The following is a 42246-nucleotide window of genomic DNA, read 5'->3' as shown; positions in this document are numbered from 1 at the left end:
CCGCCGGAACCCCGGCGATCACCACGCTGAGCACCTCGCCCGCCGCCGGGGACACCAGCGCACTGCTGATCGTCAACACGATGGCCTGGTCCTCGCTGCCCGAGGCAGCCGCCACAGTCAGGCTCGGCGCATCCGGAGTGGAGGCGGGGGCGGCCGACACGGTCACGGGCATGTCGAGCGAACGGGTCGACTCGGTGCCGTTGAGGGCGGCCGTCGCGGTCACGGTCAGATTGAAGTCGCCTTGGAAGCCCGTTGCGGGGGTCAGCGTCAGGCCGGCCAGCTGGTCGGTACTCAGAGTCCAGACGCCGTTGCCGTGATCGGTGCCGGCGGACAGGCTGGCGCCCGCCGGAACGCCCGAGATCGTCACGCTCAGCGTCTCCCCGTCGGCGGGGGTGACCAGGGCGGCGCCGACGGTCAGGGGGACTGCTTGGCCTTTGGGCGCGTTGGCGGCGCCGACGGTCAGGGTCGGGGCGTCGGCCACCGGATCGACCGTCAGGCCGAGCGTTCCGGTGGCGGTCGACTGGGCGCCCCCCGAAGCGGTGGTGACCGCCGTGACGCCCAGCGTGATGGTCCCGTGGAAATCGGCGGGCGGAGACAGGGTCAACCCGCTCAATTGACCGGGAGACAGCGTCCAACTGCCGTTGCCGTTGTTCGTGCCGGCCGAGAGTGAAGCCCCCACCGGAACCCCGGTCACGGTCACCGTCGTGGTGTTGCCCGCGCTGTCCGCGGGAACCTGGATCGCGACGGACAGCGGCGCGTCCTCGTCCCCCTGGCCGGGGAGGAGGGTCAGCGTCGGCGTCGGCGGCGCGGTGCCCCCGCCCGAGCTTCCCGTTTCCCCGGAGCCGCCGCTTGAGGAACCGCCATTCGAGGAACCGCCGCCCGTGCCGGGCTGGGTGTCCGTTCCGGTGCCCGGAGTTCCCGTTCCGCTTCCGCCACCGGCGGCGGCCCCCTCGCCCCCACCCTCACCGCCATTGGAGACCGTGCCGTCCGTGACGGTGCCCGCCGAACCGGAAGCGGCGCCCGCGCCACTCCCGCCGGCCGATGCGCCGTCCGTGGTGGCGGTGCCGCCGGTGCTTGGAGACGGGGTGGCCGACGTGCCAGCCGTGTCGGTGGTGGTGGCGTTGGTCGTGGAGGATGGTGACGAAACACCGGTGCCGGTGTCGGTGGTGCCGGAGCCACCGCCAGAACCAGAGCCGCTGCCGGTAGCGGTCGCGGTTCCCGCACCGCTGCCGGACGCCCCCGCCTCCGTGGAGGCCGTATCGATGGTACCGGGTTGCGTCGCCGTCGCGCCTCCGGTCGTCTGCGTTGAGGTGCCCGCGTCATCCGGCGTGGCGGTGGACAGAGTCCTCGCATCGACGGCCGCGCCATCGCTGCTTCCGCCGGTGCCGGACACGGTCATGCCGCCGTCGCCCGACGCGGCGCGGCTGGCGCGCATCAGCTCCGTGGCAACCGCGCTGGTGTCGCTCGACGCGGCCGTGAACGCGGTTTCCTCGGCGGAGCTGGCGCTGGCGCCGTTGCCGTTGCCGCTGCCGCCGCCGGACGAGACCGCAACCAACTCCTCCGACACGCCCGATGGCGGGATGACGGCCGGGGGTGGCGCGAAATCCGCTCCCCCCGCCCCGCCGGCGAAGCCCTGGATGCCGCCCTCCTCGCCCGTCACCAAACCGGTCAGCGGGGCGGAGCCCGACGCCACCTCGGCATCCCCGCCATCCCCGCTCACCGCCATCGTCAGCGAACCGACCGGCAGGTAGGGCAGATCGCCGCCGCCGAAATCCGGGGTGGCGGCGACCGCCCCCTGCGTCGGCGTCTGAGACGCGGTCGGCGCCCCCGTGGCCAGGCTTCCCTGTACGGCGGCGGCCGGGTCGATGCGGCTGCCGCTGTGCAGGTTGGTCAGGGAATCCGGCATCTCGCGGCGCGGTTCGGCCGGAGCCGTGTTGGGCCGCTCCAGCGCGCCGAGCCGTTGCGTCGCCAGCGAATCGGCCGCGGCGCTTTCGCGCGCGGCGGCGGCGGCAGGATCGCGGGCCGGGGCGGCGGAGCTCTGGGTGGTCGAGCCCTGGGCGGCCTTGTCGTTGGTGGTGTCAGCCATGGCGGAGATCCTGTGCGGCGAAGGCGGAATGGGGGGAAGGAGGTGTGCCGTGTCTCGGCATCGATCCGAGTGGGAGCCTCAAACGGGGGATCCCGGGCGGATCAGCGCTCGCGCAGGGCGCCGTCCAGGGTGGTGTAGATGGGCTTGAGCAGGTATTGCAGGACGGTCTTCTCGCCGGTGGCGATGTTGGCCTCGACCGTCATGCCGGGCAGGATCAGGTGCTGGCGGTGGGCGTCGCCCACATGGTTGGCGGCCAGGGTGACGCGGCCCTGGTAGTAGGGGGACTTGTCCTGGTCGAAGAAGGTCGTCGGCGACACCGATTTCAGGATGCCCTCGATCCGGCCGTAGCGGGCGTAGTCGAAGGCCGCGACCTTGACCTGCACCGGCTGCCCCAGCGTGACGAAGCCGATGTCGCGGGTGGAGATGCGGATGTCCGCGACCAGCTCCTCGTCGAGCGGCACGACCTTGGCGACCAGGCCGCCGGGAACGATGACGCCGCCCGCGGTCTTCACCGGCAGCTCCTGAACGATGCCGCGCACCGGCGCGCTGGTGACCAGCCGGTCCACCCGGTCGCCCTGGGCGGCGATCTGCTTGTCCAGCTCGGCCAGCTCGGCGGTGACCGTGCCCATCTTGTCGAGCGCTTCCTGGCGCAGGCGGCCGTCCAGCTCGCGGACCCGCGATTCGGTCTCGGTGATGGTGTCGGTGGTTGTGGCGATGACGCCGTCCAGCCGGTGCAGCTCGCCCTGCGCCGCCGCCAGCTCGCGCTGGGCCTCGATCACCATCAGCTTCGAGTTGTAGCCCTTGCTGGTCAGGTCGTTGCGCATGTTGACCTTCCACTCCAGCAGCGGAAGGCTGCCGGCCATCTGCCCGCGCTGCCGCTTGACCGAGGCCAGCTGCGAGCGCTGCTCGGCGATCTGGTTGCCCAGCACCCGGCGCTGGTTCTCGCGCGCGTCGATCTGCGAGGCCAGCACCCGGCTCTGGTCCTCGACCAGCGAGGCGAAGCCGGCGAACTCGCTGAAATCGGCGATGCGCTCCCCGGCGAAGGCGGACAGCCGCTCGGCCTGGATCGACAGGGCGGCGCGGCGGGCCAGAAGCTGGTCGTGGCCGGACTGGGTCGTCACGCTGTTGAAGCGGACCATGGGCTGACCGGCCTCGACCATCTGGCCCTCGCGGACCAGCAGCTCCTTGACGATGCCGCCCTCCAGATGCTGGATCGCCTGCACCGCGCCGGCCGGCACGATCTCGCCGAAGGCGACGGCGACCTCCTGGACCGGGGTGACCGCCGTCCAGGTGACCGCGCCGACGACGAGCGCGCCGATGATCAGCGCGGTGATCTGGACGAGCGGGCGGACGCCCGGATCCTCGGCCAGCTCCTCGGTGGCGAAATCGGCGGTGGCGAAGCCGAAGCCGGGGATGCTGGCGAGGCGGCGGCGGGTCGGTGCTGCGATGTGGGCCATCAGATCATCCCCTTCGGAATCCGGTCGCGGACCTTGTCGGCGGTGCCGAAATAGCGGGTGGTGCCGTTCTCGATGATCAGCACCTTGTCGGCCATGGCCAGATGGCCCCGGCGGTGGGTGACGAAGAAAACCGTGGAGCGGCCGCGGAACGCCTCGACCGCCGAGGTGAAGGCGAACTCGCCCTCGAAGTCGACGCTCGCCGCCGGCTCGTCGAGCAGCACGATGGGCGCGTCGCGCAGGTAGGTGCGGGCCAGCGACAGCCGGGCCAGCAGACCGGCCGGCAGCGGCACGTTGCGCGAGTCGAAGCGGGTCTCCAGCCCGTTCGGCAGCGCGTCCACCGCCTCCAGCGCCCCGGCGTGGTCGAGCGCGGCGCGCAGGGCCTCGTCGCCGACGCCGGGCGCCACCAGCCGCAGGTTCTCGGCGAGCGTGCCGTCGAAGAACTGCGGCATCTGCGGCACGAAGGCGATGGAGCGGCGCAGCGTCATCGGATCGAACTGGCGGATGTCGCGCCCATCGATGCGGACCGAGCCGCCCTGGGGGGCGTAGAGCCCGGCGACCAGCTTCAGCAGGGTGGACTTGCCGCCGCCGTTGCGGCCGACGATGGCGACCACCTCGCCCGGCTCCACGTCGAAGCCGATGTTGGCGAGGATCGGCTCGGCCTCGCGGCCGTAGCGGAAGGTGACGTGGCTGAAGGTGACCTGCCCGTGGATGTCGAGGCCACGGTCGGTCCGCACCGCCTCGCTGCGCTCGGGCGCCGTCGCCATCAGGGTCTCGACCTGCCGCAGCGAGGCGCGGAGCTGGCCGAAGCGGGTGCTGGCGAGGAAGGCGTTCTGCATCGGCCCCAGCGTCCGCCACACCAGCATCATGGTGCCGATCAGCCCGCCCGTGGTCAGCGTGCCGACCAGCACCAGCTCGATGCCGAAGCCCAGCGTCGCCAGACCGGCGAGCGTCGCCAGCGACTGGCTGAAGGTGGAGACCGTGTTGCTGGACTGGGCGTTGCGGAAGTTGGCCTCGGCCATGCGCCCGGCCAGCGCCTCGTAGCGGGCGCGCCAGACGGGGGCGCCGCCGATGGCGCGGATCGCCGCCATCCGCTCGACGATCTCCAGCAGAAGCTCCTGCCGGCGCGCCCCGGCGGTGGCGGCCGAGGTCACGCGCGACCGCGTCAGGGCGTTGCCGATCAGCGCGGCGACGAAATAGATCAGGCCGGCGGTCAGCGGCACCAGCACCAGCCAACCGGCCAAAACGGCGATGGCGCCCAGGAAGATGACGGCGAAGGGCAGATCCAGGCAGGCCTGGGCCAGCGGGCCGGTCAGCAGGTCGCGCACCCGGTCCAGATCCTTGACGCGCGACACCTGGGCGGCGACGGCGACGCGCTCGGTCATCTGGCTCGGCAGGTGCAGCAGGCGGGCCAGCACCGCGTTGCCGACGATGTAGCCGAGCCGCGCCCCGGCGTGCGCCATGATGCGGCTGCGCAGCCGGCGCATCACCATCTCCAGCGCCAGCGCGCCGACCGCGCCGACGCTGAGCATGATCAGCAGCGTGATCGAGCCGACGGCGACGACCTTGTCGTAGATGGTCATCACGAAGAGCGGGCTGCTGAGCGCCAGCAGATTGGCGAACAGCGTCAGCCCCAGCGCCGCGCCGATCAGCGGCAAAGCCGAGCCGAGCCGGTCGCGCATCCAGGTCTTGCGCTCGCCCACCGGGGCCTGCGGCTCGCTCTCCACCGGCACGACCGTGACCAGGGTGCCGCCGCCCAGCGCCGTCTCCACCGCCGAGAGCGGCGCGTCGGGGCGCAGCAGCACCAGCGTGCCGTTGACGATCTCCAGCACGCCCGGCAGGCCGCTGTCGGGCAGGTAGAGCACCGCGCCGTCGCAGCCCTCCGCGTCCATCACCGAGCGGCGCAGGTCGGCGCCGGAGAAACGGCGGCGGCTCCGCCGGGCGCTGCTGGCGAAGCCGAGGCGGGCGGCGATGTCGCGCAGCTCCGTCACCGGGGGACGGTCCGACGACCAGGGCAGCGCCTCGCCGATCTCGCGGCTGCCGCCGGTCCAGCCCATCCGCTGGAGCAGCAGGATCAGCGTGGCGGTCAGGTCGTGGGCCGCCGTGCCGGTGGGGGCGGAGGCGGCGAGGAAGGCCAGGTCCGGGCTGCTGGCGGGGTCGAGAACGTGGGTCATGCGACGAGCTCCGGCGTGCGGTCGAGGCGCCCTTCCGACAGGCGGTAGATGCGGGTCGCCCGCTTCAGCATCGCCGGGCGGTGCGTGACGAAGATCACCGCGCTGTCCAGCCGCATGCTGTCGAGCAGGGAGACCAGGATGCGGTCGCCCTGGTCGTCGGCGGACGCGTTGGCGTCGTCGAACAGGATCACCTTGGGCTTCTGCACCAGGGCGCGGGCGATGGCGATGCGCTGGGCGAGGCCGCGCGGCAGCGGGTCGGTGGCGCCGTCGCCGATGATGGTGGCGAAGCCCTGCGGCATGGCGTTGATGACCTCGACGATCCCGGCGCGCTCGGCGGCGGCCATCGCGTCCTTCAGCTTCTCGGGCTGGAACAGGGTGAGGTTGTCCATCACCGTGCCGCGGAACAGGGTCTCGCGGTGCGACAGCAGGGCGATGAAGCCGCGCAGCGTCACCGGGTCGTAGACGTCGAGCGGCAGCCCGTCGAGCAGCACGCGCCCGCCGGTCGGGCGGTACAGCCCGGCGACCAGCGACAGCAGGGTGGACTTGCCGCCGCCGGTGGGGCCGACCAGCGCGACGATCTCGCCCTGCTTCACCTCGAGGTCGACGTTGCGCAGCACGGCGCGCTCGCCCCCGAAGCCGAAGCTGAGATCGGTGAGCGACAGGCGGGGCGAGGCGGTGGCGGCGTCGAGGATGCCGGCGGACGGGGCTTCGGTCGGCAGCGCGAAGAGGTCGTTCAGCTTGGCGATGGCCACCTGCGTGGACTGGCGGCGCAGCCACAGGGCCATCAACCCCTGCGCCGGGGCCAGCGAGCGGCCGACCAGCAGCGTGCAGGCCGACAGCCCGCCGATGCTCAAGCCCCCGCCCACCACCAGCAGGCTGCCGAAGGCGACGGTGCCGAGGCTGCTGAGCTGCGCGACGAACTGGCCGGTCTCGGTCAGGTGCTGGGCGCCCAGCTCGGCGGTGCCGTTGACGGCGAGGCGGCGGCCCTGGAGCGCCTCGTAGCGGCGCAGCAGCGGCAGCTCCAGCGCCATCGCCTTGACCGACTGGATGCCCGAGAAGAGACCGATGATGAAGCTCGACCGCTCGTCCTCGGCCTTGGCGACGGCGGTCTGGACGGCCTGCGCCTCGCGCCCGGCCCACACCGTGACCACCGCCATCGCCGCCAGCCCGACCAGCGGAACCGCGACCAGCCAGCCGGCGAAATAGGCGATCAGCGCCAGCGAGACCGCCGCGAAGGGGATGTCGTAGAGCGCCAGCAGCGACTGCCCCGAGGCGTGGTCGCGCAGGGTGGCGATGGCGCCGATCCGCTCCAGATGGGTGCCGGCCGGCTGCGCCTCGAAGGCGCTGAGGTCGCTGGCGAACAAGTGGGCCACCGCCCGTCGGTTCATCGTCCGCTCGAAGCGCGTGGCCAGCCGGCCCAGGATGTGGGCGCGAGCGACGCGCAGGATGGCTTCGGCCAGCAGGGCCAGCGTCACCCCGACCACCATGATGACAGCGGTGTGCTGCGAATGGTTGGGGATGATGCGGTCGTACACCTGCAGCACCGCCACCGGCATCGCCAGGGCGGCGACGCTGATGACGGCGGACATGGCGATCACCTGCGCGTGGAGCGCGACGGTGTGCCCGCGATAGCCTGGAACGGGGTGCTGTCCGGTCTTCGGCATGGCTGTCCTGCTTCGAGCGGCGGTGGGCCTGCGCGAGGCAAGCCGGTGGTGTCGACGCCCGGCAGTGGCCGGGCGCGGCAAGGGGACGCGCGGTTTTGTGGAAGGCGGCGCCCGATCCGCCACGATCGTTTCGGCGGGACGGGCTTTCGTTGGCGGACGCGGACGACGTGTTTCGTTTCGTCCCTCATGAATAACTCTTTCAACCCTCGGCCGTCCTGCCGGCCAGCGGATAGTGGTGCTGGGAAAATGGATAGGTTAGGGAGGGGGCCACCCCTTCCGGTTAGCCCGGACGCGCGGGAAAAAGGACTTCAAACCCTTTTTCCCTTTGTGGACAAAGGCGTAGACTTGACCGCCCGGCCGGTCGCCGTGGCCGCTCAAAGCCGCTGCAATTCCTTGCGGATCACCTTGCGAAGCTCGTGGAGCGACACGGGCTTGCTCAACAACGAGGTACCCGCTTCCCGCGCCATCGCCACCTTGGAGGGCGAGGTGTCCGCGCTGACGATGATGGCGGGAACGTTGACGCCGCACAGCGTGCGGACGACGCCGACGGCCGAATAGCCAGTCTCGTTGTCGCGCAGGCGGTAATCGGCCACGATCAGGTCGGGGCAACGCCCGGCCAGCGTCGTCAGCGCCTCGCGGGCCGACGCAGCCTCGACGACGTCGAAGCCCCATTCCGACAGCACCGTGGTCATCGCGGCGCGGACATACACCTCGTCCTCGATCACCAGCAGAAGGCCGTTGCGCGCCGAGGTCGAAAAGCCGTCGGGCTCGGCGCCGCGCTCGTTCGCGCGCTGGCCGGTGACCAGCAGGTTGATCGAAAAGCGGCTTCCCCGCCCCACCCGCGACGCGACCTCCATCTTGTGCCCCAGCGCCGTCAGCAGCCGGCGCACGATGGCGAGTCCCAGACCGACGCCGCGCTTGCGGTCGCGCCCGGGGTTGTCGACCTGGAAGAACTCCTCGAAGATCGCCTCGGTGTGCTCCTCCGGGATGCCCCGCCCGGTGTCGATCACGTCGAGCCGGACCATGGAGCCGCGCTTGCGGCAGCCGATCAGCACGCCGCCGTTGGTGGTGAATTTCAGGGCGTTCTCGACCAGATGGCGCAGCACCCGCCCCAGCAGGACCGGGTCGGTGCGCACCATGACGCCGCAATCGATGACGCGCAGCTCCAACCCCTGCGCCGCCGCCTGCTCGGCGAACTCCCGCTGGATCTCCTCGACGATGGGGGCCAGGGGAACGTCGGCCAGCTCGGTCCGGACGAATCCGGCGTCGATCTTCGAAATGTCCAGGATCCCGTTCAGGATGCCGTTCAGCGCGTTGGCCGATTGCTGCAGGGCGTCGACGATGTGGGCTGAGGCGTGGCCCTTCATCTTGCGCTTCAACAGGTCGGCGAACAGCAGCAGCGACTGCGCCGGCTGGCGCAGGTCGTGGCTGGCGGCGGCGAGGAAGGCGGTCTTGGCGCGGTTCGCCCGGTCGGCCTCGCGGTGCGCGGCCTCCGCCTCGTTCCACGCTTGGCGCAGCTGTTGTTCGGCGCCCCGTTGCCAGTCCTCGCGCTGCCGCACCGCCTGGGCGGTGCGGTGCAGGGCGTCCCGCACCCCGGCGACCTCGTCGATGGTGAAGCGGTGGCTGGTGTTGAGCGGCTGCCCGACCCCGAGCGCGGTGGCGTCCTCCGCCAGCATGCGGACCTCGCGGACGAAGCGGCGCCCGAACAGGGCGGCCCAGCCCAGCGCCAGCGCCAGCGTGGCGGTGCCGCCCGCCAGCATGACCAGGATGGTGAGGCGCGACGGCCCTTCGACGATTCCGACGGGCACCAGGCAGTAGACCGTCCAATCCGCCCGCTTCAAACGGCGGGAGGAGACGTAGACCGGCACGCCCTCGACCGATTTGGAGAGGTACATGTTGATGCCCTCCGGCCGGCTGCCGACGGGAACCTTCCGGCCCACCATGGTGTCGGCGTCGCGCGAGCGCGCCACGATGGTTCCGGTGCTGTCGATGATCGTCGCGGTCCAGCCCGGCGGCATGGCCTGGACCCGCAGCAGCTCCGACAGGTTTTCCGTCGGAATGGTCATCAGCAGCGACCCGGACAGAACTCCTCTCGAATGCAGCGGGAACGCCGCGGCCAGCAACGGCCGGCGCTGGACCAGACCGGTGAAGAGGTCGGAGACTGCGGGCTCCGGCTTCTTCCGGATCGTCTCGAACAAGGGAAGATCGCGGTGGGTGGGCAGCGGCGCTCCCGGCGGCAGCGCGGTGTTCATCAGGAATTTCCCGAAGGGGTCCGCCACCACCACGGCCGACCACAGCGGCCGGCCCTGCAGCGCGGCCAGCGCCTCGGTGCGGAGATCCGGATAGCGCTCTTCCGCCAGGGCGTGGGATTTGGAGAGAAGTTCGAGGAGGGCGATGGCGTTTTCCAGCTCATGGTCGAGGCTGAGCGAGAGCGCGGTCACCACCCCTTCCATCCGCACCGTGGCGGCGTCCCGCTGTTCTTCCGCCAACCACAGGGTCGCGCCGCCGGCAAAGGCAACCAGCGGCACCACCACCCCCATGATGAGCAGCACAAGCCTGGACCTCATCCGCATGCCGGCTCACCTCGTTTCCCAAACCATCCGTTGCGACGGAACATTCTTGCTGTTGGCCGTCTCGCACCAGGAAATGCATCGCGTTGTGTGCATTCCCTGCGGGACGCCTCCCTTTCTGAAATATATTCTTGGAATCCCCTCATTTGTCCATGGGTCATGTCGCATCAGGGAACTAAAATCCATGTCGACTAGTATCCGACTGCGAATAAATGCATTTTCGATTGCTCCGCGTTCTGCTTTTTTGTGCCGGACGAGCACGAAATGTCAAACTCCACCCACAGCCCAAGGAACTGTATTTCACGCGTGTAACACTTCCGTTGCAATCGGACGCTTGACGCAAACGTCAAAGAATGGAGCACCCGAAGCCGGCGGCCGATCCCGTGGGGTCGTGCGAGGGAACCGGTTTGAAACGTGACCGTGCAGGGACGGATCCGGCGAGTCGCCGACCGGCGCTCCCAGGGCGGTGGCGACGTGGTTTCAACGGACGGGGGCGGCGAAAATCCCGCCGCGACGGGTATTTTTCCCGAAAGCCGTTGCGCCGCTTGATGCGGGCACCGTCGGGGGACCATACAGGGGCGCTCTTTACCCCATCCTCAGCGCCGGCCGATGCACGACACCATCCTTCGCGACGTCCTCTTCCTGTTGCTGTCCGCGATCGTCGTGGTCCCCCTGTTCCAGGCGCTGCGCATCCCGGCGGTGCTGGGCTACCTGGTCGCCGGCATGATGCTGGGGCCGCACATGCCCGGCCCCATGGTCGACCTGGAGTTGCCGCAGGTCCTGTCGGAATTCGGCGTCGTCTTCCTGCTCTTCGCCATCGGGCTGGAACTGCCGCTGTCGCGCCTCCAGGCGATGCGGCGCTACATCTTCGGGCTGGGGCTGATGCAGGTGGTGCTGACCAGCGCCATGCTCGGGCTGGGGGCCTACGCGCTGGGACTTCCGCCGGAGGCCTCGCTGGTGGTCGGCGGCATGCTGGCCTTCTCCTCCACCGCGACGGTCCTGAAACTTCTGGTGGAGCGGGGGGAGACGGTGGCCCGATTCGGGCGCATCTCCGTCGCCGTGCTGATCTTCCAGGATCTGGCGGTGGTGCCGCTGCTGACGCTGCTGCCGCTGCTGGCCGACCCGAACTCCAGCATTCCGCTCGCCCTGGGGCTGGCCGGGCTGAAGGCGGCGGCGGCGATCCTGCTGATCATGCTGCTGGGCCGCTTCGTGGTGCGGCCGGTCTACCGCTTCATCGCGTCGGCCGGCAACCCGGAGCTGTTCACCGCCACCAACCTGTTCGTCGTGCTGTCGGTCGGCTGGCTGACCGCCGAGGCCGGGATGTCGATGGCGCTCGGCGCCTTCCTGGCCGGCATGCTGCTGGCCGACACCGCCTACCGCCATCAGGTGGAGGCGGACATCGAGCCGTTCCGGGGCCTGCTGCTCGGCCTGTTCTTCATGACGGTCGGCATGTCGCTCGACCTGCCGGCGATGGGGCGCGAGGCCGGGACCATCGCCGCCCTGACCGCCGCCCTGCTGGTCGGCAAGAGCGCGATGCTGTTCCTGCTCTGCCGCCTGTCGGGGCTGGGGGTGGCGACCTCGCTGCGCATCGGCCTGCTGCTGTCCCAGGGCGGCGAGTTCGCCTTCGTGCTGATCGGCAAGGCGACCGCGCTGTCGGTGCTCGACGCGCGGACCGGGCTGCTGGTCTCCTCCTCGGTCGCGCTCAGCATGGCGGTCACCCCGGCGATCGGCGCGCTGGCCCAGCGGCTGGCCCAGCGGATCGAGGCGCGGCGCGGCGCCGAGGCCTTCGGGATCGAGACCAGCGACCTGAAGAGCCATGTGCTGATCGCCGGCTACGGCCGGGTTGGCAAGGCCGTCGCCCGCCTGCTGACCGCGCACGGCATCCCCTACGTCGCGCTGGATCTGGAGCCGCAACGCATCGCGGCGGCGCGCGTCGAGGGGCTGCCGATCTATTACGGCGACGCCAGCCAGGGCAGCGTGCTGCGCGCCGCCGGGATCGAGCGGGCGCGCGCCGCCGTCATCACGCTGAACCGGCCGGAGCAGGCCCAGCGCGCCGTCGAGGCGATCCACGCCGCCACCCCCGACCTGCCGATCATCGCCCGCGCCCACGATCTGGGCCAGACCGCCCCGCTGACCGAGGCCGGCGCTAGCGCCGTGGTGCCGGAGACCATGGAGGCCAGCCTGCAACTGGCCGGTCTGGTGCTGCGCAGCGCCGGCATCGAGGCCGGCGCCGTGGACAGCAGCCTGAAGGCGTTCCGCGACGGGAATTACGGCGCGCTGGACGATCCCGCCGCCGCCAAGGCCGACTGAACGGCCGGGCGGAGGGAGGTCCCGCTCCGCGTGCCCCCTCCCCATCCCTCCCCCGCTTCGCGGGAGAGGGGGCGGGATGCTTGTCGGCGTTCGGCGGCAGTCCCCTCTCCCGCCAGAGGCGGGGGAGGGTTAGGGAGGGGGCCGCAGCCCCCGCAACTCCGCCTAACGCGCGAAGACCCGCGCGCGGTCGATGTGGACGGCGCAGCGGTCGCCCGTGGCGATCCCCAGCGCGGTCAGGCGCTCGCGGTCCATCTCGGCCTCCAGCGACAGGCCGGCCAGCTCGATCTCGACCCGCGCGTCGGGTCCGACCACATGGATTCCCGAGACCCGCCCCGGACCGCCGACCGCCGGGCTGACGCCGAGGTCGTGCGGACGGACGTAGGCGATGGCGGCGCCGCGCACGGCGTGGTCGGTCGCGATCGACAGGGCGCCGTTGCCGATCTGCGCCACGCCGTTCTCCACCGTGCAGTCGAAACGGTTCACCTGCCCCAGGAACTCGTAGACGAAGGCCGAGGACGGGTGGTCGTAGACGTCGGCCGGGGAGCCGATCTGCTCGATCCGGCCCTGGCTCATCACCACGACGCGGTCGGCCAGTTCCAGCGCCTCCTCCTGGTCGTGGGTGACGAAGACCGAGGTGATGTGGATGTCGTCGTGCAGCTTGCGCAGCCAGCGCCGCAGTTCCTTGCGGACCTTGGCGTCGAGCGCGCCGAACGGCTCGTCGAGCAGCAGCACCTTCGGCTCGATCGCCAGCGCGCGGGCCAGCGCCACGCGCTGCCGCTGGCCGCCCGACAACTGCGCCGGGTAGCGGTCGGCGAAGTGGCCGAGCTGCACCAGTTCCAGCAGCTCGGTGACCCGGCGCTTGATCTCGGCGCTGCCGAAGCGCTGCCCGCGCGGGCGGACGTTCAGCCCGAAGGCGACGTTGTCGAACACCGTCATGTGCCGGAACAGGGCGTAGTGCTGGAACACGAAGCCGACCTGCCGGTCGCGCGGCTTCAGCCCCAGCGCCTCCTCCCCGTTCAGTTGCAGGCTGCCGGAATCCGGGCTTTCCAGCCCGGCCATGATGCGCAGCAGCGTCGTCTTGCCCGACCCGGAGGGACCCAGCAGAGCCAGCAGCTCGCCCGACCGCACCTCCAGATCGACCGCGTCGAGCGCCTTGTAGGCGCCGAACCGCTTGGTGATCCCCGAAACCTGGATGGCCATCGCCGCCGAACCCCTATTTGTGCCGTGTGGCCGCCAGCTCGGCCCCGAAGCGCCATTCCAGAACCGTCTTCGCCACCAGCGTGACGAGGGCGAGCATGGCGAGCACCGAGGCCACCGCGAAGGCGGCGACGAAGTTGTATTCGTTGTACAGAATTTCGACGTGAAGCGGCATGGTGTTGGTGTAGCCCCGGATGTGGCCGGAGACCACCGAGACGGCGCCGAACTCGCCCATCGCCCGCGCGTTGCACAGCAGCACGCCGTAGAGCAGGCCCCATTTGATGTTGGGCAGCGTCACCCGCCAGAAGGTCTGCCAGCCGCTCGCCCCCAGCACCAGCGCCGCCTCCTCCTCCTCCGAGCCCTGCTCCTGCATCAGCGGGATCAGTTCGCGGGCGACGAAGGGGAAGGTGACGAAGATGGTGGCGAGCACCAGCCCCGGCACCGCGAAGATGATCTGGATGCCCTGCGCCTTCAGGAACGGCCCCATCAGCCCGTTCAGGCCGAACAGCAGCACGTAGATCAGGCCGGAGATCACCGGCGAGACCGAAAACGGCAGGTCGATCAGCGTGATCAGCAGGTTCTTGCCGCGAAAGTCGAATTTGGCGACGCACCAGGAGGCGGCGACGCCAAAGACCAAATTGGCCGGCACCGAGAAGACGGCGACGATCAGCGTCAGCTTGATCGCGGCGACCGCGTCCTCCTCGACCAGCGCCGCCCAATAGGCGGCGACGCCGCGCCGCAGCGCCTCGGCGAACACCGCGACCAGCGGCAGCAGCAGGAACAGCGCCAGGAAGGCCAGCGCGGTGGCGATCAGCAGCCCGCGCATCCACGCCGGGTCGCGCAGGGCGGCGGCGGAACGGTCAGCGGGCATGGCGCGACCTCATCCAGTGTTGCAGAATGTTGAGGATCAGCAGCATGACGAAGGACACCAGCAGCATCGCGGTGCCCACCGCCGCCGCCCCGGCGTAGTCGTACTGCTCCAGCTTGATAACGATCAGCAGCGGCAGGATCTCGGTCAGGCCGGGCATGTTGCCGGCGATGAAGATGACCGAGCCGTATTCGCCGACTCCGCGCGCGAAGGACAGGGCGAAGCCGGTCACCAGCGCCGGCAGCACCGCCGGGAACACCACCCGCCAGAAGGTCTGGCCGCGCGTGGCGCCCAGCGAAACGGCGGCCTCCTCCTCCTCCGGCGGCAGATCCTGCAGGATCGGCTGCACCGTGCGGACGACGAAGGGCAGGCCGACGAAGGTCAGCGCGATGGCGATGCCGATCGGGGTGAAGGCGACCTTAAACCCGAACAGCTCGTTCAGCGGCTTCCCCACCCAGCCGTTGGGCGCGTAGAGCGCGCTGAGCGCGATGCCCGCCACCGCCGTCGGCAGGGCGAAGGGCAGATCGACCAGCGCGTCGACCAGCCGCTTGCCGGGAAAGCTGTAGCGCACCAGAACCCAGGCGACGACGAATCCGAACACCGCGTTGATGGCGGCGCCGACCAGCGACAGCCCGAAGCTGACCTGGAAGGCCGCCCACACCCGCGGCGTGAACACCGCGTTCCAGAATCCGAACCAGCCGAGCCCCCCCGCCTTGACGACCAGCGCCGCCAGCGGCAGCAGCACGATGAGGCCGAGATAGGTCAGCGTGAAGCCCAGCGTCAGGCCGAATCCGGGGATCACGCTGGGCTTTTTCAGGATGGACGTCACCGCGCCCCCCGCTCTGGGGAACGCGGTGTCGCTGGAAGAGGCTGCGACCACGGATCAGCGGCCCTTCTGGTAGATCTGGTCGAAGACGCCGCCATCCGCGAAATGCTTCTCCTGCGTCGGACGCCAGCCGCCGAAGGTCTGGTCGATGGTGACCAGCTTAACATTCGCGAAGCGGTCCGCATACTGGGTTGCCAGTTCGGGCAGGCGCGGGCGGTAGTAGTTCTTCGCGGCGATCTCCTGCCCTTCCCGCGTGTAGAGGAATTGCAGGTAGGCCTCGGCGACCTTGCGGGTGCCCTTGCGGTCCACCACCGAATCGACCACCGCGACGGACGGCTCCGCCAGGATCGACAGGCTGGGGACGACGATCTCGAACTTGTCGGCGCCGAACTCCTGGAGCGACAGGAAGGCCTCGTTCTCCCAGGCCAGCAGCACGTCGCCCAGTTCGCGCTGGGTGAAGGTCACGGTGGAGCCGCGCGCGCCGCTGTCCAGAACCGGGACGTTCTTGAAGAGCTGGCCGACGAACTCCTTGGCCTTGGCCTCGTCGTTGCCGTTCTTCTCCAGGGCGTAGGCCCAGGCCGCCAGATAGTTCCAGCGGGCGCCGCCCGAGGTCTTCGGGTTCGGCGTGATGACCGAGACGCCCGGCTTCACCAGATCGTTCCAGTCCTTGATCGCCTTGGGGTTGCCCTTGCGGACCAGGAAGACGATGGTGGAGGTGTAGGGCGCGCTGTTGTTGGGCAGGCGGCTCTGCCAGTTCTTCGCCAGCAATCCCGCGTCGGCGATGGCGTCGACGTCGTAACCGAGCGCCAGCGTCACCACATCGGCGTCCAGCCCGTCGATCACCGAGCGGGCCTGCTTGCCGGAGCCGCCGTGCGATTGCTTGACCGTCAGGGTGTGGCCGGTCTCGGCCTGCCACTTCTTCGCGAAGGATTTGTTGAAATCGACGTACAGCTCCCGCGTGGGGTCGTACGACACGTTCAGGAGGTTATCCTGGGCGTCGGCGGCGGCAACGCCCAGCCAAGCCAGCGTCAGCCCGGCGGCGAGGAGGGACAGGCGGCGACGGAACGACATCGGAGTCTCCTTCGGTTGATCCCGCATGCCGGGGTATTCACACAAAAACCCGCGGCTTCATTTCTATTTTCTGTCTAGAGATTGCCAAACCATTCCTGCGCTGGAAAGCGCTTTTTTGTCCCAAGTTCCCGCAGGCTTATGGATTTTTCGAGAAATCGTTGAAATTGAAAGGAAAATTTTTCCTCCTCCGCGTGACGCCACCCACCATCGGTTCGTTTTTATTTTACACTGAAAGCGACAAGAGAGTTCGGTATCATCGGGCTCCCCGCTCCCGCATGAGACCGGCCGCCGATGACCGCCCTGTCCCCCACCCTTCTGACCGCCCTGCTGGAAGCGGAACGGGCGCTGGGACGGCTGGCCGAAGCCTGCCAGCCCGCCGACCGCCGGCGGCGCCTGTGGGCCGACGCGGCGCGGCGGGAGGCCTGCGCGGCGGCGCGTCTGGACGGGATCGCCGTCGACACGACGGATTTCCTGATCGCCACCGTCAACCCCGACCTCGTGCCCACCGCCGGCCGGCCGAACGCGCAGTCGGTCCACGCCCTGTGGCAAGGCGCCCTGTTCGCGCAAGGCGTCGTGACCGCGCCGGAGCGGCGGATCGACCCCGCGCGCAAGGCGGCCGGCGGCGCGGCGGCCGAGGCGTGGCGGGCGGTCGCCGCGCTGGAACGCGGGCTGGACGGCGGGAACGATCCGGAGCTTCCGGACATGGACCGCGACGCGCCGGCGCCTGAGCCGTCGGAGCCCTGGACGCTCGGCTGGATCGAGGCGTGCTGGCGGGTCCTGCAAACCGGTGTGTCCGGCCGCGACCCCGCCCGGCTGGCGCTGTCCCTGCAGCGCGAGGGCGAGGCCACCGCCCTGCTCGCCCGGCTCGACGGCGCGGCTCAGGCCCCGGCCCTGCTGGGCGGAGTCGGGCTGCTGGCCGAACTGCTCCGCCCGCAGCCCGACCTGCGGACGCCCGCCTGGCTGGTGCCGCCGGCCCGCCTGCTCGGCGCGCTGGCCGTGGCGCGGAGCTGCCGGCTGCCCGGCCTGTGGCTGCCGCTGTCCACGGCGCTGTGGACCGACCGTTCGACGGCGGCCATCGCCGCGCGCGGCGACGCGGAGGAGTGGGCCGTCTGGCTGGCCGACGCGGTGGCGGAAACGGCGCGGCGCGAACGCCAGCGACTCGCCGCGCTGGAGCAGGCCGCGCAATCCTGGCGGCGCCGCATCGGCAGCCGCCGCAGCAATTCACGATTGCCCGAGGTGATGGATGGCCTGTTCGACCAGCCCGCCTTCACCGTCCGCCGCATCCAGAAGCGCCTTGGCACCACCTTCCGTGGCGCCCAGCTGCTGGTGGACGAGCTGATCGAGGCCGGGATCCTGCGCGAGGTCACCAACCGGGCGCTCGACCGCGTGTTCGTCGCGGTCGACCTGATGCCGTGAGTCGCTCGACGACGGGAAACGGTCAGATGTCGAAGTTCGCGGCGAGGCTGCCGGTGGATTGGCGGTGGCGCAGGGCATCGGCCAGCGTGTGGTTGTCGAGCACCCCGGCGGTCGCGTCGCGCACCTGCACCATCAGCCAGCGGACCGAGCAGGTGCCGGGATCGATGCAGTCGTCGCAGGGCTTGAAGGAGAATTTGCTGGCGCAGGGGATCGGCGCCAGATGCCCGTCGATCAGCCGGATCACCTCGCCGAAGGAGATGTCCGCCGCCGGGCGGGCCAGCCGGTAGCCGCCGCTCTTGCCGCGCTTGGCGAACAGCAGCCCGTGCTTGCGCAGTTCCACCAGGATGGCTTCCAGGAACTTGCGGGGAATGTTCTCCCGCTCCGCGATGTCGGCGATCAGGATCAGCTCCTCGTCGTCGGTCTGCTCAGCCAGCATGATCAAGGCACGAAGCGCGTATTTGGCTTTCTGCGACAGCATTCCGACGAAATCCGATCCTCTGCGGCGGCGTGAGGGGAAACCCTGCACCCTGATGGCGGCGCGATGGTTGGTGTGTGGGGTGAAAACGGCGACGTCCAGAACCGGGCGCCCCCTGATTCGGCCCCCTGTTCCCGACGGCTGGACCCTAGCGGTTTTCCACCCCCGATGCGAGCATGAACGCCGGCTTGCCCCGGCTTCCGCCGCCGCGTTAAGGTCCGCTCCAGCCAAGCGCCGCTTTTTTTTGATGAAGGACAGGGCATGCAGTACGTCATCGTTCCGGTCACGCCGTTCCAGCAGAACTGCACGGTCTTCTGGTGCCCCGAGACGATGAAGGGGGCGGCGGTCGATCCCGGCGGCGATCTCGACCGGGTGCTGCGCGCGGTCGAGGCCAAGGGCGTGACGCTGGAGAAGGTGCTGGTCACCCACGGCCACATCGACCACGCCGGCGCCGTCGCCGATCTGGCCGAACAGTTCTCGCTGCCCATCGAGGGTCCGCACATCGAGGACCAGTTCTGGATCGACGGCATGCCGATGCAGAGCCAGATGTTCGGCTTCCCGCCGGTGCGCTCCTTCACGCCCGACCGCTGGCTGGACGAGGGGGACACGGTGACGGTCGGCAACCTGACGCTGGAGGTCCGCCACTGCCCCGGCCACACGCCGGGCCACGTCGTGTTCGTCCACCGCCCGAGCAAGCTCGCCATCGTCGGCGACGTGCTGTTCCAGGGCTCCGTCGGCCGCACCGACTTCCCCAAGGGCAACCACGGCGACCTGATCGCCTCGATCAAGGACAAGCTGCTGCCCTACGGCGACGACATCGCCTTCATCCCCGGCCACGGGCCGATGTCCACCTTCGGGAAGGAGCGCCTCTACAACCCCTTCCTGAACGACTGACGCGAAAACCCGCCATCCCGAACGAGGTGGCGGGCAGCCTTCCGTTCCGGACGCTCCCGGCCCGGCCTCAGGCTTTCAGATCGATGGGCTTGTAAGGAGCTGGGGCCGGCTTTTCCGTGGCGGACTGGGCGATCCAGGTCGCGGCGTCGTCGGAACGGGACGAATGGCCCGATGCAACCTGCTTCAACAGCCGCTCCGCGAGCCGCGCGCCTTCCTCGCTTTGCGCTTTCATGCGGTCAAGGCGCGAGGTGGCCGTCGAGGCCGGGGATGAAGTCTTGCCACTCAATTCCTTCTGCTGCGCCTCGTCAGCCGCCTTTGACTCCTTCATACGCTGACGCGCTTTCTCATACTGGTCGGGCGGCATACTGTCCTTCATGGACTCGAGAATTTCTTCATCGGTCGCCGTGCCGGATTTTGTGCCGATGGCGTCATTCATTGTCGTCATGCTTGAGAGAAAATTATCGACCTCTTCACCGCTGGCAGTGACGCCCTCAACTCCCCCACCGCCACCAACGCCGACGCCCTGATCGGTCGTCTGCAATTCATAGAAAAGACCATAACCGGAACGGCCGCTTTCCTCGACCATCGCCTTGGACGTGATCTTTACGGAGATCTCGCCATCGGCGGACACGAACCCCGCCTTGAACCCCTCGACGCTTCCCGTCTCCTCGATCTTCTTCTTGGCGGCAACGGCGGTGTTCTCCATGAACTTCTTCAAGGCGCTCCCACCCGCAAGCGTGACGTTGGGTCCATTGAATTGCGTTATGGCTCCGGTCATTCGCGATCCTCCATCAGATTGGCGACGGGGTCTTGCACTTCGAGCGTCGAACACCGAGGTCCACGTCTGCCCTGCACAACAGGCTGCCCCAACGCAACCGGCCGCCGCGAACGAGGCCGCGGGCAATATTTTGTTGCGGACGTTTCCGTTTCAGCATCAAGCTTTCAGATCGATGGGCTTGTAAGGGGCTTGGTCCGGCTTTTCCGTGGCGGACTGGGCGATCCAGGTCGCGGCGTCGTCGGAACGGGACGAATGGCCCGATGCGGCCTGCTTCAACAGCCGCTCCGCAAGCCGCGCGCCTTCCTCGCTTTGCGCTTTCATGCGGTCAAGGCGCGAGGTGGCAGTTGAGGCCGGGGATGAGGCCTTATCACTGTCGCCGCTCAATTCTCTCTGCTGCGCCTCGTAAGCCCTCTTCGACTCCTCCATGCCCTTGACCGTTTTTTCATATTGGTCCGGCGGAAAATTTTCCTTCACATAATTGAGATACTCTTCATCGGTCATGTTGCCAGATTTAGTACCCAAATCATCATTCATTTTTCCCATACTTGAAATGAAATCATCAACATCTTTGGCTTCTGCCATAATTCCAGTACCGCCGACGCCATGAGCGACCTGAGCGCCTTTATCTGACGTATCGACTGTATAAACAAGGGCGTAACCGGAGCGCCCCTTCTCATCAACTCCGGACTCGGAAGTGATCTTTACGGATATCTCACCATCGGCAGAAACGAACCCCGCCTTAAACCCCTCGACATTTCCTGTTTCTTCGATTTTCTTCTTAGCCGCAGCGGCGGTATTTTCCATGAATTTTTTTAAGGCGCTCCCGCCCGCAAGCGTGACGCCAGGACCATTGTATTGGGTTATACCTCCGGTCATTCTCGCCCCTCCATCAGAAACGATTAGGCGGGTGCCATGGCTAGCACCCGCCACCGCCGTATTACTGAATAGTAAACTGAACTCCCCCCGTGCACGTGGGGGATGCCTGTTGGGATACGACAACGGACGGGCATTGCCAATTCCCACTACCAAGCTTCGTCGAGAACGAAGTCAAGGTTCCGCAGAGGGGGCCATTCTTCACCTGCTGACCGGGCCGCGACCAAGAGAAGCTGCACATCTTGGACCCAGACGACACAGTCAGAACGCCGCTGTCCGGCTGGCCAGAACTGAAATTCGACGTGCCGTAGCCCGAGTTACCATTGTTGATGGACGTCGGAAGACCGATGCCGGCACCGCCGGACACGGTGGCGATCGAACCGGACAGATTCGTCACGGTCACATTGGTCGAACCGGCCAGGGCGGGCGCGGCGAACAGCAGGGAAGCGGCGACAGCCAGCGAGCCAGCAAGCTTGAAAGACATGGTCGTTCTCCGGAGTTTCTGATTGATCCGCGCCATTCTCTGTGACGCGACGCGCCTCTCTCGCCGAGAGACAATCCCTTATAACGCGCCTATCGGAAGTTTCATAGACCTATGAGGGAAAAACTTTGTGATCAGTAATCCCTTAGGATGTGAATTGTTGATCGTCTCGTCCTGCTTCATCCCACCCCGTGGACTCGCGCCCTTGGGAACAGCCTCTCCGCCCCGGCGGAAAGGGGGAACGGATGCGGTTCGTCTTGGCAGGAAAGCTTCAGCGCCGGGCTTTGCCTTCGGCGTCGTCACGCATGACGCGGTCGCGCCACGTCTGCCGGACCATGCCGGCTTGCCGGGCCGTTTTCTCCCCCGGCCGACACCGGCCCCCCCCATGGCGACCGCCGGAAGGCGCCGGAAAATCCAGTCATCGAACACGCCGTCCCCCGGCGCCACGGGCCTCCGCCGGGGCGGCGGGGCGCGACTCAGCCGGCCGCGCGCCGGGCAGCGCCCAACAAGGCCCGCTCGCCGGCGGGCGACCGGCGCCCCCCGAACCAAAAGCCACACCCCATGCCTGTCAGGGACGGCCGGCTCCGCCGTGTCCGGCCCGAACGACCGCTCCGGAGTCAGTCCAGCTCCGTCTCCTCGCCCAGCAGCAGGTCGATCCGGCGACGCAGGATGAGGAGTTCGCGGCGCTGGGAATCGTCCAGATAGGCGCGGTGCTCGCGCGGGTCGCCCAGCCGCCGCGTCGCCCGCCGCAGCGCGTCGAGGAAGCGCGACACCGCCGACATGGTGCGCAGGCTGGGTTCCTTGGCGTGGTCCTTGCGGGTGCGGGCGGCCTGCACGGTGCCGTCGCCGCTCTTCACCTGCTCCCAGAGCGCCATCTGCTCGGCCAGATCCTTGATCCAGGCGATCTCGATCAGGGTGGAGCGCGACACGTCGCGGTGGGCCGCCACGTATTCGCTCTTGATCTCCGGCGGCAGGGTGTTGAGGCGCAGGGTGTGGCTGACGTTGCTCTGGCTCTTGCCGATGATGCGGCCGAGCTGCTCCTGGGTGTAGCTGTAGCGCTCGATCAGCCGTTCCAGCGCCTCGGCCAGTTCCAGCGCGTCGAGGTCGACCCGCTGGACGTTCTCGACCAGCGCCAGCTCGTCCGGGTTGCCGGAGGTCGCCAGCGCGTGGATGGTCGCCAGCCCCAGCATGCGGTGCGCCCGCAGCCGGCGCTCCCCGGCGACCAGCCGGTAGCCGCCGACGATCTCCTGCACCAGGATCGGCTGCTTCATGCCGTAATCGGCGATGGAGTCGGCGAGGCTTTGCATCTCGTCCGGGTCGAAATGGCGGCGCGGCTGGTGCGGGTTCTCCAGAACCAGCGCGACGTCCAGCTCAAGAAGCCGGGGCGGCTTGCCCCGGTCGTCGAACAGGTCCGATCCGTCTTTGTCCGAATTCACAGGCCCGCGCGTCGGCATGATGCTGTGTGCCCTTCCCCGTCATCGTCCTTTGGGGGCCGCGTCCTGATGGCGCGGCCCCCTTAGACAATAATGCGGAAGTACAGAACAGAAAAGGATTATGGTCTCACGCCGCCTTGATATCGGCCAGGAACTGTTCGATTTCCGTTCGCAGATGCCCGGCTTGGCGGGTCAGCCCCTGCGAGGAGGCCAACACCTCGTTCGCCGTGGTCTTGGTGGTGTCGGCCGCGCGCGCGACGCCGTCGATGATCGAGGTCACCGACTGGGTGGCCTTGGCCGCCTGCTGGGCGTTGGTGGCGATCTCCATCGTCGCCGTCCCCTGCTCGTCGATGGCGCTGGCGACGACGCCGGAAATCCGGCCCATGTCCTCGATCACCGTGACGATCTGGCCGATGGCCGTCGCCGCCCCGTCGGTCACCGACTGCATGGTGGCGATCTGCCCGGAGATCTCCTCGGTCGCCTTGGCGGTCTGGTTGGCGAGGCTCTTGACCTCGCTGGCGACGACGGCGAAGCCCTTGCCGGCTTCCCCGGCGCGGGCGGCCTCGATGGTGGCGTTCAGCGCCAGCAGGTTGGTCTGCGACGCGATGTCGTGGATGAGTTGGACCACCGCGCCGATGCGGTTGGCGGTCTCCACCACCACCTGCATGGTCTGGCCGGCCTGGGCGGCGGCGCCCACGGCGGCCTGGGTGATGCGGCCCGATTCCTCGATGTGGCGGCCGATGTCGCCGATGGAGGCGCGCAGCTGGTTGGCCGCCGTCGCCACCGTGCCGACGTTCGACGCGGTCTGCTCGGCCGCCGCCGCGACGCTGGTCGCCTCGTGCAGGGTGTTGTCGGCGCCGTCGCTCATCGACTTGGCGGTCGTCTCCAGCCCGCCGGCCGCCGCGCTCACCGCGCGCACGATGCCGCCGACCCGCGCGTCGAAGCTCTGGGTCACCCGTTCGAGCTGCTTGGTGCGCTCCTCGCGCAGGGCGCGGACACGCTCCTGCTCGGCGTGCAGGGCGTCGGCGCGGATCAGCGCCTCCTTGAACACCTGCATGGCGCCGGCCATCCGGCCGACCTCGTCGGTGCGCTCGCGGGCGGGAACCTCCAGCGCGCGCTCGCCGTCGGCCAGACGCTGCATGGCGTCGCTCATCGCCGACAACGGGCGGGTGATGCCGCGGGCGAAGGACACCCCGATCAGGCAGACGACCAGCAGCAACCCGGCACCCGCCGCGACCATCTGGTTGCGCATGGAATGCACCGGCGCCAGGATCTCGTCGACCGCCGCCTCGGCCAGCACCATCCAGCGCAGCGTGGGATGGTTCAGCGGCCGGTAGGCGATCACCGCCGGGCCGCTGCCGCGCACGTTGCCCGATTCCACCACGCCCATGCGGTCGCCGTCGGTCTCGATCGCCGTGCGGGCGCCGCCCTCGTAGGGCTTCAGCACGGCCTGGCCGGTCGCGAAACGCGGCGTGCTGCGCAGCGTGCCGTCGCCGCCCATCAGGAAGGTGTCGCCGGTGTCGCCCATGCCGTCGGTGGTGCGCATGATGCGGTCCAGCCCCTCGGGCTGGAGGCGGAAGGCCAGGACCGCCAGGGTCTGCGTCCCGCCGTCGGGCTGCTGCAGCACCACCGGGCTGGCGAGGAAGGCGGAGGGCGCGCCGCCCGCCGGCGCGTAGGCGGTGAAATCGACCACGCGGGCGGTGCCCGGCTTGGGGTCGCGCTTGATCTCCTCCAGCATCCCGGCCAGCGGCCCCGGCCCGACGGAAACGCCGAAATCCTTGCCCTTGGCGGTGCTGTAGAGGACCGTCCCGTCCGGCGTCAGCACCAGCACGTCGGCGAGGCCCCGCCGCAGCATCAGGTCCATCATCCAGGAATGCAGGCGCAGATGCGCCATGTCGTACATGCTGCTGCCTTCGGGCTTCTCCAGCTTGTAGCGCTCGGCGGCCGGGTGCGGGTTGTCGTCGACGTAGCGCTTGCGCAGCAGGGTGGCGGGCTCGCCACGGTCGGCCTCGATCCGCCAGCCGTTGTTCAGCGCCACCACGGCGTCGCGCATGGACCGCGTCCCGGCGGTCAGCACCACGTCGCCCTCCAGCCCCTCGATGTAGGACTGGACGCTGGCGCCGCGCGCGTTGGCCAGCGCGACCAGCTTGTCCTGCGCGGCGTCGCGCAGGCGGTCGGTCGCCGCCGAATAGGCGAAGGTCCCGAGCAGGACCGCCGACAGCACCGCCGAGGCGACCAGCGCGCCCGGAATCTTATGCCGCAGAAGCAGGCTATTCAAGGTTGCACCCTCCCGGAGAGACCAAGCAGCCGGTTTGCCCGGCCGTGTAATTGCGTTTCGTTCGATGGCCAAATTGGCAATAATTCAAATCATCCTATGTCAAAACCATTAACGAAAAATTTCATCGCGATGCTGTCGCGGGTTGTTAAACGATCGTTCAAAATCCATTGCGCTGGCGCAATGAAACGCATGCCAGTAGAAAGGGGTTATACAGGCCGGTGGCCCTGGTCGGAGGTGGGTTGATGTCGCTCGCGGAACGCAAGCTCTTCGTGGAACGTTGGATTCGTTCACCCTTGAAGGTTGCCTCGGTGACCCCGAGCGGGCCGGAGCTGTGCCGGGCGATGGCGCGGGCCGCCGGCTGCGGTCCCGGCCGGCGGGTGGTGGAGCTTGGCCCCGGCACCGGCCCGGTGACGGCGGCGCTGCGCGCCCAGGGCACCTCCCCTGAGGATCTGCTGATGATCGAGCTGGACCCGGCCTTCGCCGATCATCTCCGCCTGCTGCATCCGGGCGCCACCCTGGTGCGGGGCGACGCGACGCGCATCCAGCGCATCGTCCACGATCACGGTTGGGACGGCTGCGAGGCGGTGGTGTCGGGCCTGCCGCTGATCACCATGCCGCTGTCGGTCCAGGCGCGGGTCGTGCGCGGCGCCTTTTCCGTGCTGGCGCCGGACGGGGTTTTCGTGCAATTCACCTACGGCCCCTTCGCCCCGGTCAATCCGGAACTGATCCGCCGGCTGCGCCTGAAACCGCGCCGCCACAGCTGGATCGCCCGGAACCTGCCCCCGGCCTCCGTCTGGACGTTCCACCGCCTGCCGTGATCCCTTGACACTGACCGACTCCGTTTCCGCCGCCGCCATTTTCAACGAAGCCCGCGCCCTGATCGACGCGCGCCGCTACCGGATCGCCCTGCGCCGCCTGAAGGCCGAGGCGCCCCCCGGGCCGGAGCGCGACCGGCTGCTCGGCCTCGCCCATCTCGGCCACCGCGACCCGGCCACGGCGCTGGAACACTTCCGCCGGGTCCTGGCCGACCGGCCGGGCGACGCGGACTCGCTGATCCATCTGGGGCAGGCCCATCAGGCGGCCAACGCCCCCTTCCCCGCCGTGGAATGGTTCGAGCGGGCCGCCCGGCTCGCCCCCGGCCATCCCGGCATCCGCGCCACGCTGGCCGGGGCCTACCGGCGCGACGCCCGCTACCACGACGCGCTGGCCGTGACCGGCGCGGCGCTGGCCGCGGGCGAGACCGGCATCGACCTGCTGTTCGAGGCGGCGACGAGCGAGGCCTGCCTGGGGCGGGACGCCGAGGCCCTGGCGCGCTTCAAGGCGCTGCTGGCCGACGATCCGGAGCACGCCGCCGGCTGGTTCGGCAGCCACGCCCAGGCGATGCACGGCCACGGCCCCGACGAGGCGATCCGCCGGCTGCGCCGCGCCACCCGCTGCGGCGGGGCGAACGGCAAATACTGGGCCTATCTCTGCGCCACCCTGCTGCTGCTCGGCCGCCATGAGGAGGCGCGCGCCGTCGAGCGCGCCCACATCGACCCCGCCCCCAAGCACCGCCCGCTGGTGGACGGGGCGACCGCTCTGCTGCCGCACCTCGCCCCGGACCTGCGCCTGTTCGGCAGCAGCGGCCGGCTGCTGCGCCACGCGCTGGCGGCGGCCACCGTTCCAGGTCTCGTGCTGGAGTTCGGGGTCCGGCGCGGCACCTCGCTCGACCATCTGGCCGAGGCCGCCGGGCAGGAGGTTCACGGCTTCGATTCGTTCGAGGGGTTGCCGGAAGGCTGGGTGAACGCCCCGCGCGGGGTGCTGACCACCGGGCGCGCGCTGCCGCCGGTCCGCGCCAACGCCCGCCTGCACGTCGGCTGGTTCGAGGACAGCCTGCCCCCCTTCCTCGCCGCGCATGGCGGGCCGCTGCGCTTCGTCAACGTCGACAGCGACATCTACGCCTCGGCCCGCACGGTGCTGACCGCGCTGGCGGACCGGATCGTACCGGGCAGCGTGCTGGTCTTCGACGAGTACATCGGCAACCGCAGCTGGCGCGAGGACGAGTACCGCGCCTTCCAGGAATTTGCGGCCGAGCACGGCGTGGCCTACGAGTATTTCGCCGCCAGCCCCTACACCAAGCAGGTGGCTGTCCGCATCCTGTCGGTCGGCGACGGCCGGCCCTCCGACGCGCCGGCCCCGCGATAGCGGTCCGTCGCCGTCCGGCCGCGAGGCCCGGAAGCGGCTCTGCGACATTTTCGCCGTAGGCTTACCTTCTGGAGCTTCGAGCTTGTTGCCTCTTCTTATATACTAGTATAATTACGGAACCAACCACCCGCCGCCGGATCGGTTTGTGACTGGCGTTCCGTCAACTCACAGACCCGGCACGGCGATCGGGTGCACCTTCGTCCGAAGACGTGGCACCGCTTCACCATGTGGCGTGTCGGCTGAGAAGAGCCGCCCGTGGCCTAGGGTCGTCCGTGTGAAGAAGAAAGCCGAACGGCAATAATAGCGCTGCGAAAGAGCGGTGAGCGTCCAAGTCTTCCTGGCACAAGCCTTCCTGCAACCGTCCGTTCCCCACACCGCGACGCCACCCCGGCGCCGCGTCGGCGATCCGGAACGGGAGCCACCACGCAAAATGCAAAACGGGAGTGAATTCTCATGAGTTTCATGAAGAAGCTGATGCTGGCCGGCGTTGCTAGCGCTCTGGCGCTCGGCGCCGCGCAGGCGCAGGCCAAGCAGTTCCGCTCGGCCGACGTGCAGCCCGGCGACTACCCGACCGTCAAGGCCGTGCAGTACATGAGCGAGCAGCTGTCGAAGGACACCAACGGCAAGTACACGATCCGCGTGTTCCCCAGCTCGCAGCTCGGTTCCGAGAAGGACACCATCGAGCAGGTCAAGCTCGGCGCGCTTGAGTTCCTGCGCGTCAACGCCGGCACGCTCAACACGATCTGCCCGGCGATGATGGTGCCCATCATGCCCTTCATCTTCCGCGACACGGCGCACATGCGCTCGACTCTCGACGGCCCGCTCGGCGACGAGATTCTGGCCGACTGCGAATCGCACGGCATGGTCGGCCTCGCCTTCTACGATTCGGGCTCGCGCTCCTTCTACACGAAGGTTCCGATCCGCAGCATGGCCGACCTCAAGGGCCTGAAGATCCGGGTCCAGCAGTCGGACGTGTGGGTCGCGATGATGAAGCTGCTCGGCGCCAACCCGACGCCGATGCCGACCGGCGAGGTCTTCACCGGCCTGAAGACCGGCCTGATCGACGGCGCCGAGAACAACTGGCCGACCTACCAGTCCTCGCACGTCTACGAAGTCGCCAAGTACTTCACCCTGTCGGAGCATTCCATGGCTCCCGACGTGCTGCTGATGTCCAAGCGCGCCTACGACGCCCTGACCCCGGAAGAGAAGACGCTGGTCCGCAAGGCGGCGAAGGACTCGGTCCCCTACATGCGCAAGCTGTGGGAAGAGATGGAAGTGTCGTCGCGCGCCATCGTCGAGAAGGCGGGCGCCGAGGTCATCACCATCGACAAGGCCCCGTTCCAGGCGGCGATGAAGCCGATCTACGACCAGTTCGTGACCGACCCGAAGCTGAAGGACCTCCTCGTCCGGATCCAGCAGGCGAAGTGACGCCGCCGGCCGGGCCGGCATCGGTCTCCTGACGGTCCGCGGAACCGGCCGGCCCTTGACGGGGTCGGCCGGTTCCACGGACAGGACGCACCGGGCAACCGGGACCGTCCCGGTTGCCGCCTTCACCCGCAACAGACGCCGACGCCCTCCAATCCAACTCACCCTCAAGCTTGGAATGTCGCTTGTCGACGTGGGAAACCCGACGCCGGGGAACGCAACTTTAGGTTAAATTTCCGTAACCGCTTAACGCCTCGAGGCGTCGAACGTCTTACGTGTGAGGATACGAAGGAGATACTTGGATGGATGTGCACCCCTTCACCGCCCCTCCTGTGCCCCGAATAAAGACTTCTGAAGTCACGGGTCCGCTGGGTGCCTATTTCCGCTTCAACGCCAAGCTGTCCAAGCTCTGTCTGCAATTGGCGGTGGCGGGGCTGATGGTCATCCTGGTCGCGGTGCTGATCCAGATCTACGGCCGCTACGTCCTCAACGACTCGCCGACCTGGACCGAAATCCTGGCGCTGGTGCTGGTCCTCTACGTGACCTGCCTCGCGGCGGCGGTCGGTGTCCGCGACGGCCGCCACATCGGCATGGAATCGCTCCTGACCTTCGCGCCCGAACGGGTCCGCCACGCGGCGGAGATCGTCGTCTATGTCGGGATGATCGTCTTCGCCCTGTTCATGACCTGGGGCGGCGGAATCCTGAGCTGGGAAATGATCGAATACGTCAACCCGGGCCTGCCGATCTCGCAGGGCTGGACCTATCTGCCCCTGGCGCTCGGCGGCATCCTCATCGTGCTCTTCGCGATCGAGCGCATCGTCGCCCGCGTCCTGAATCTGGAGGTCGTTCCGTCATGGCACTGACCATTCTTTGCGTGACCTTCGTCCTCGGGCTGATCGTCGGAATGCCGGTGGTGTTCGCCATCGGGCTGTCGTCGCTGGCCACCGTGCTCTATGAAGGCCTGCCGGTCGCGGTGGTGTTCCAGCGCATGGCCGCCGGCATGAACGTCTTCGCCTTCCTGACCATCCCGTTCTTCATCTTCACGGGCGAACTGATGATGTACGGCGGCATCGCCGACCGCATCATCCGCTGCTCCAAGGCGATGGTCGGGCATGTGCGCGGCGGCCTCGGCATGACCAACGTGGTGGCCTGCACCATGTTCGGCGGCGTGTCCGGCTCGCCGGTGGCCGACGTCTCGGCCATGGGTTCGGCGCTGATCCCGCTGATGAAGAAGGAAAACATCGACGCCGACTACGCCGTCAACGTCACCACCTATTCCTCGCTGGTCGGCGCGGTGATGCCCACCAGCCACAACATGATCATCTACTCGCTGGCGGCCGGCGGCATCGTCTCGATGAACTCGCTGATCATGGCCGGCGCGGTTCCGGCGGTCATGCTCTCGATCGCCAACCTGCTGACCGCCTATTTCGTGGCCCGCGCCCGCAACTACCCGGCGGGCCGGTTCCCCGGCTGGCACGAGGTCGCCCGCAGCCTGGCGGTCGCGCTGCCCGGCCTGTTCATCATGGTCATCATCGTCGGCGGCATCCTGTCCGGCGTGTTCACCGCGGCGGAAGCCGGCGCCGTGGCCGTGCTCTACGCGCTGCTGCTGACGGTCTTCGTCTACCGCAGCCTGACCTGGGTGGACTTCCTGAAGGCGGCCGCCAAGGCGACCAAGACCACCGGCATCGTGCTGCTGCTCATCGGCATCTCGACGATGTTCGGCTACCTGATGAGCATCTACGGCGTCGCCGAGCTGGCCGGCGAGATGCTGAGCAGCATCAGCACGACGCCCTGGGTCGTCTTCATCCTGGTCGACATCGCGCTGTTCCTGTTCGGCATCTTCCTCGACATGGCCGCCCACATCCTGGTCTGCACGCCGATCTTCCTGCCGATCGTCATGCATTACGGCATGGACCCGGTCCAGTTCGGCATCATCGTCCTGCTGAACTGCACCATCGGCCTGAACACCCCGCCGGTCGGCGCGGCGTTCTACCTGGGCTGCGCCATCGGCGAGGTGCCGGTCATCAAGGTCGTCCGCTCGATGTGGCCGTTCATGGCCGCGCTGTGGATCACGCTGCTGATCGTGACGCTGGTTCCGGAAGTCTCGATGTTCGTCCACGACCTGCTGAAATAAGCGCTGCGGGTTCGGGTACAGGGTTCGAAGGGCGGGCTGCGACATCTTGTCTGGCCCGCCCTTTCCTTTTGGAATTGGGCTTGCCCGTTTAATTGATATATTAGTATATATATTCCTGAGGGCGCCTTCCGGACGCCATCGCGTCCGGTGCGGGGCACGGGATCGCGACAGAGCCCGACCCGCCTCCCCCCTCAGCGCTCGAATCAAGGACATTTCCGATGACCGAAGCCGCGTTCAACACCCTCGATGACCTCAACGTGGCCGGCAAGACGGTGCTGGTGCGGGCCGACCTGAACGTTCCCATGCAGGACGGCGCCGTCAGCGACACCACGCGCATCGACCGTCTGGCGCCGACCCTGACGGAGCTGGCCCGCAAGGGTGCCAAGGTCGTCGTCCTGTCGCATTTCGGCCGCCCCAAGGCCGGCCCGGACGCCGCGAACTCGCTGCGCCACGTGCTGCCCGCCCTGTCCAAGGCCGTGGGCCAGGACGTCGCCTTCGCCGGGACCTGCGTCGGCGAGGCCGCGAAGGCCGTCATCGCCGGGGTGTCGCCGGGCGACGTGGTGCTGCTGGAAAACACCCGCTTCCATGCCGGGGAAGAGAAGAACGACCCGGCTTTCGCCAGCCAATTGGCCGAACTGGGCGACCTCTACGTCAACGACGCCTTTTCCGCCGCGCACCGCGCCCACGCCTCGACCGAGGGCGTCGCCCGGCGGCTGCCCAGCGCCGCCGGCCGCCTGATGCAGCAGGAGCTGGAGGCGCTGGCCAAGGCGCTGGAAACGCCGGAGCGTCCGGTCTGCGCCGTGGTCGGCGGCGCCAAGATCTCCACCAAGCTCGACCTTCTCGGCAATCTGGTGGCGCGGGTGGACATGCTGGCGCTGGGCGGCGGCATGGCCAACACCTTCCTGTTCGCCCAGGGCGCCGAGCTGGGGGCCAGCTTGTGCGAACGCGACATGGCCGACCAGGCCCGCGCCATCATGGACAAGGCGAAGGCCTGCGGCTGCGAAATCCTGCTGCCGGTGGACTTCGTCGTCGCCACCGAGTTCAAGTCGGGCGCCGAGGACCGCGTCGTCGCCGTCAACGCCGTCGGCCCCGAGGAGATGGCGCTCGACATCGGCCCCGCCACGGTGGCCCTGCTCGCGCAGAAGATCGGCACCGCCAAGACGGTGGTGTGGAACGGCCCGCTCGGCGCCTTCGAGATCACCCCCTTCGACGCCGGCACCAACGCGGTGGCGGCCGAAGTCGCCAAGCGCACGCAGGCCGGGGCGCTGCTGTCGGTGGCCGGCGGCGGCGACACGGTCGCGGCGCTGGCCGCCGCCGGGGTCGAGGACACGTTCACCTACGTGTCCGCCGCCGGCGGCGCCTTCCTGGAATGGCTGGAAGGCAAGGATCTGCCGGGCGTCGCGGCGCTGAAGACATCGCAAGCCTGACGGGCTTCAGTCTCGTCGCGCAACACGGGAACGGGTCCCCGTCGCGGGACCGCAACGGAAGAATTGGAACACATCATGGCAGTCAAGGTAGCGATCAACGGGTTCGGCCGCATCGGCCGTCTGGTTCTGCGCGCCATCTACGAGAGCGGCCGCAAGGACGTGGAGGTCGTGGCGATCAACGACCTCGCCGATCTGAAGGCCAACGCGCATCTGCTGAAGTACGACAGCGTCCACGGCCGCTTCCCCGGCACCATCGAGACCCGCCTTTCGGAATCCGGGGGCGGCGTGCTGATCGTCAACGGCCACGAGATCAAGGTCGTGCAGGAACGTGACCCGGCCAAGCTGCCCTGGAAGGAGCTGGGCATCCAGGTCGCCATGGAATGCTCGGGCCTCTTCACCAAGCGCGCCGACGCCGCCAAGCATCTGGAAGCGGGCGCCGAGAAGGTTCTGATCTCCGCCCCGGCCACCGACGAGGACATCACGGTCGTCTACGGCGTGAACCACGACCGGTTGAAGGCCGAGCACCGCATCGTCTCCAACGCCTCCTGCACCACCAACTGTCTGGCGCCGGTCGCCTTCGTGCTGAACAATCTGGTCGGCATCGAGAAGGGCTTCATGACGACGATCCACTCCTACACGGGTGACCAGCGCATCGTCGACACCAACCACAAGGACCTGCACCGCGCCCGCGCGGCGGCCCTGAACCTGATCCCGACCTCGACCGGCGCCGCCAAGGCCGTCGGCAAGGTGCTGCCGGAGCTCAAGGGCAAGCTGGACGGCACCTCGATCCGCGTGCCCTCGCCCAACGTCTCGGTGGTGGACTTCAAGTTCAACACCAAGCGCGCCACCACGGTGGAGGAAATCAGCAAGGCCATCAGCGACGCCGCCGCCGAAGGCCCGCTGAAGGGCATCCTGACCGCCTACAGCGAAGACCTCGTGTCGACCGATTTCAACCACGACCCGAGCAGCTCGATCTTCGCGCTGAACGAGACCAAGGTGATCGACGGGACGTTCGTGCGTATCATGAGTTGGTACGACAACGAGTGGGGCTTCTCCAACCGGATGAGCGACACCGCCGTCGCCATGGCGAACGCGACGTAACGGCCCCATCGGGGCGCATTCTCAGACGATAAGGGAGCGTGCAATGAGCAAGACGATCATCTGGGCTGAAACCGACGCCAAGGGGTTCGAGTCCGAGTGCCTGTTCAACGAGGATTCGCGCTGCTACGAGGTGATGGTCTGCGCGTCCGGCCGGCGTCTCTGCCAGTCGGAGCATTTCACGGCCCAAACCGACCCGATGCAGGGCCTCACCGAGGCCGACCGTCTGAAATCGGTGCAGATCGCCGAGCGGCTGACCATCGAGATCGAACGTGAACTCGGCGACCGCTGACACCGCCCACTGACACCGCCCACTGACCGGCCGCCCCTTTTCCTCGCATGGGAGGGGGGCGGACCGTCACAGGGACAGACCACGTCTTAGGGGACGAACGATGGGTACTTCCAGGCGCCGGGTTGCGTCCTTGGGCGAATGCATGATCGAGCTGTTCCGGCGTCCGGACGGCTCGCTGACCATGGGATTCGGCGGCGACACGCTGAACACCGCCGTCTACATGGCGCGGCTGGGCGTTCCGGTCGATTACGTCACGGCGCTGGGCGAGGATTCGACCAGCGCCGGAATGATCGCCGCGTGGCAGGCCGAGGGCGTCGGGACCGATCACGTCCTGCGCGTGCCCGGCCGGCTGCCCGGCCTCTACATGATCGAGACCGACGACAGCGGCGAGCGGCGTTTCCTGTACTGGCGCGACGCCGCCCCGGCCCGCGACCTCTTCGTGCTGCCGCAGACCGACGCCCTGCTGGCCGAGTTGGAACGCTACGACCTGCTCTACCTGTCGGGCATCAGCCTGGCCGTGTGGGGCGAGCGCGGGCGCGACGTGTTGTTCGCCCTGCTCGACCGCGTGCGCGAGCGCGGCGGGCGGGTCGCCTTCGACACCAACTGGCGCCCGCGCCTGTGGCCGGACATCGACACGGCGCGCCACGCCTTCGACGCCATGCTGCGGCGCACCGACATCGCGCTTCCCGGCGTCACCGACCTGCGCGACCTGTACGGCGACGCCGATGCCGCCGCCGTGCTGGACCGCGTGCGCGGCTGCGGCGTGAAGGAGATCGTCCTCAAGCTGGAGGCCCCCGGCTGCGTCGTCGCCGGGGACGGTCCCGACACCGACGTTCCGGCCGAGCGCGTGGACACGGTCGTCGACACGACGGCGGCCGGCGACAGCTTCAGCGCCGGCTATCTCGCGGCCCGGCTGGCTGGCCGCGACGCGGTGGAGTCGGCACGCGCCGCCCACAAACTCGCGGCGGTCGTGATCCAGCACCGTGGCGCCATCATTCCGGCCGGCGCCATGAGCGAGCTTTCCAAGGTCTGAGCCTCAGCGCCCCGCCCGGCTTGCCCCCACCCTAAATCCTCCCCCGCTGGGCGCTACGCGCATTCACACATCTCGCACAGGCAATGAAGGACGCATGCTGGTGTTGAGAAAGCCCCTCTCCCCTCGCGGGAGAGGGGTTGGGGTGAGGGGGTGCAAACTTCCGCCTTGGGCGGAATACCCCTCATCCCAACCCTTCTCCCGCAAGGGGAGAAGGGCTATTCGCTTCCAAAAGTTGCAGCGCTTTTGCGGATGCGAGATGTGTGAATGCCGTAGCCGCTGGGCGGGGGAGGGGACGGAGGTTGAACGCCGACAAAGCTCCGATCCCCCTCCCCTGCCCAGCGGGGGAGGGCGGGGGTGGGGGCAACCGTGGCGACGCCTCCACAATTCCGTTTAAAACACACGCCGGCGACAAGGGTGCGACATACTGTCGGCCCAACCCGGATCCACCATTTCGCCATTGCCTCGCAGCGCTAATATACTAGTATTCAGTGGCAACCGAGGCATGGCTCCCCGCGAGCGGTGCCCACCGAATTCACCACGATCCGCCGAGGCTGGCGCGGCCCCTTCCTGGCCCCGCCCCGGACCGATCGATGGAGACCGCGTCCGATGATCTGGCTCAACGACTGGAACCGCCTTTTGGGCGACGCTGCGGCCACGGGGCTCGACCGCCCCATGCATGGACACCGACGGCGACGAACGGGACAGCCCTGAGCGCATCCCCCTTCCGCCCCACACCCATTCTCCAAGCGGCTTCGCCTGTCCGCAACGCCGGGCCGCCCAAGGAGCATCGACCATGAACATCAAGAGTCGCATCGATCGCATCCCCGGCGGGATGATGATCCTCCCCCTGTTCCTCGGCGCCTGCCTGAACACCTTCGCGCCGGGCACCGGCAAGTTCTTCGGCTCCTTCACCAACGGCCTGATCACCGGCACCCTGCCGATCCTGTCGGTCTGGTTCTTCTGCATCGGCGCCAGCATCAGCCTGAAGGCCACCCCGCTGGTCCTGCGCAAGAGCGGCGTGCTGGTGTCGGTCAAGATCATCACCGCCGCGCTGGCCGGCGTCGTCGCCTCCTTCTTCATCCCGGCCGACGGCGTGACCACCGGCTTCCTCACCGGCCTGTCGGTGCTGGCGATCATCGCCGCGATGAACGACACCAACGGCGGCATGTACATGGCGCTGATGCAGCAGTACGGCACCAAGGAGGAGGCCGGCGCCTTCTGCCTGATGTGCCTGGAATCCGGCCCCTTCATGACGATGGTGACGCTGGGCATCGCCGGTCTGGCCGCCTTCCCGTGGCAGACCATGGTCGGCGCGCTGCTGCCCTTCCTGATCGGCTTCGCGCTGGGCAACCTGGACAAGGACCTGCGCGCCTTCTTCAGCCAGGGCGTCTCGGTGATGGTGCCCTTCTTCGCCTTCGCGCTCGGCAACAACCTGAACTTCACCGTCATCGCCAACACCGGCCTGCTCGGCGTGGCGCTCGGCCTGTCGGTCATGGTGGTCACGGGCAGCGTCCTGGTCCTGGCCGACATCTTCCTGGCCAAGGGCAACGGCACCGCCGGCATCGGCGCCGCCTCCACCGCCGGGGCCGCCGTCACCGTCCCGCCGATCATCGCCTCGATCGAGCCGTCCTTCGCCTCGGTCGCCCCGTCGGCCACCGCGCTGGTCGCCACCTCGGTCGTCGTCACCTCGCTGCTGACGCCCATCCTGACCGCTTGGTGGGCCCGCCGCTTCGGTGTCCTCTCGCCGGCCTATCTGGCCAAGCAGAAGGCCGAAGCCGAGGCGCAAGCCACTCCGGTCTTCCCCGGTTCCGTGGCCCCCGCCGAGTAACCGGCGCAGCACCGGCCAATCGAAACGGTTCCGCGAGCGCTCCATCCGGGGCGCTCGCTTCATGGGCGGCCGACGCGAAGCCCCCATGGCCCTCTGGATCAGGATGACCCCATGAACCACGCCCTCGTGTCCGAAGCGGTCGAAGCCCTGCTCGCCGCGCGCCGGGACCGCAAGCTTCTCGACGCCCTGCCCGAATCCGCCCGGCCGACCAGCCTGGAGGAGGCCTACGCGATCCAGAACGAGGTGGCCCGCCGGCTCGGCCGCGTCACCGCCTGGAAGGTCGGCGCCGCCTCGCCCAGCGCGGAGCCGAGCTGCGCGCCGATCAACCCGGCGACCCTCTTCTTCGGCACCGACCGCCTGCCGGCCAGCCTGTTCCACGTCATCGGCATCGAGGCCGAGATCGTCTACCGCCTCGCCCACGGCCTGCCCGCCCGCGACGAGCCGTGGACCCGCGACGAGGTGCTCGCCGCCGTGGCCTCCGTTCACCCGGCCTTCGAGATCTGCGACACCCGGTTCACGGCCTACGGCTCGCAGCCCCCGTTCAGCCACTTGGCCGACCAGGGGAACCACGGCGCCCTCATCGTCGGCGCGGCCGCCGGGGACTGGCGCTCCATCGACCCCGTCCGGCAGCCCATCGCGCTGGACATCGACGGCAAGCGCGCCGCCGAGGTGGTCGGCGGCAACTCCGCCAGCGACCCGGTCCGCCTGCTGACCTGGCTCGCCAACGTCGGCGCCCGCCCCTTCGGCGGCCTGCACGCGGGCGACACGGTGACCACCGGCTCCTGCACCGGCACGCTCTTCATCCAGCCGGGCAGCCACGCCGTGGCGACCTATCCCGGCTTGGGAAAGATCGAGCTGTCCATCCAATAAACGGCGCCACGCAAAACCGACAGCCGACAGCCGACAGGACCGACGTGAAGACCCCCAATCCATCTTCCGTCCCATTCGTGGACGACGAGGCGGGACTGACCGCGCGGCAATGCCGCGTCGCGCGGGATCTCCTCGACTGGACGCCGGAGGAGCTGGCCCGCCGCTCCGGCACGAGCGTCCAGGCGATCTCCGGCTTCGAACGGTTGGAGCGCCCCTTTCCCCTGCCCGACGCCCTCGCCGTCGCGCGAACCCTGAAGCGCGCGGGCGTCGAGTTCGCGGCGAACGGCCACCCGAGGCTGGCCCTGTTCAGCGAGGGCGCCCAAGGCTGACGCGGCCCCGCTTGCAGCTTCGCCCGTCCATGAGGAGTCACCATGCCGACACCACGCTCCGACGACACCATGGCGAACGCCCCGGATGGGCGGACGCTGGAGACCGCCGTGACCGCGCTGGCCCTGCGCGTCGCCGACGCCGTCGGCCCCCGCCTGCGCGACCCCGTCCTCGACCGGCTGGCCGGGGTCTTCGTCCGCCGCCACCCCCGTGCCGCCGAGGCGGTGTCGTCCCTGCCCCAAGCGACCGTGCTGATCGACGCGGTGGATCTGCCCTGGGGCCTGCTGCTGCGCGTCGGCCCTGAGGGTTTGCGGCTGCGGCTCTGCGAGGTCGCGACCACCACCGCCGACGCCACGGTGCGCGGGCGTTTCGCGGCGCTGCTCGACCTTGCGGAGGGGCGCATCGACGGTGACGCGCTGTTCTTCCGGCGCGACCTGACCATCGCCGGCGACACCGCGCTGGTCGTCGCCCTGCGCAACGCCCTGGACGGCGAGGAGATCGACGTGCTGGCGGAGATGGACGCCGTCGCCGGCCCGCTCGGCCGCCTGGGACCGATGGCCCGCCGCCACGCGGCGCGCGTCGCCGAGGCGCTGGGCGGGCTCCAGGGGGCGCTGCTCGCGCCCGTGGTCGGACGGGTCGGCGCGCTGGAAAAGCGGCTCGCCCGGATGGAAACCAGGATGAAAGCCGGGGAACGGTGAGATGGCGAGCTTCGAACTGATCTGTCCGGCCGGCACGCCCGCCGCCCTGCGCGCCGCCGTGGACGCCGGGGCCGACTCGGTCTATTGCGGCTTCCGGGACGAAACCAACGCGCGGAACTTTCCGGGCCTCAACTTCTCCCCCACCGAGATGGCCGAGGGCGTCGCCTACGCCCACCGGCGCGGGCGGTCGCTGTTCGTCGCCATCAACACCTACCCGGCCGCCAGCAACCCGGCCCCCTGGCACCGCGCGGTCGATCAGGCGGCGGAGTTCGGCGCCGACGCGGTGATCCTCGCCGATCTGGGGCTGCTCGACTACGCGGCGCGGCGCCACCCCAGGCTCCGGCTTCACCTGTCGGTGCAGGCGTCGGCCGCCAACGCCGACGCCGTCGCGCTGTACCGGGACGTCTTCGGCGTGCGCCGGGTGGTGCTGCCGCGTGTGCTGACGGTGCAGGACATCGCCCGGCTGACGGCCGAGACCGGGGTGGAGACCGAGGTGTTCGTCTTCGGCGGTCTCTGCCCGATGGCGGAGGGGCGCTGTTCCCTGTCCTCCTACGCGACCGGGCAATCGCCGAACCGGCAGGGCGTCTGCTCGCCTGCCAGCCATGTCCGCTACGAACAGCGCGGCGACGTCATGGCCTCGCGGCTCGGCGACTTCACCATCAACCTCTTCGAGGAGGGGGAGCCGGCCGGCTACCCGACGCTTTGCAAGGGCCGCTTCGTCACCAACGACCGCAGCTCCTACCTGTTCGAGGAGCCGACCAGCCTCAACGCGGTCGCCCTGCTGCCCGAACTGAAGGCCGCCGGGGTCCGCGCCCTGAAGATCGAGGGACGGCAGCGCGGCAAGGCCTACATCGCGGCCACCGTCGCCGCCTACCGCCAAGCCCTCGACGGTTTCGACCGCACGGGGCGCGCCGAGGTGCCGATGCTGGCCGGCATGACCGAGGGCCAGCGCGGCACCACCGGCGCCTACACCCGCACTTGGCGCTGAAAAGCGGACAACAATAAGAAGAGGCTTCGCGAACCATGGACACACAGCTCACCCTGGGGCCGGTCCTGTTCAACTGGACGGCCGACGCGTGGCGCGACTTCTACTGGCGCGTCGCCGACGAGGCGCCGGTCGACGTCGTCCATGTCGGCGAGATCGTCTGCTCCAAGCGCCTGCCCTTCATCGCCGAGCACCTTCCGGAAGCGCTGGAGCGGCTGACGGCCGCCGGCAAGCGCGTGGTGGTCTCCAGCCCCATCCTGGTGACGACGGAGCGCGAGCGCCAAGCCGTGCGCGACCTGCTGACCATCGGGGACGTGACGATCGAGGCCAACGACACCGGCGCGCTGGCCCTGCTGGCGGGACGGCCGCACGCGGTCGGTCCCTTCGTCAACGTCTACAACGAAGGGACGCTGGCGTGGCTGGCGGGACGGGGCGCCGGTTCGGTGACGCTGCCGGGCGAACTGCCGGCCGACGCGATCCGCCCCCTGGCCGCCGCCGCCCGGACCCTCGGCGTCGCGGTGGAGGTGCAGGTGTTCGGGCGGCTGCCGCTGGCGATCTCCGCCCGCTGCTACCACGCGCGCGCCCAGGGGCTGCACAAGGACGGCTGCCGCTTCGTCTGCGGCGAGGACCCGGACGGGCTGTCCGTCGACACGCTCGACGGCGAGCCGTTCCTGACGGTCAACGGCACGCAGACCCTGTCGCGCCGCTATCTCAGCCTGGCGGGGCGGTTGGACGAGCTGCGGACCATGGGGGTGACCCGCTTCCGCCTGTCCCCCCACAGCCTGGACATGGTGGAGGTGGCCCGGCTCTTCCGCGCCGTCCTCGACGGCACGCTCGCGGCGGCCGAGGCCGATGCCCGGCTGGCCGACCGGATCGGCCCGGCCGGAATCGCCGACGGCTTCTTCCTGGGCAAGCCGGGGGCCGCGTGGGTCGGCGCCGCGGCCTGATCCACGCCGACGAAGGGCCGGCTTGCGACATTTTGGTTCCGCAAGGCGCCAAACCCTTAATCGTGTTTGCGGTCAAATTGATATACTAGTATTTTATTCGGCGAGGGGATGCGTGTCGAGCGTTTGCTTGTGGCGTTCCAACCGTTCCTGCAGGGCGTCGCCTTTGCGCAGCGCCACGGCAATGGACAGGATGTCGCCGAGGACGAGATGGCTGATCCGGGACGTCATGGGCGAATAAATGTCGAAGTCGTCCGCGACGTCGACCTGCAGGCTGACGCTGGCGAGCTGCGCCAGCGGCGAACCGGAGCGCGTCAGCGCGACCACGTCCGCCCCGACCGACAGGGCGTTGCGCGCGCTGTCCAGGATGTCGCGCGTGCGCCCGGAGCTGGACACGACAACCACGGCGTCGCCGGGGCCGAGCGACAGGGCCGACACGAAATAGACATGCGCGTCGCTGTAGGCGACCGTGGGCATGCCCAGCCGGAAGAACTTGCGCTGGATGTCCTGCGCGACGGTGCCCGAATTGCCCGACCCGTAGAATTCGATCCGCCGTGCCTTGGCCAGCAGTTCGGCGCCGCGCTCCACCGCCTCGGGCGACAGCGTGTTGCGCGCCTGAACGAGCGCCGCGATGGTGCGGTCGAACACCGTTCCCGCGACGCCGCCGGACGCCTCGCCCCCCTGCTGGAGGAAGGGCATGCCCCCGGCGATGTCCTGCGCCAGCTTGATCTTGAACTCCCGGAAGCCGCTGCATCCCAACGCCGTGCAGAAGCGCGCGACCGTCGGCTCGCTGACGCCGACGCGCTCCGCCGCCTCGGCCATGGACAGGCCGATGACCTCCCCCGGCTGGGCCAGCACGTAATCCGCCATCTTGCGTTCCGACGGGCGGATCCGGTCGCGCATCGCCACAATTCTCGCCAGCATGAGAGCCTTCCCGCTCCTTGTTCGAGGCGCAGCCTAACACATGTAGCAAAACTACAGAATCGTGACATTCCCTGCTCCGAAACCACGCGAAACTTCCCCAACCAGAGGAATATTCGCGACAGGGTGCGGCATAATGGCTCGCAAGCCCCCACAAAATGGGCTTCCTTCTTGCGAAAACGCCGGCAAAGCGGTATGTAGTAAAACTACGAACAAGGGCTGACCTCCACGCTTTCCGCAGGCAACCCGCACCATCGCCGCTCCCGTCATCAGGCGACGCCAGCGGCTTTCCGGCCCCGAATGGATCGAGGCCGTCAACACGATCGATCAGCGCTGCGGCCGATGCCGTACCGACGCCTTATTTCTTGAGGAGACATCATGGATACCCTGCTGATGGACGGACTCGCCGAGGCCCCGGAACAGCAGCCCGCCGTGCGCCCGTGGCGCGGCTTCGCCGCCGGAACCTGGCAGCGCGAAGTCAACGTCCGCGACTTCATCCAGTCCAACGTGACCCCCTATGAAGGCGACTCCGCCTTCCTGGCCGGCGCCACCGCCAAGACCACCGCGCTGTTCGCCGAGGTCAGCGACCTGCTGAAGGCGGAGCGCGCGGCCAAGGGCGGGGTGCTCGACGCCGACACCGAGCTGTTCTCCTCGATCACCGCGCATGGCCCCGGCTACATCGACCGCGACCTGGAGCTGATCGTCGGCCTGCAGACCGACAAGCCCTTGAAACGCGCCGCCATGCCGTTCGGCGGCTGGCGCATGGTCAAGAACGGGCTGGAGGCCTACGGCTTCACCCCCTCGCCCAAGCTGGAGGAGGTCTTCCCCAAGCTGCGCAAGACCCACAACGACGGCGTCTTCGACGCCTACACGCCCGAGATGCTGCGCTGCCGCAAGTCCGGCGTCATCACCGGCCTGCCCGACAGCTACGGGCGCGGCCGCATCATCGGCGACTACCGCCGTCTCGCGCTGTACGGCGCCAATTTCCTGATCGCCGACAAGAAGGCCCAGCTCCAGTCCCTGGAGGTCGACCGCATCGACGAGGACACCCTGCGCCTGCGCGAGGAAATCTCCGAGCAGATCAAGGCGCTCGGCGAACTGGTCGCCATGGCGCGCGGCTACGGCCTCGACGTGGCCCGCGCGGCGACGACCGGCCGCGAGGCGGTGCAGTGGACCTACCTCGCCTATCTGGCGGCGGTCAAGGAGGCCAACGGCGCCGCCATGTCCATCGG

Annotated in this window: 35 protein-coding genes; 19 read left to right on the top strand and 16 right to left on the bottom strand. The window is 68.8% G+C overall.

Translation table 11 applies throughout. The annotated features are described in order from the left end of the window. The 5 genes from EJ913_RS28550 to EJ913_RS28530 all read right to left on the bottom strand — a co-directional run. Positions 1–2086 (bottom strand): hypothetical protein (locus tag EJ913_RS28550; RefSeq protein WP_127004367.1); only part of this gene is annotated, 2086 nt, incomplete at its 3' end. A 101-nt stretch (positions 2087–2187) separates the two neighbouring features. Beyond that, positions 2188–3543 (bottom strand): HlyD family type I secretion periplasmic adaptor subunit, encoded by a 1356-nt coding sequence (locus tag EJ913_RS28545; RefSeq protein WP_127004365.1) that lies wholly within the window; start codon positions 3541–3543, stop codon positions 2188–2190. After that, complete coding sequence (locus EJ913_RS28540) at positions 3543–5714, bottom strand: peptidase domain-containing ABC transporter (RefSeq protein ID WP_127004363.1); 2172 nt, start codon at positions 5712–5714, stop codon at positions 3543–3545. Before EJ913_RS28540 ends, EJ913_RS28545 begins: the two co-directional genes overlap by 1 nt. Beyond that, on the bottom strand, positions 5711–7378 hold the full coding sequence (locus EJ913_RS28535) for a peptidase domain-containing ABC transporter (RefSeq protein ID WP_127004361.1): 1668 nt from the start codon (positions 7376–7378) through the stop codon (positions 5711–5713). The genes EJ913_RS28540 and EJ913_RS28535 overlap by 4 nt, the downstream gene beginning before the upstream one ends. 374 nt (positions 7379–7752) lie before the next feature. Further along, the gene (locus EJ913_RS28530) at positions 7753–9945 is read right to left on the bottom strand and encodes a hybrid sensor histidine kinase/response regulator (RefSeq protein ID WP_185909986.1); all 2193 of its coding nucleotides are present in this window, start codon (positions 9943–9945) and stop codon (positions 7753–7755) included. Positions 9946–10557: 612 nt separating this feature from the next. Between EJ913_RS28530 and EJ913_RS28525 the strand changes: the two genes are divergently transcribed. Beyond that, positions 10558–12258 (top strand): monovalent cation:proton antiporter-2 (CPA2) family protein, encoded by a 1701-nt coding sequence (locus EJ913_RS28525; protein ID WP_127004357.1) that lies wholly within the window; start codon positions 10558–10560, stop codon positions 12256–12258. 162 nt (positions 12259–12420) lie between these two features. Here EJ913_RS28525 and EJ913_RS28520 read toward each other — a convergent pair whose 3' ends face one another. Genes EJ913_RS28520 through EJ913_RS28505 form a run of 4 tightly spaced genes read right to left on the bottom strand, consistent with a single transcriptional unit; the run spans position 12421 to position 16220 of the window. Then, positions 12421–13458: a sulfate/molybdate ABC transporter ATP-binding protein gene (locus EJ913_RS28520; RefSeq protein ID WP_127004355.1), complete on the bottom strand. Its 1038-nt coding sequence runs from the start codon at positions 13456–13458 to the stop codon at positions 12421–12423. Positions 13459–13471: 13 nt separating this feature from the next. After that, entirely contained in the window at positions 13472–14326 is an 855-nt protein-coding gene (cysW, locus tag EJ913_RS28515) for a sulfate ABC transporter permease subunit CysW (RefSeq protein WP_127004353.1), read from the bottom strand. Further along, positions 14316–15152, bottom strand: a complete 837-nt coding sequence (cysT, locus tag EJ913_RS28510) for a sulfate ABC transporter permease subunit CysT (protein ID WP_244939536.1) — start codon at positions 15150–15152, stop codon at positions 14316–14318. The genes cysW and cysT overlap by 11 nt, the downstream gene beginning before the upstream one ends. Positions 15153–15206: 54 nt before the next feature. Beyond that, entirely contained in the window at positions 15207–16220 is a 1014-nt protein-coding gene (locus tag EJ913_RS28505; RefSeq protein ID WP_127004349.1) for a sulfate ABC transporter substrate-binding protein, read from the bottom strand. Between the two features lie 291 nt (positions 16221–16511). Here EJ913_RS28505 and EJ913_RS28500 point away from each other — a divergent pair, with 291 nt between their 5' ends. Further along, complete coding sequence (locus EJ913_RS28500) at positions 16512–17636, top strand: Fic family protein (RefSeq protein WP_127004347.1); 1125 nt, start codon at positions 16512–16514, stop codon at positions 17634–17636. Between the two features lie 22 nt (positions 17637–17658). Here the strand turns inward: EJ913_RS28500 and EJ913_RS28495 are convergent, their stop codons facing one another. Then, the gene (locus EJ913_RS28495; RefSeq protein ID WP_127004345.1) at positions 17659–18114 is read right to left on the bottom strand and encodes an RrF2 family transcriptional regulator; all 456 of its coding nucleotides are present in this window, start codon (positions 18112–18114) and stop codon (positions 17659–17661) included. Positions 18115–18372: 258 nt separating this feature from the next. Between EJ913_RS28495 and EJ913_RS28490 the strand changes: the two genes are divergently transcribed. Further along, positions 18373–19005: an MBL fold metallo-hydrolase gene (locus tag EJ913_RS28490; protein WP_127004343.1), complete on the top strand. Its 633-nt coding sequence runs from the start codon at positions 18373–18375 to the stop codon at positions 19003–19005. A 67-nt stretch (positions 19006–19072) separates the two neighbouring features. Here EJ913_RS28490 and EJ913_RS28485 read toward each other — a convergent pair whose 3' ends face one another. The 5 genes from EJ913_RS28485 to EJ913_RS28465 all read right to left on the bottom strand — a co-directional run bounded on the left by EJ913_RS28485 (position 19073) and on the right by EJ913_RS28465 (position 24848). After that, positions 19073–19783, bottom strand: coding sequence for a hypothetical protein (locus tag EJ913_RS28485; protein WP_127004341.1), 711 nt, complete (start codon positions 19781–19783; stop codon positions 19073–19075). Between the two features lie 156 nt (positions 19784–19939). Beyond that, the gene (locus EJ913_RS28480; protein ID WP_127004339.1) at positions 19940–20659 is read right to left on the bottom strand and encodes a hypothetical protein; all 720 of its coding nucleotides are present in this window, start codon (positions 20657–20659) and stop codon (positions 19940–19942) included. A 61-nt stretch (positions 20660–20720) separates the two neighbouring features. After that, positions 20721–21140 (bottom strand): hypothetical protein, encoded by a 420-nt coding sequence (locus tag EJ913_RS28475; RefSeq protein ID WP_127004337.1) that lies wholly within the window; start codon positions 21138–21140, stop codon positions 20721–20723. Positions 21141–21754: 614 nt separating this feature from the next. Continuing rightward, the gene (locus EJ913_RS28470) at positions 21755–22573 is read right to left on the bottom strand and encodes a ParB/RepB/Spo0J family partition protein (RefSeq protein ID WP_238520908.1); all 819 of its coding nucleotides are present in this window, start codon (positions 22571–22573) and stop codon (positions 21755–21757) included. A 124-nt stretch (positions 22574–22697) separates the two neighbouring features. Beyond that, entirely contained in the window at positions 22698–24848 is a 2151-nt protein-coding gene (locus tag EJ913_RS28465; protein ID WP_127004333.1) for a methyl-accepting chemotaxis protein, read from the bottom strand. A 308-nt stretch (positions 24849–25156) separates the two neighbouring features. On the opposite strand from EJ913_RS28465, the gene EJ913_RS28460 reads away from it, so the two are divergent. The 15 genes from EJ913_RS28460 to ubiV all read left to right on the top strand — a co-directional run bounded on the left by EJ913_RS28460 (position 25157) and on the right by ubiV (position 40096). Then, a complete protein-coding gene (locus EJ913_RS28460; protein WP_238520906.1) occupies positions 25157–25666 on the top strand; it encodes a class I SAM-dependent methyltransferase in 510 nt (169 codons plus the stop codon). Positions 25667–25670: 4 nt separating this feature from the next. Further along, positions 25671–27032 (top strand): TylF/MycF/NovP-related O-methyltransferase, encoded by a 1362-nt coding sequence (locus EJ913_RS28455; RefSeq protein WP_244939535.1) that lies wholly within the window; start codon positions 25671–25673, stop codon positions 27030–27032. Positions 27033–27485: 453 nt separating this feature from the next. Then, positions 27486–28460: a TRAP transporter substrate-binding protein gene (locus EJ913_RS28450; RefSeq protein WP_185909985.1), complete on the top strand. Its 975-nt coding sequence runs from the start codon at positions 27486–27488 to the stop codon at positions 28458–28460. Between the two features lie 299 nt (positions 28461–28759). Then, a complete protein-coding gene (locus tag EJ913_RS28445; protein WP_127004329.1) occupies positions 28760–29320 on the top strand; it encodes a TRAP transporter small permease in 561 nt (186 codons plus the stop codon). Continuing rightward, a complete protein-coding gene (locus EJ913_RS28440; protein ID WP_127004327.1) occupies positions 29311–30591 on the top strand; it encodes a TRAP transporter large permease in 1281 nt (426 codons plus the stop codon). The genes EJ913_RS28445 and EJ913_RS28440 overlap by 10 nt, the downstream gene beginning before the upstream one ends. A 218-nt stretch (positions 30592–30809) precedes the next feature. Next, positions 30810–32018, top strand: coding sequence for a phosphoglycerate kinase (locus tag EJ913_RS28435; RefSeq protein WP_127004325.1), 1209 nt, complete (start codon positions 30810–30812; stop codon positions 32016–32018). Between the two features lie 75 nt (positions 32019–32093). Then, positions 32094–33119, top strand: coding sequence for a type I glyceraldehyde-3-phosphate dehydrogenase (gap, locus tag EJ913_RS28430; RefSeq protein ID WP_127004323.1), 1026 nt, complete (start codon positions 32094–32096; stop codon positions 33117–33119). 43 nt (positions 33120–33162) lie between these two features. After that, a complete protein-coding gene (locus EJ913_RS28425) occupies positions 33163–33408 on the top strand; it encodes a hypothetical protein (protein WP_127004321.1) in 246 nt (81 codons plus the stop codon). Between the two features lie 100 nt (positions 33409–33508). After that, positions 33509–34441 (top strand): sugar kinase, encoded by a 933-nt coding sequence (locus EJ913_RS28420; protein ID WP_127004319.1) that lies wholly within the window; start codon positions 33509–33511, stop codon positions 34439–34441. Between the two features lie 793 nt (positions 34442–35234). Beyond that, entirely contained in the window at positions 35235–36269 is a 1035-nt protein-coding gene (gene kdgT / locus EJ913_RS28410) for a 2-keto-3-deoxygluconate transporter (protein ID WP_127004317.1), read from the top strand. 111 nt (positions 36270–36380) lie between these two features. After that, on the top strand, positions 36381–37139 hold the full coding sequence (locus tag EJ913_RS28405; RefSeq protein WP_127004315.1) for a 2-keto-4-pentenoate hydratase: 759 nt from the start codon (positions 36381–36383) through the stop codon (positions 37137–37139). 44 nt (positions 37140–37183) lie between these two features. After that, positions 37184–37468 (top strand): helix-turn-helix domain-containing protein, encoded by a 285-nt coding sequence (locus tag EJ913_RS28400; RefSeq protein WP_185909984.1) that lies wholly within the window; start codon positions 37184–37186, stop codon positions 37466–37468. 42 nt (positions 37469–37510) lie between these two features. Next, positions 37511–38164, top strand: a complete 654-nt coding sequence (gene ubiT, locus EJ913_RS28395; RefSeq protein WP_127004313.1) for a ubiquinone anaerobic biosynthesis accessory factor UbiT — start codon at positions 37511–37513, stop codon at positions 38162–38164. A gap of 1 nt (position 38165) precedes the next feature. After that, the gene (gene ubiU, locus EJ913_RS28390) at positions 38166–39152 is read left to right on the top strand and encodes a ubiquinone anaerobic biosynthesis protein UbiU (RefSeq protein WP_127004311.1); all 987 of its coding nucleotides are present in this window, start codon (positions 38166–38168) and stop codon (positions 39150–39152) included. A 35-nt stretch (positions 39153–39187) separates the two neighbouring features. Beyond that, complete coding sequence (ubiV, locus tag EJ913_RS28385; protein WP_127004309.1) at positions 39188–40096, top strand: ubiquinone anaerobic biosynthesis protein UbiV; 909 nt, start codon at positions 39188–39190, stop codon at positions 40094–40096. A 93-nt stretch (positions 40097–40189) separates the two neighbouring features. Here the strand turns inward: ubiV and EJ913_RS28380 are convergent, their stop codons facing one another. Further along, positions 40190–41017 carry a MurR/RpiR family transcriptional regulator gene (locus EJ913_RS28380; protein WP_127004307.1) on the bottom strand — a complete coding sequence of 276 codons (828 nt, stop codon included), beginning with the start codon at positions 41015–41017 and terminating at the stop codon, positions 40190–40192. A gap of 375 nt (positions 41018–41392) precedes the next feature. Between EJ913_RS28380 and EJ913_RS28375 the strand changes: the two genes are divergently transcribed. Then, a partial coding sequence (locus tag EJ913_RS28375) for a pyruvate formate lyase family protein (protein WP_280531403.1) occupies positions 41393–42246 on the top strand: 854 nt, incomplete at its 3' end.

The sequence above is a fragment of the Azospirillum doebereinerae genome, from assembly GCF_003989665.1.
Lineage (GTDB): Bacteria > Pseudomonadota > Alphaproteobacteria > Azospirillales > Azospirillaceae > Azospirillum > Azospirillum doebereinerae.
This window is presented reverse-complemented; position numbering and strand designations above follow the sequence as displayed.

Bases quoted from the DNA above. Each gene is read 5' to 3' on its own strand.
- EJ913_RS28380 (WP_127004307.1), bottom strand. From the start codon at position 41,017: ATGCTGGCGAGAATTGTGGCGATGCGCGACCGGATCCGCCCGTCGGAA.
- EJ913_RS28475 (WP_127004337.1), bottom strand. From the start codon at position 21,140: ATGTCTTTCAAGCTTGCTGGCTCGCTGGCTGTCGCCGCTTCCCTGCTG.
- EJ913_RS28540 (WP_127004363.1), bottom strand. From the start codon at position 5,714: ATGACCCACGTTCTCGACCCCGCCAGCAGCCCGGACCTGGCCTTCCTC.
- EJ913_RS28525 (WP_127004357.1), top strand. From the start codon at position 10,558: ATGCACGACACCATCCTTCGCGACGTCCTCTTCCTGTTGCTGTCCGCG.
- EJ913_RS28530 (WP_185909986.1), bottom strand. From the start codon at position 9,945: ATGAGGTCCAGGCTTGTGCTGCTCATCATGGGGGTGGTGGTGCCGCTG.
- EJ913_RS28440 (WP_127004327.1), top strand. From the start codon at position 29,311: ATGGCACTGACCATTCTTTGCGTGACCTTCGTCCTCGGGCTGATCGTC.
- EJ913_RS28420 (WP_127004319.1), top strand. From the start codon at position 33,509: ATGGGTACTTCCAGGCGCCGGGTTGCGTCCTTGGGCGAATGCATGATC.
- EJ913_RS28450 (WP_185909985.1), top strand. From the start codon at position 27,486: ATGAGTTTCATGAAGAAGCTGATGCTGGCCGGCGTTGCTAGCGCTCTG.
- EJ913_RS28435 (WP_127004325.1), top strand. From the start codon at position 30,810: ATGACCGAAGCCGCGTTCAACACCCTCGATGACCTCAACGTGGCCGGC.
- EJ913_RS28535 (WP_127004361.1), bottom strand. From the start codon at position 7,378: ATGCCGAAGACCGGACAGCACCCCGTTCCAGGCTATCGCGGGCACACC.
- EJ913_RS28445 (WP_127004329.1), top strand. From the start codon at position 28,760: ATGGATGTGCACCCCTTCACCGCCCCTCCTGTGCCCCGAATAAAGACT.
- ubiV (WP_127004309.1), top strand. From the start codon at position 39,188: ATGGACACACAGCTCACCCTGGGGCCGGTCCTGTTCAACTGGACGGCC.
- ubiT (WP_127004313.1), top strand. From the start codon at position 37,511: ATGCCGACACCACGCTCCGACGACACCATGGCGAACGCCCCGGATGGG.
- EJ913_RS28500 (WP_127004347.1), top strand. From the start codon at position 16,512: ATGACCGCCCTGTCCCCCACCCTTCTGACCGCCCTGCTGGAAGCGGAA.
- kdgT (WP_127004317.1), top strand. From the start codon at position 35,235: ATGAACATCAAGAGTCGCATCGATCGCATCCCCGGCGGGATGATGATC.
- EJ913_RS28490 (WP_127004343.1), top strand. From the start codon at position 18,373: ATGCAGTACGTCATCGTTCCGGTCACGCCGTTCCAGCAGAACTGCACG.
- EJ913_RS28480 (WP_127004339.1), bottom strand. From the start codon at position 20,659: ATGACCGGAGGTATAACCCAATACAATGGTCCTGGCGTCACGCTTGCG.
- ubiU (WP_127004311.1), top strand. From the start codon at position 38,166: ATGGCGAGCTTCGAACTGATCTGTCCGGCCGGCACGCCCGCCGCCCTG.
- EJ913_RS28425 (WP_127004321.1), top strand. From the start codon at position 33,163: ATGAGCAAGACGATCATCTGGGCTGAAACCGACGCCAAGGGGTTCGAG.
- EJ913_RS28405 (WP_127004315.1), top strand. From the start codon at position 36,381: ATGAACCACGCCCTCGTGTCCGAAGCGGTCGAAGCCCTGCTCGCCGCG.
- EJ913_RS28485 (WP_127004341.1), bottom strand. From the start codon at position 19,783: ATGACCGGAGCCATAACGCAATTCAATGGACCCAACGTCACGCTTGCG.
- EJ913_RS28520 (WP_127004355.1), bottom strand. From the start codon at position 13,458: ATGGCCATCCAGGTTTCGGGGATCACCAAGCGGTTCGGCGCCTACAAG.
- gap (WP_127004323.1), top strand. From the start codon at position 32,094: ATGGCAGTCAAGGTAGCGATCAACGGGTTCGGCCGCATCGGCCGTCTG.
- EJ913_RS28505 (WP_127004349.1), bottom strand. From the start codon at position 16,220: ATGTCGTTCCGTCGCCGCCTGTCCCTCCTCGCCGCCGGGCTGACGCTG.
- cysW (WP_127004353.1), bottom strand. From the start codon at position 14,326: ATGCCCGCTGACCGTTCCGCCGCCGCCCTGCGCGACCCGGCGTGGATG.
- EJ913_RS28545 (WP_127004365.1), bottom strand. From the start codon at position 3,543: ATGGCCCACATCGCAGCACCGACCCGCCGCCGCCTCGCCAGCATCCCC.
- EJ913_RS28495 (WP_127004345.1), bottom strand. From the start codon at position 18,114: ATGCTGTCGCAGAAAGCCAAATACGCGCTTCGTGCCTTGATCATGCTG.